General features: G+C 35.3%; 52 protein-coding genes and 2 tRNA genes (1 of these 54 running past the window's edge). 28 read left to right on the top strand and 26 right to left on the bottom strand.

Annotation, left to right across the window (positions count from 1 at the left end):
* From EV142_RS00270 to tsaB, 4 genes are all read left to right on the top strand, one after another.
* Positions 1 to 502: the final stretch of an efflux RND transporter periplasmic adaptor subunit gene (locus EV142_RS00270; protein ID WP_132031600.1), read on the top strand. 614 nt of this gene lie to the left of the window's left edge; the window shows 502 of its 1,116 coding nt (coding positions 615-1,116); its start codon lies off the left edge, out of view; it ends in the stop codon at positions 500 to 502.
* Positions 503 to 583: 81 nt separating this feature from the next.
* The gene (locus EV142_RS00265) at positions 584 to 1,966 is read left to right on the top strand and encodes a TolC family protein (RefSeq protein WP_132031598.1); all 1,383 of its coding nucleotides are present in this window, start codon (positions 584 to 586) and stop codon (positions 1,964 to 1,966) included.
* Between the two features lie 6 nt (positions 1,967 to 1,972).
* Entirely contained in the window at positions 1,973 to 3,265 is a 1,293-nt protein-coding gene (locus EV142_RS00260; protein ID WP_132031596.1) for an efflux RND transporter periplasmic adaptor subunit, read from the top strand.
* Positions 3,266 to 3,557: 292 nt separating this feature from the next.
* The gene (gene tsaB, locus EV142_RS00255) at positions 3,558 to 4,229 is read left to right on the top strand and encodes a tRNA (adenosine(37)-N6)-threonylcarbamoyltransferase complex dimerization subunit type 1 TsaB (RefSeq protein WP_132031594.1); all 672 of its coding nucleotides are present in this window, start codon (positions 3,558 to 3,560) and stop codon (positions 4,227 to 4,229) included.
* A gap of 10 nt (positions 4,230 to 4,239) precedes the next feature.
* On the opposite strand, the gene EV142_RS00250 is transcribed toward tsaB, so the two are convergent.
* From EV142_RS00250 to EV142_RS00240, 3 genes are all read right to left on the bottom strand, one after another.
* Entirely contained in the window at positions 4,240 to 5,052 is an 813-nt protein-coding gene (locus tag EV142_RS00250) for a mechanosensitive ion channel family protein (protein WP_132031592.1), read from the bottom strand.
* A gap of 90 nt (positions 5,053 to 5,142) precedes the next feature.
* Positions 5,143 to 5,550 carry a YtxH domain-containing protein gene (locus EV142_RS00245; protein ID WP_132031590.1) on the bottom strand — a complete coding sequence of 136 codons (408 nt, stop codon included), beginning with the start codon at positions 5,548 to 5,550 and terminating at the stop codon, positions 5,143 to 5,145.
* Between the two features lie 157 nt (positions 5,551 to 5,707).
* Entirely contained in the window at positions 5,708 to 6,607 is a 900-nt protein-coding gene (locus tag EV142_RS00240) for a NifU family protein (protein ID WP_132031588.1), read from the bottom strand.
* 143 nt (positions 6,608 to 6,750) lie between these two features.
* On the opposite strand from EV142_RS00240, the gene EV142_RS00235 reads away from it, so the two are divergent.
* Together EV142_RS00235 and EV142_RS00230 are read left to right on the top strand one after the other, a co-directional pair.
* Positions 6,751 to 7,740: a PorP/SprF family type IX secretion system membrane protein gene (locus EV142_RS00235; RefSeq protein ID WP_132031586.1), complete on the top strand. Its 990-nt coding sequence runs from the start codon at positions 6,751 to 6,753 to the stop codon at positions 7,738 to 7,740.
* An 11-nt stretch (positions 7,741 to 7,751) separates the two neighbouring features.
* A complete protein-coding gene (locus EV142_RS00230) occupies positions 7,752 to 8,270 on the top strand; it encodes a gamma carbonic anhydrase family protein (protein ID WP_132031584.1) in 519 nt (172 codons plus the stop codon).
* 84 nt (positions 8,271 to 8,354) lie between these two features.
* On the opposite strand, the gene EV142_RS00225 is transcribed toward EV142_RS00230, so the two are convergent.
* The 6 genes from EV142_RS00225 to EV142_RS00200 form a co-directional block, all read right to left on the bottom strand.
* A complete protein-coding gene (locus EV142_RS00225) occupies positions 8,355 to 9,071 on the bottom strand; it encodes a LytR/AlgR family response regulator transcription factor (RefSeq protein ID WP_132031582.1) in 717 nt (238 codons plus the stop codon).
* 103 nt (positions 9,072 to 9,174) lie between these two features.
* The gene (locus tag EV142_RS00220; RefSeq protein ID WP_132031580.1) at positions 9,175 to 9,885 is read right to left on the bottom strand and encodes a dioxygenase family protein; all 711 of its coding nucleotides are present in this window, start codon (positions 9,883 to 9,885) and stop codon (positions 9,175 to 9,177) included.
* Positions 9,886 to 9,892: 7 nt separating this feature from the next.
* A complete protein-coding gene (locus tag EV142_RS00215) occupies positions 9,893 to 10,999 on the bottom strand; it encodes a sensor histidine kinase (RefSeq protein WP_132031578.1) in 1,107 nt (368 codons plus the stop codon).
* Positions 11,000 to 11,275, bottom strand: a complete 276-nt coding sequence (locus tag EV142_RS00210) for a DUF4907 domain-containing protein (RefSeq protein WP_238698615.1) — start codon at positions 11,273 to 11,275, stop codon at positions 11,000 to 11,002. It lies immediately after the preceding gene.
* Between the two features lie 43 nt (positions 11,276 to 11,318).
* Positions 11,319 to 12,326, bottom strand: a complete 1,008-nt coding sequence (locus EV142_RS00205; protein ID WP_132031576.1) for a Kelch repeat-containing protein — start codon at positions 12,324 to 12,326, stop codon at positions 11,319 to 11,321.
* Between the two features lie 16 nt (positions 12,327 to 12,342).
* Complete coding sequence (locus EV142_RS00200; protein WP_132031574.1) at positions 12,343 to 13,185, bottom strand: DUF6268 family outer membrane beta-barrel protein; 843 nt, start codon at positions 13,183 to 13,185, stop codon at positions 12,343 to 12,345.
* A gap of 231 nt (positions 13,186 to 13,416) precedes the next feature.
* Between EV142_RS00200 and EV142_RS00195 the strand changes: the two genes are divergently transcribed.
* Positions 13,417 to 14,742 (top strand): DUF4270 family protein, encoded by a 1,326-nt coding sequence (locus EV142_RS00195; RefSeq protein WP_238698613.1) that lies wholly within the window; start codon positions 13,417 to 13,419, stop codon positions 14,740 to 14,742.
* Positions 14,743 to 15,978, top strand: coding sequence for an aromatic hydrocarbon degradation protein (locus EV142_RS00190; protein ID WP_132031572.1), 1,236 nt, complete (start codon positions 14,743 to 14,745; stop codon positions 15,976 to 15,978).
* A 4-nt stretch (positions 15,979 to 15,982) separates the two neighbouring features.
* Here EV142_RS00190 and murI read toward each other — a convergent pair whose 3' ends face one another.
* The 8 genes from murI to EV142_RS00150 all read right to left on the bottom strand — a co-directional run bounded on the left by murI (position 15,983) and on the right by EV142_RS00150 (position 24,523).
* Positions 15,983 to 16,759, bottom strand: coding sequence for a glutamate racemase (gene murI, locus EV142_RS00185; RefSeq protein ID WP_132031570.1), 777 nt, complete (start codon positions 16,757 to 16,759; stop codon positions 15,983 to 15,985).
* Positions 16,760 to 17,037: 278 nt separating this feature from the next.
* Positions 17,038 to 17,541 (bottom strand): OmpH family outer membrane protein, encoded by a 504-nt coding sequence (locus tag EV142_RS00180; RefSeq protein ID WP_171571238.1) that lies wholly within the window; start codon positions 17,539 to 17,541, stop codon positions 17,038 to 17,040.
* A 14-nt stretch (positions 17,542 to 17,555) separates the two neighbouring features.
* Positions 17,556 to 18,557 carry an OmpH family outer membrane protein gene (locus EV142_RS00175; RefSeq protein WP_132031568.1) on the bottom strand — a complete coding sequence of 334 codons (1,002 nt, stop codon included), beginning with the start codon at positions 18,555 to 18,557 and terminating at the stop codon, positions 17,556 to 17,558.
* Positions 18,558 to 18,599: 42 nt separating this feature from the next.
* Positions 18,600 to 21,350: a BamA/OMP85 family outer membrane protein gene (locus tag EV142_RS00170; RefSeq protein ID WP_132031566.1), complete on the bottom strand. Its 2,751-nt coding sequence runs from the start codon at positions 21,348 to 21,350 to the stop codon at positions 18,600 to 18,602.
* The gene (locus tag EV142_RS00165; RefSeq protein ID WP_132031564.1) at positions 21,283 to 22,023 is read right to left on the bottom strand and encodes an isoprenyl transferase; all 741 of its coding nucleotides are present in this window, start codon (positions 22,021 to 22,023) and stop codon (positions 21,283 to 21,285) included. Before EV142_RS00165 ends, EV142_RS00170 begins: the two co-directional genes overlap by 68 nt.
* A 4-nt stretch (positions 22,024 to 22,027) precedes the next feature.
* Complete coding sequence (gene porG / locus EV142_RS00160; RefSeq protein WP_132031562.1) at positions 22,028 to 22,711, bottom strand: type IX secretion system protein PorG; 684 nt, start codon at positions 22,709 to 22,711, stop codon at positions 22,028 to 22,030.
* Between the two features lie 173 nt (positions 22,712 to 22,884).
* A complete protein-coding gene (locus tag EV142_RS00155) occupies positions 22,885 to 23,769 on the bottom strand; it encodes an NAD kinase (protein WP_132031560.1) in 885 nt (294 codons plus the stop codon).
* 94 nt (positions 23,770 to 23,863) lie between these two features.
* Complete coding sequence (locus EV142_RS00150) at positions 23,864 to 24,523, bottom strand: CBS domain-containing protein (protein WP_132031558.1); 660 nt, start codon at positions 24,521 to 24,523, stop codon at positions 23,864 to 23,866.
* 116 nt (positions 24,524 to 24,639) lie between these two features.
* On the opposite strand from EV142_RS00150, the gene EV142_RS00145 reads away from it, so the two are divergent.
* The 3 genes from EV142_RS00145 to EV142_RS00135 all read left to right on the top strand — a co-directional run bounded on the left by EV142_RS00145 (position 24,640) and on the right by EV142_RS00135 (position 28,569).
* On the top strand, positions 24,640 to 25,353 hold the full coding sequence (locus EV142_RS00145; RefSeq protein WP_132031556.1) for a pyridoxine 5'-phosphate synthase: 714 nt from the start codon (positions 24,640 to 24,642) through the stop codon (positions 25,351 to 25,353).
* 78 nt (positions 25,354 to 25,431) lie between these two features.
* On the top strand, positions 25,432 to 27,711 hold the full coding sequence (locus EV142_RS00140) for a TonB-dependent receptor plug domain-containing protein (RefSeq protein ID WP_132031554.1): 2,280 nt from the start codon (positions 25,432 to 25,434) through the stop codon (positions 27,709 to 27,711).
* 3 nt (positions 27,712 to 27,714) lie between these two features.
* Entirely contained in the window at positions 27,715 to 28,569 is an 855-nt protein-coding gene (locus EV142_RS00135) for a DUF4249 domain-containing protein (RefSeq protein ID WP_132031552.1), read from the top strand.
* A gap of 50 nt (positions 28,570 to 28,619) precedes the next feature.
* Here EV142_RS00135 and EV142_RS00130 read toward each other — a convergent pair whose 3' ends face one another.
* Positions 28,620 to 29,993 (bottom strand): hypothetical protein, encoded by a 1,374-nt coding sequence (locus EV142_RS00130; protein WP_132031550.1) that lies wholly within the window; start codon positions 29,991 to 29,993, stop codon positions 28,620 to 28,622.
* 214 nt (positions 29,994 to 30,207) lie between these two features.
* On the opposite strand from EV142_RS00130, the gene EV142_RS00125 reads away from it, so the two are divergent.
* The 5 genes from EV142_RS00125 to clpX all read left to right on the top strand — a co-directional run bounded on the left by EV142_RS00125 (position 30,208) and on the right by clpX (position 35,249).
* Positions 30,208 to 30,972: an alpha/beta fold hydrolase gene (locus EV142_RS00125; RefSeq protein WP_132031548.1), complete on the top strand. Its 765-nt coding sequence runs from the start codon at positions 30,208 to 30,210 to the stop codon at positions 30,970 to 30,972.
* Positions 30,973 to 31,137: 165 nt separating this feature from the next.
* Positions 31,138 to 31,482 carry a phage holin family protein gene (locus tag EV142_RS00120; protein ID WP_132031546.1) on the top strand — a complete coding sequence of 115 codons (345 nt, stop codon included), beginning with the start codon at positions 31,138 to 31,140 and terminating at the stop codon, positions 31,480 to 31,482.
* Between the two features lie 117 nt (positions 31,483 to 31,599).
* Positions 31,600 to 32,922 carry a trigger factor gene (locus EV142_RS00115; RefSeq protein WP_132031544.1) on the top strand — a complete coding sequence of 441 codons (1,323 nt, stop codon included), beginning with the start codon at positions 31,600 to 31,602 and terminating at the stop codon, positions 32,920 to 32,922.
* A gap of 244 nt (positions 32,923 to 33,166) precedes the next feature.
* Positions 33,167 to 33,841 carry an ATP-dependent Clp endopeptidase proteolytic subunit ClpP gene (gene clpP, locus EV142_RS00110; RefSeq protein ID WP_132031542.1) on the top strand — a complete coding sequence of 225 codons (675 nt, stop codon included), beginning with the start codon at positions 33,167 to 33,169 and terminating at the stop codon, positions 33,839 to 33,841.
* A 175-nt stretch (positions 33,842 to 34,016) separates the two neighbouring features.
* The gene (clpX, locus tag EV142_RS00105) at positions 34,017 to 35,249 is read left to right on the top strand and encodes an ATP-dependent Clp protease ATP-binding subunit ClpX (RefSeq protein ID WP_132031540.1); all 1,233 of its coding nucleotides are present in this window, start codon (positions 34,017 to 34,019) and stop codon (positions 35,247 to 35,249) included.
* 285 nt (positions 35,250 to 35,534) lie between these two features.
* Here the strand turns inward: clpX and EV142_RS00100 are convergent, their stop codons facing one another.
* Entirely contained in the window at positions 35,535 to 36,500 is a 966-nt protein-coding gene (locus EV142_RS00100; protein ID WP_132031538.1) for a GlxA family transcriptional regulator, read from the bottom strand.
* Between the two features lie 140 nt (positions 36,501 to 36,640).
* Here EV142_RS00100 and EV142_RS00095 point away from each other — a divergent pair, with 140 nt between their 5' ends.
* From EV142_RS00095 to serB, 6 genes are all read left to right on the top strand, one after another.
* Positions 36,641 to 37,051 carry a VOC family protein gene (locus tag EV142_RS00095; RefSeq protein WP_132031536.1) on the top strand — a complete coding sequence of 137 codons (411 nt, stop codon included), beginning with the start codon at positions 36,641 to 36,643 and terminating at the stop codon, positions 37,049 to 37,051.
* Positions 37,052 to 37,084: 33 nt separating this feature from the next.
* Complete coding sequence (locus EV142_RS00090; RefSeq protein WP_132031534.1) at positions 37,085 to 37,489, top strand: SRPBCC domain-containing protein; 405 nt, start codon at positions 37,085 to 37,087, stop codon at positions 37,487 to 37,489.
* 40 nt (positions 37,490 to 37,529) lie between these two features.
* The gene (locus tag EV142_RS00085) at positions 37,530 to 37,934 is read left to right on the top strand and encodes an SRPBCC family protein (protein ID WP_132031532.1); all 405 of its coding nucleotides are present in this window, start codon (positions 37,530 to 37,532) and stop codon (positions 37,932 to 37,934) included.
* A gap of 155 nt (positions 37,935 to 38,089) precedes the next feature.
* Positions 38,090 to 38,506, top strand: coding sequence for a VOC family protein (locus EV142_RS00080; protein ID WP_132031530.1), 417 nt, complete (start codon positions 38,090 to 38,092; stop codon positions 38,504 to 38,506).
* Between the two features lie 87 nt (positions 38,507 to 38,593).
* A complete protein-coding gene (locus EV142_RS00075) occupies positions 38,594 to 39,031 on the top strand; it encodes a VOC family protein (protein ID WP_132031528.1) in 438 nt (145 codons plus the stop codon).
* A 158-nt stretch (positions 39,032 to 39,189) separates the two neighbouring features.
* Entirely contained in the window at positions 39,190 to 40,419 is a 1,230-nt protein-coding gene (gene serB, locus EV142_RS00070; protein ID WP_132031526.1) for a phosphoserine phosphatase SerB, read from the top strand.
* A 300-nt stretch (positions 40,420 to 40,719) separates the two neighbouring features.
* Here serB and EV142_RS00065 read toward each other — a convergent pair whose 3' ends face one another.
* Together EV142_RS00065 and EV142_RS00060 are read right to left on the bottom strand one after the other, a co-directional pair.
* Complete coding sequence (locus tag EV142_RS00065; RefSeq protein ID WP_132031524.1) at positions 40,720 to 41,115, bottom strand: hypothetical protein; 396 nt, start codon at positions 41,113 to 41,115, stop codon at positions 40,720 to 40,722.
* Positions 41,116 to 41,166: 51 nt separating this feature from the next.
* Entirely contained in the window at positions 41,167 to 42,675 is a 1,509-nt protein-coding gene (locus EV142_RS00060; protein WP_132031522.1) for a GH3 auxin-responsive promoter family protein, read from the bottom strand.
* A gap of 231 nt (positions 42,676 to 42,906) precedes the next feature.
* Between EV142_RS00060 and EV142_RS00055 the strand changes: the two genes are divergently transcribed.
* Both EV142_RS00055 and EV142_RS00050 read left to right on the top strand, forming a co-directional pair.
* Entirely contained in the window at positions 42,907 to 43,701 is a 795-nt protein-coding gene (locus EV142_RS00055; protein WP_132031520.1) for a DUF2797 domain-containing protein, read from the top strand.
* 299 nt (positions 43,702 to 44,000) lie between these two features.
* Positions 44,001 to 45,041: a glycosyltransferase family 9 protein gene (locus EV142_RS00050; protein WP_238698611.1), complete on the top strand. Its 1,041-nt coding sequence runs from the start codon at positions 44,001 to 44,003 to the stop codon at positions 45,039 to 45,041.
* Positions 45,042 to 45,096: 55 nt separating this feature from the next.
* Here the strand turns inward: EV142_RS00050 and EV142_RS00045 are convergent, their stop codons facing one another.
* The gene (locus tag EV142_RS00045; RefSeq protein ID WP_132031516.1) at positions 45,097 to 47,691 is read right to left on the bottom strand and encodes an AsmA-like C-terminal region-containing protein; all 2,595 of its coding nucleotides are present in this window, start codon (positions 47,689 to 47,691) and stop codon (positions 45,097 to 45,099) included.
* A gap of 344 nt (positions 47,692 to 48,035) precedes the next feature.
* Positions 48,036 to 49,793 carry a signal peptide peptidase SppA gene (sppA, locus tag EV142_RS00040; RefSeq protein WP_132031514.1) on the bottom strand — a complete coding sequence of 586 codons (1,758 nt, stop codon included), beginning with the start codon at positions 49,791 to 49,793 and terminating at the stop codon, positions 48,036 to 48,038.
* A 222-nt stretch (positions 49,794 to 50,015) separates the two neighbouring features.
* Between sppA and folK the strand changes: the two genes are divergently transcribed.
* Positions 50,016 to 51,149: a 2-amino-4-hydroxy-6-hydroxymethyldihydropteridine diphosphokinase gene (gene folK, locus EV142_RS00035; RefSeq protein WP_132031512.1), complete on the top strand. Its 1,134-nt coding sequence runs from the start codon at positions 50,016 to 50,018 to the stop codon at positions 51,147 to 51,149.
* Positions 51,150 to 51,156: 7 nt separating this feature from the next.
* On the opposite strand, the gene EV142_RS00030 is transcribed toward folK, so the two are convergent.
* The 3 genes from EV142_RS00030 to EV142_RS00020 form a co-directional block, all read right to left on the bottom strand.
* Entirely contained in the window at positions 51,157 to 53,307 is a 2,151-nt protein-coding gene (locus EV142_RS00030; RefSeq protein WP_132031510.1) for an Ig-like domain-containing protein, read from the bottom strand.
* A 42-nt stretch (positions 53,308 to 53,349) separates the two neighbouring features.
* On the bottom strand, positions 53,350 to 53,886 hold the full coding sequence (locus EV142_RS00025; RefSeq protein ID WP_132031508.1) for an RNA methyltransferase: 537 nt from the start codon (positions 53,884 to 53,886) through the stop codon (positions 53,350 to 53,352).
* A gap of 77 nt (positions 53,887 to 53,963) precedes the next feature.
* Entirely contained in the window at positions 53,964 to 54,392 is a 429-nt protein-coding gene (locus EV142_RS00020) for a DUF1573 domain-containing protein (RefSeq protein ID WP_132031506.1), read from the bottom strand.
* A 159-nt stretch (positions 54,393 to 54,551) separates the two neighbouring features.
* On the opposite strand from EV142_RS00020, the gene mutS reads away from it, so the two are divergent.
* From mutS to EV142_RS00005, 3 genes are all read left to right on the top strand, one after another.
* Entirely contained in the window at positions 54,552 to 57,158 is a 2,607-nt protein-coding gene (mutS, locus tag EV142_RS00015; protein ID WP_162304642.1) for a DNA mismatch repair protein MutS, read from the top strand.
* Positions 57,159 to 57,308: 150 nt separating this feature from the next.
* Positions 57,309 to 57,381, top strand: a tRNA-Gly gene (locus EV142_RS00010).
* Positions 57,382 to 57,395: 14 nt separating this feature from the next.
* Positions 57,396 to 57,481, top strand: a tRNA-Leu gene (locus tag EV142_RS00005).
* The last annotated feature ends 190 nt before the right edge of the window (positions 57,482 to 57,671 follow it).

The following is a 57,671-nucleotide window of genomic DNA, read 5'->3' as shown; positions in this document are numbered from 1 at the left end:
AGGAACTACAATTGCAAGTGTTGCCGATGTGGGAAGAATGATTTTTGTTGGAAAAATTGACGAATCTGAGGTTGGTAAAATCAAAGAAAGAATGCCGATTGAAATTACAGTGGGTGCTATTGAAAACAAAAAATTTGACGCAGTTTTAACAGATATAGCTCCAAAAGGCGTAGTAGAAAATGGTGCGATTCAGTTTGAAATAAAAGCTTCTTTAGAAAACAGGGATGCAACTTTTATCAGAGCCGGCTTAAGTGCCAATGCTTCCATTATTTTAGAAAAAGCGGATAAAGTGCTGGCCATAAAAGAATCGCTGGTTCAATTTGACAAGAAAACACAAAAACCTTATGTTGAAATTGAAACTGCTCCTCAGAAATTTCAAAGAAAAGATCTAGTTTTGGGAGTGAGTGACGGAATATATGTTCAGGTGAAAAGCGGGATCAAAAAATCAGATAAAATCAAAATCTGGAATCAGGGTTTGATTACTGAAGGTGAGAAAAAATAATCCGAACGCAAAAAAGAGGTTTTGCAGTTTTAAAAAATGTTAAATTTGTGCAGTATCTTTACTGTGCTTCATTCAAAATATATGAAAATAAATAAATATAATAGTCTTGTTTTTGCTGTGTTGTTTGGGTTTGGTTTATCAGGCCAGGCACAGACAAAACAATGGACATTAGAAGAATGTGTTCGTTATGCATTGGATAATAATATAACGATAAAATTATCAGAACTAGATGTAAAAAATGCGGTAATTGATAAAAGAGGGGCATTAGGAAGTTACCTTCCATCAGTAAACGGAAATGCTTCCCACTCCTGGAATATTGGTTTGAACGTTAACCCGGTTACCAATATTGCGACCACCCAAACCACCCAATATTCTTCATTAGGAGTGAATGCAGGTGTTGATATATATAAAGGATTGCAAAATCAAAATACGTACAGAAGAGCGAAGCTTTCTATTATCTCGTCACAATATCAATTGGTTAAAATGCAGGAAGATGTCTCCTTAAATGTAGCCAATGCGTTTCTGGAAATTCTTTTTAACAAAGAAAATTTAAAAGTAAAAAAAGAACAGCTTTCTATTGATCAGAAACGTTTGGCCCGTTCTGAAGAAATGGTCAATGCAGGAACAATTCCGCGTGGTGATTTATTTGATTTAAAAGCTACTAATGCAACAGATCAGCAGGCAATTATTGTGGCTGAAAATAGTTTGTTGATTTCTAAATTAAGCTTGGCCCAGTTGTTACAATTAAAAGATTTTACAGATTTTGATGTAATTGATGATACGAATGCTAAAGATGAAAACGGCATCCTTTTGCAAAGTCCGGATGATATATACAACAAAGCCAAAGAAATAAGAACAGATTTAAAAATAGCACAAACCAATCTGGAAATTGCCGAAAAAAATGTTTCGATTGCAAAAGGAGCTTATCAGCCTACACTTAAAGGATTTTATCAATTTAGTACCAGTGCCAGTTACAGTGACAGAACCGGATTAGATGCAAACGGTAACCCGATTACTTTTGGCCCGGATCCTATTTTTACCCAATTTAGCGATAATAAAGGTCATAATTTTGGATTTCAATTAAATGTTCCAATTTTTAATGGGTTCTCTGCCAAAAATAATGTGGAGCGTAATAAAGTAAGTTTTGAAAAATCTAAAATAGATTTAGAGCAAAAAAGTTTAGATTTGCAGCGTAATGTTTACACCGCTTTTACAGATGCTAAAGGAGCTTTAAATACTTATGAATCTTCAACGGTAACTTTAGAGGCAAGACAGCAGGCATATAATTATGCGAAAGAAAAATACGATGTAGGTTTAATGAACTCATTTGATTTTACACAAGCACAAACGTTGTTAACCAATGCGCAGTCAGATGTTATAAGAACGAAATACGATTATATTTTTAAAATTAAAATACTTGAATTCTACTTTGGAATTCCAATTATTCCAATTATCACAAAATAATTTACTATGTCAAAAAAAACAATTTATTTCTTAGTGGGTGGTGCAATAATTTTTATTGCCATTTTAATTGGTCTTTCGAAATCGGGAGCAATAGGAAATAAGGATGAAGGAAAAGAAGTAGAAATTTCTAAAGTAACAGCTTCAACTATTGTTGAGACCGTTTCTGCAACAGGAAAAATTCAACCTGAAATTGAAGTAAAAATCTCACCGGAAGTTTCGGGTGAGATTATTTTGTTAAATGTAAAAGAAGGTCAGGTAGTTAAAAAAGGAGATTTATTAGTTAAAATAAATCCTGATTTATATACCTCAAGCTATAACCGTTCCGTATCCAATCTGTCTGGAACAAAGGCAGGTTTAACACAATCTGATGCATCTTATAAAGAGGCAAAAGCAAATTACGACCGAAATAAAACCTTGTATGATAAAGGTGTTATTTCAAAGTCAGATTGGGATAAAGCAATTGCTTCTTTTGAAGTCGCTAAAGCAACGAAACAAAATGCCTATTTTACAGTTCAAAGTGCTGCTGCATCTGTAAATGAAGCAAAAGACAACTTAGGGAGAACTACCATTTATGCTCCTGCTGACGGAACTATTTCTGTATTGAATGTAGAGCTTGGCGAACGAGTTTTAGGAACGCAACAAATGGCAGGAACAGAGTTGTTGAGAGTAGCAAACCTTAACAATATGGAAGTTGAAGTTGATGTAAATGAAAATGATATCGTAAAAATTAAAATTGGAGACGAAGCAAATGTTGAAGTTGATGCTTATTTAAAGAAAAAATTTAAAGGAATCGTAACCAGTATTTCCAACTCTGCAAGCAGTACATTAACATCAGATCAGGTAACAAATTTCAAGGTTAAGGTTAGAATTTTAAAAGAATCTTATCAGGATTTACTAGAAGGCAAGCCAGATACATATTCGCCTTTCAGACCTGGAATGACGGCAACAGTTGATATTATTACAAAAACAAAATCGAATGTTTTGGCAGTGCCAATTAGTTCTGTTGTTGTAAAATCCGATACCACAGCGGTAAAAGATTTTAAAGTAGAAGATCCTGGTGAAGATAAAAAAGCAGCACCAAAAAGCGATAAAAAATTCGAATGTGTGTTTGTGAAATCAGGAAATAAAGCCAAAATCAGAATTATCAAAACGGGTATTCAGGATGATACCAATATAGAAGTAATGTCTGGCTTGAAAGCTGGTGATGTCGTAATTACCGGACCTTACACAACGGTTTCCAAGGATTTGAATTCCGGAGATAAAGTAAAGCTTAAAAAGGCAGATTCGGCTAAGAAATAATTCAATCAGAATATGATTATTGCACTTAGCTGCGGACCTACTCAAGAAATACTTTTCAGCCTTTTTGGAGGTTTTATCGGGGCAGCGATATTTGTTGTATACGCGCACTATAAAATGTACAAAACAAAATATTACAGCGAAGAATATGTTTGTTTTTCCGTAGGCAGAAAGCTGTTCATCTATTTAGGATTTTTAATCGTAAATTTATGTTTGGCTACTCTCTTATTTTGGATATTTACATTTGCTTTGACTTTTGTCTTTACGTAATTTTTTAATTTTAAATATAAACATATTGTCTCTTATTCTCAATATCGAAACGGCTACGAAAAATTGTTCTGTGTCAATTGCAAAAAATGGTGAAACCATTTTATGTAAAGAAATTGCTGAAGAAGGTTATTCACACGCCGAAAAATTACATGTTTTTATTGAAGAAGTACTTGAAGAATCAGGGACTTCCGTACATGATTTGGCAGCAATAGCCGTAAGCCAGGGGCCGGGATCTTATACCGGCTTGCGAATTGGCGTTTCTGCAGCAAAAGGGCTGTGTTTTGCATTAAGTATCCCATTGATTGCGGTAGACACCTTACTGACTTTGGCCTCTCAGGCTAAAATTTCAGATGGAAAAATCATTCCAATGCTGGATGCGAGAAGAATGGAAGTATACAGTGCCGTTTTTAGCGCGGGATTAGAAACCGAAAGACCCGTTCAGGCAGAAGTGATAGATGAAAATTCGTTTCAGGATATTACTGAAACTGTTTATTTTGTTGGCGATTGTGCCGAAAAATGCAAGCCAGTCCTGACTAAGGAGAATTTTGTTTTTTTAGAAGACATCAAATACCCTTCAGCAGCAGCAATGAGTAAAATTAGTTATGATAAATACAAAATAAACGACACCGCAGATGTCGCTTATTTTGAACCTTATTACCTGAAAGATTTTATCATGACTACGCCAGCTAAAAAATAGTAAAAGTATTTTATTTTTGAAGCGTGTACGGCTGAATCGCAATCCCCGCTTCATCTAATGCAGTTTTGCAATTTTCCAGGGTCTGAGCAAAAACAACTCCGAAATTTTCGTTTTTAGCCCATGGACGTAAAGAAAATTCAATAGAACTCGCAGTTAAATTTTTAACGAAAACCTCAGGTGCGGGATTTTTAAGTACTTTAGGATTGGTGTTTAAAACATTCAAAAGCACTTCCTTTGCTTTTTTAATATCTGAATCGTACGAAATAGCAAAAGTTAAATCAGCTCTTCTTTCTCCCTGCATCGAATAATTAATAATCGTTCCGTTTGACAATGCGCCGTTAGGTACAAACACAGTTTGATTGTTGGCGGTCAGCATTTTAGTTACGAAAATCTGAATCTCAACTACAGTGGCTACAACGCCCTGAGCCTCAATTGTGTCTCCCACTTTAAAAGGTTTGAAAACGATAATTAACATTCCGCCCGCAAAATTAGAAAGCGAACCTTGCAGAGATAAACCAACGGCAAGTCCCATTGCTCCTAAAATGGCAACAAATGATGATGTTTCTATTCCTAATTTTGAAATGAAAGTAACAAACAATAAAATTCGGAGTGCCCATATCAGGATGTCCGAAAGAAATTTTGTTAAAGTAGGATCTAAATTTCTTTGTACCATTACCTTCGTAATGAGCCTGTTTATTAATCTGATGGCGTAGATACCAACAAATAAAATAATAAAGGCAGAAACTAGTTTAAGAGAATAATCAACTAATACGTCAGCATATTTCGTGACGTAATTGCTAAACTGATTTGGATCAAGGTTCATGTTTTTTCGAATAAAAAAACCTTCTCAAAAGAGAAGGCGTATTAATGCTGCAAATATAGATATATTTATTTTATAAGAAAAAATCAATCCTTATTCCTTAGGAGGAATAGTATCAATAATTTCGTCTGTTGCAGTTGTTGTTATTTCACGGGTATCTACTACCGTTTCAGGGATTATAGTTTTAGTCTCGCCGGAAACTTCGCTTGTTTTTTCTTTTACAGAATCGATTACATCACTTATTGATTCTGAGGCTTTTTCTACATATTCACTCACTGTTTCTTTTGCCTGATGTGCGTATTCAGCCGCACTTTCAAGGATTGGTTCTGAGGCTTCTTTGGCTTTTGCAATAGTCTCTTCAGCAAAAGCTTCTGCTTTGTCGATATAAGGAGCAGCGGCTTCTTTAGCGTGATCAAAAGTGGTTTCTGCCTGATTGGCCAAATCTGTAGCTGAATCTTTGGCTGAGCCAAATAAATTCTTAAAGAATGAAGATAATCCCATAGTTTCTGGTTTTTGATTAGTTTATATTACAATATTAACTATTTCTACAGAATTTATAGTATTATAAGCAGAATAATTTACTGAAAATTAGGGAGATATGATTTTATAAAAAAAGCGCCTTAATAAAAGGCGCTTCCGTTTTTTTATGCTGCTTTTTTTATGCATTTATCGCTTCTACTTTAATAGCTTCATCGTTCAGCATGCTTTTCAGCATATTTTCAATACCGCTTTTAAGCGTAAAAGTAGAAGAGGGGCAACCACTGCAGGCACCCTGCAAAATTACTTTTACGGTTTTGTCATTTTCATTATAAGAATCAAAAGCAATATTTCCTCCGTCAGCTGCTACTGCCGGTTTTACATATTCTTCCAGGATGTTAATGATTTGTTGGGAAGTCACGTCTAATTTGTCAAAAGCTTCATCTTTGGTGATATCATTTTTTGTTGCAACTTCAATTAAAGTTTCATCCAGAACAGTTCCTCCGTTTTCGATAAACTGTTTGATAAAAGTTCTGACTTCAAGTGTGATTTCCTGCCAGTCATTAATGTCATATTTGGTTACGGAGATGTAGTTCTCATCTATAAAAACCTCTTTCACGTATGGAAATTTAAACAATTCTTTTGCCAATGGAGAAGAAGCGGTCTGATCGATATTTTTATATTCTACAGCGTTTCTGGTCAGCATTCTGCTTACAACAAATTTTAGTGCAGAAGGATTTGGAGTTGATTCACCATAAACGGTAATCGGTTGCTTTTTTGCAGCGTTTTCGTCGATTTTTATAATAACGCCGCCTTTGTCTACAAATGCTTCAATTTGTTCTGCAACGGCATCTTTTACGTCATCCCATTCTACGATACTATATCTTTCAATAGCAATAAAATTACCGGAGATATACACTGTTTTTACAAACGGAAGATAGAACAATTGCTGCGCCAGGGGTGAAGCTTGTGCTTCATCGATATTTTTAAATTCAAAATTTTGATTCTGAGTAATGAAATCCTCAAACTCAAACTTTAAAATAGTTGGATTTTGAGTTTCTTTTATAGTGATTTTTGTCATGAGCTGTATTTTTTGGCAAATTTAGTAAAGTTATTTTCTACTAATACCTATATTTGGTTTTTTAATAAAATAATTAAGACTCTTTTCAAATTAATCGTATTAAAATAGAAGAGTCAAAAATATATTTAAACAAAATTGCCTTTATGGAATTTAGAATCAAGGTTTTATTTATTTTTTTGGTTACCTCTTTATACACTTATTCACAAGAAGGCATTCCGGTTTATTCAGACTATTTATCCGATAATTATTATCTAATCCATCCTTCTATGGCGGGAGCGGCCAATTGTGCAAAAATACGATTGACAGCCAGAAAGCAATGGTTTGGACAGGAAGATGCGCCTTCTCTTCAGACGTTAAGTTTTAATGGAAGGATAGGAGAGCGTTCCGGAGCCGGAATTATTGTCTTTAATGATAAAAATGGATACCATTCGCAAAAGGGACTGAAGCTTACTTATGCACACCATATTATGTTTTCAAGAGATGAAGTTGATTTGAATCAGCTTTCCTTTGGTATCAGCGGCGGAGTAATTCAGAGTCAGTTAGACGAAACGCAATTTGGGACTACTTTTGATCCCGTTGTCTTCGGATCTATTCAGAAAGATTCTTATTTCAATGTCGATTTTGGAGCATCGTATAATTATTTGAACTTTTATGCGCATGCTACTGTTCAGGGTGTTTTAGAAACCAGAAGGGAATTATATACAGAGTATGAAAGTAATAATTTGAGAAAGTATCTCCTGAGTGCGGGATATGTTTTTGGTAAAAGAGAAAGTATGACATGGGAACCTTCCGTTTTATTTCAGCTGTTTGATGAGACGAAGGAAAAATCAATAGATGTAAATTTAAAGGCCTATAAAAATATGGATTTCGGAAGCTTATGGGCTGCCTTATCGTACAGACGAAGTTTTGATGGCGCACAATACAGTGCCGGAAGCGGGGTTGCTTCTCAAAAATTACAATATATTACACCTATTATAGGTTTAAATTATAAAAATTTCATGTTTGCTTATACGTATTCTCAAGTTACGGGAGATGTGAAATTTGATACCGGGGGTTATCATCAGATTACTTTAGGAATCAATTTGTTTTGTAAAAAGGAACGTTACGATTGTAATTGTCCTGCTATTAATTAAAATCTTTTGTTATGTTAATTAAATCTGTAAACGGAAAATCTCCATCCATTCCTGAGGATTGTTATGTGGCCGAAAATGCAACTATTGTTGGAGACGTTACTTTTGGAGATTCCTGCAGCGTTTGGTTTAATGCTGTTATACGCGGTGATGTGCATTTCATTAAAATCGGAAACAAAGTCAATATTCAGGATGGTGCCGTTATTCACTGTACCTACCAAAAACATCCGACTATTATAGGGAATAATGTTTCGATAGGTCATAATGCAATTGTTCATGGCTGCACGGTTCACGATAATGTTTTAATCGGAATGGGAGCGATTGTAATGGATAACTGTGTCATAGAAAGCAATTCTATCATTGCAGCAGGAGCCGTTTTAACACAAAATACGGTTGTCACTTCAGGAAGCATTTATGCAGGCGTTCCGGCAAAAAAAGTAAAAGAGATTGATCAGTCTGATTTCGCGGGAGAAATCGAGCGTATTTCTAACAATTATGTCATGTATTCGGGCTGGTTTAAAAACGAACAATAAATTATAAAGAAATTTATAAAATCCAAAAAATAAATTCCAAATTCCAATCTTGACGTATTGGGATTTGGAATTTATTTTTTAAGATTATAAATTGATCTTTTCGAAAAAAGCAGTTTTATAGCTTTCACTAATCGGAATTCTTTTATCACTAATCAGGACTTTATTTTTCTGAATTGATTTTACATGTTTTATGTTAATGATATAAGATCTGTGAATTCTTGAAAACCCTTTACTAGAAAGTAAATTTTCTAATTTGATTAAACTGATTAAGGTCAGTGTAAATTTATTATCTGTCGTATAAATTTTTACGTAATCTTTCAGCCCCTCGATAAATAAGATCTCCGAAAAATTCATTTTTACATTTTCGTATTCTGCTCTCACGAACATAAAATCCTGTTCTGATTCCGGAGTTGTAGTGGTTTCAGCAATGGTTTGAAGTGCGGCCGCCGGATTTAAAATCTGTTGTGCTCTTACGACTGATTTTAAAAAGCGGTGAAAAGGAATTGGCTTTACCAAATAATCAACAGCACCAAGATTGAAGCCTTCAACAGCATAATCGGAATAGGCAGTAGTAAAAATAATCAGAGGTTTTTTTTCGATTGTATTCAGAAATTCAATTCCCGAGAAATGCGGCATCTGAATGTCTAAAAAAATTAAATCGACATTGTTCTGATTGATAAAAGAAACAGCATCGATGGCATTGTTGAACGTACTAACCAATTCGAGCGAATCTATCTTTCTCACAAAATCTTCTAATAATTCAACCGCTAACGGTTCATCGTCTATAATTACACATTTCATCTGTTGGAAATTAGATTCTTAAATTTGTTTTGGTGCTCAAAAGTAGTTTGAAACCCCTAAAATAAGTTTTAAAGTTTTCATAAAAAACGTTTTACGGCTTAAATTACCCGCTTACAATAATAGTTTTGCTTAATGTATAACCATCTGTTAAATTGCCTGTTAGGGTGGCTAATTCATTTGCCAGGCTATCGGAAAACACATTGTCTTTTGTGTTTGATGTGTCGGCCTGACCATGAGAAGCATAATTGGTACTTGAATATACGGCACTGGAAACATTTTCAGGAAATGCAATTTGAGTGACCAATAAGGAAGTGCCGCTGCTTGTTAAAACTTCAACATGTATATGTGGTGCCCTGCCCTGATACCAGCCCGGAAAAATCGAAAGAAAAGAGGCTTCACCTTTAGAATCTGTCGTTTGTCTGCCTCTCAGAAAATGAACTGATGTATAATCTGTTTGCTGCATTGTAGTTCCTCCATATTCCGAATAGTTCCCGTCTTTATCGCAATGCCAGACATCAACCAAAACGCCCGCTAGGGGCAAGCAGTTATTATTTTTGCTTTCGATCGTTAAATTAATAAGAAGGGCGATTCCGATTCGATCCGATTTGATGTTTTCTAAAACTAACTGACTTGGCGTTTTAATAGGGAAAGGGCCTTTGGTTTCAGAAGGGGAAACGGTACAGGTTCCATCATCGGAAGCGTTGATATCAGTGTTGTTATTGTCATCTTTAGAACAGGATTCTAATAATTTGGCAGCGGTTGCTAATGAAGCAATTCCTAAAATACCACTTCGGATAAACTTTTTTCTGTCCATAACGTTCTTAATTTATTGCGGTTTGAATACTGTCTAATTTTAAATTTAAATGTACACGATAGAATTTACTGTCCTGATTGATGGTAAGTTCATGTGCATTTGGATAAAGTAAGTCCAGGCGACTTTGAATATTCACTAATCCGATTCCTGAATTTTCAGGGTCTTTGACATAATGTTCGATCGTGTTTTCGATCCAGAAATCAAGGTTGTTGTCTAATATGAAAATTTTGATTTTTACATGGGCGGCACCTTTATAATCCGTACCATATTTAAAAGCATTTTCTACAAAAGAAATCAGCAGCAAAGGTTCAATAAACTGATGACGGGTATCGCCATGGACATTTATAACAATGTCCTCAATGTTGTTAAGCCTGAGTTTTTGCAATTCGATGTAATTCTGAATGTAGTTGATTTCTTTTTCTAAAGCCACCGTTTGATTGTCTGTTTCATACAGCATATACCGCATTAATTCAGATAATGTCACGATGGCATCAGGGACCAAATCAGATTTCTTGTGTGCCAGGGAATAGATACTGTTCAATGAATTGAATAAGAAGTGCGGATTGGTTTGTTTTCGCAAATAAATCAATTCAGTATTAGTTCTATGGGTTTCGGCAATTAATTTGTTTTGCTGGTTGTTGTAAAATTCAGTTAATGTTCGGATAATAGCACTAATAGTAATGATCAAAATATAAAAAAGAGAAGGGCCAATCTTGAAAAATAAAGGCTGCCTTGCCATCACCGCCCTAACGGAGTGGCCTTTTAAATATAACCTCACACTTTCGGGAGGAGGTGCCATTCTGAGTGGTGGTCTTGCCGGCCTAAATTCAGGCATGAAATAATTCATCCTTATAATCATAAAAAGGACGATTAGAGCTAAAACAAAAACAAAATAAAGCCAGTATTTTTTTTCTAACAGCAGGACAGGAACCAAATAAAAATAATTCAGATAAAACAAAACAATACCGGTAAACCACTGTACATAAAAATCATTATTGATAGTAAACGGACTTTCGTAAAACTGGATCAATGACGTCAATATAAAGAAGACCCATATAATAACATGGAACAGGATTTTGTTTGAGCTGGTATTTTTTATGGCACCTATATTCATTTAGAATTTTATTTTTAATAAAATTAAATCATTTTTAGTTACCGTTGGCGATATGTTTCGGCTGAGTTTTTTTTCGACCAGATTGGCGACCTTAAGGGCATCTTCTTCTGTCGAAAAGCTTTTAGAATCGCTTATTACCGGAATAATAGATTGCCTGATGATCATTTTATCTTTGTAAGCAATAGAATATCCCCAGCCTGAGGCTGTTTTAAAAGTTTCACTTTTTAATTTATTGCTTTTGGTACAGGCTGCCAGTTGTGCAACAAGTAAAATCAATAACAAATTCTTCCGGCTGTTGCACCGGAAGAATCTTTTGGTATTAATTGTCATCATCATTTTGTTCCTCTAAAGGTTTAAATTCCCAGTCATCATCGTAATAAGTCGAGCCTATTCTTCCTAACATATAGAAACTGCGGCTGTTGATCGTAAAACCAACGGCATCTGTTCTTGAGGCCCCTTCCATAGAAGTTCTTTCCGTCCAAAGATCAGTTGACGGACTATATTCCCAAATGGTACTCAGGCCTTCTCCACCTACAATATACCCTAATCCATTCAAAGCAAAACCCGATGCATTAGAACGAACAATAGAATAATCATCGTTGTAAGAGTCATCGTCGTCCTCATCCTTGTCGATATCTCTTTTTCGGGTCCAGACATCGGTAGCCGGATTAAATTCCCAAAAGTCTTCCTGATAAACGCCGTTGTTGATTCCGGTGGCTAGATACGCCTTGTCATCAATTACAAATACAGCTGCATTACGTCTTTTATTTCCGCTAAATCCGTTCATCAGAGACCATGTATTGGTCTGATCGTCATATCGGTAGAAATCTTTTAAATAATTTCCGTCATAACCTGTTCCAAAATATGCTTTTCCACCTGCCTGAAAACCGACAGCAGCATATCTTGCCGTACCTGCGAAATCCGCTTTTTGGGTCCAGCTATTGCCTGAAGGGTCGTATTGATAAAAATCTTTCAGTTTGTTCGTTCCGTCATAGCCAAGACCAACATATCCTTTCCCGTTTAGCGTAAAACTTGAGGCAGAACTTCTTCCAATACCTGTGAAATCTGCTTTTTGTTCCCAATAATCACCGTTTGAGTTATAAGCCCATAAATCTTTTAAATATTCATCCCCGGTATATCCGGTAGCCACATACGCATAGTCTCCAATAACAAAACTGCTTGCACTGGATCTTGCAGGGCCATCAAAGGATGATTTTTTTATCCAGTTTCCAATTAAATCGTCATCGTCGTCGTCGTTACTACAGCTTATAAAAAACAGGCTGGAAAGCAGTGCCGCGAATAATATTCCTTTTTTTAGATTATTCATAGTGTATTAAATTTATTTATTGTTTGTATTTGATCCCAATTCCTAAAATGTATCCCTTACCCGTATTAAAATCATAGACTTTATGATTGTCGTCGTCGATAAGATTGTATTTTTTATTAAAATCATATCCGGCCTTCAGGTTTATAAACCAGTTTTTATCGACATTTCTTTCATATTCCAATGCAGACGTAATTTGCGACATAGTAACTTTAGAAGCATTGTCAGTAGTAGCAATCAAATGATCCAGATGGTAAAAGCTGCCGTTAAAAGTATTTGTCAGGCTGAACGTATTTCGAATATTATTAGAATAAGAGAGTCTGGAATCCGGAAATCCGATCAGTAAAGCACTTTTATCGTTTACAGCATAAAGTAACGACAGCGTAGGAATGAATTTAGGAGATCCAAAAATGGTTGTTCTTGCAGCTCCAACATTGATACTAGTTTTTGAATTCAGCTGCTGCCTGATTTCAAGACTTCCTAAAACCGAAAAATCAGAAGCGTCAAGGTTTTGCTGAAAATTAACCGTAGGGGTAACCGCAACATTTAGTTTTGTTGTACTGGAAAAGTCATGCGTGATTTCAAATTTGTTTTGAAGCCGGTTAAAATTGTCCAGACTTTCAAAGGACTTAAAACTCCCTAATTCATAATTTACTTTCAAATTCGTGTATGCTAATGTATTGGTTACGGTAATAGCCGTACTGATTTTTTTATGGAATGACAGTACAGCATTTGTTTCATTAAAATCAATTTTTGCTGTTGGTTCTGTTTTGACATTGATTGCTGCAGAAAAATTTTCCTGAGCTTTCACATTATAAAATGAAATCAAAAAAAGTGAACCTATTAAAAGCCTTATTTTCATTACTTAAATTATTGGCTCAAAAGTAGGTGCCTAATGTTTTTAAAAAAAAGAAGATATATGTATGGCACTTTTTGATAGACTAAACAGCCTTTTTTATGGCTGAATGATCTATTTGTTAGTATAAACCTATTATAGATGTTTTTTCGCTTTTTATAGTACAAAAAGGCCTGCCTGTATATGTTATAGTGTGATGCAGAAGAGCAGCATTTATATTTGTTCAAAAATCTGATTATGCACAAGTTTATATTAATGTTGTTTTTTGCCTTTACACTATTTTCATGCGGAACAGATACGGATGCAGGAGAGTTTGTAGTAGGGTCGGATTATCTGACCGTAAATAATAAAGTAATTTTAATTGATACGGTTACGGTAGAAATGTCAACGATCAATTTTGACTCACTTGTTACTTCAGGTCAAAGCAGGATTCTGGTAGGAAATTATACAGATCCCGTTTTCGGAAAAGTACAATCGGATAGTTATTTCCAATTAGAATCGGATGTATATGCTCTGCCAAGTCCGGGATCTGATACAGAAGCGGTGAATTATGTTTTTGATTCGATTTCCATGATTTTAAAGTATAATAATTATTTTTATGGAGATACGACTAAAGTGCAGACATTTGATATTCATCGGGTACTTCAGAAAATAAAGCCCAATACAGATGATTATAATTTTTATAATAACTCGACTTTAAGTTACAGTGCGGCAAGTTTAGGCTCTGTCTCCTACAAACCGAGGCCTGTTGAAAAAGATTCCATTAACATAAAAATGGATCCCGTTTTTGGATCGGAAATTTTTCAAAGAATAAAAAAGAGGGAAATCACTGATTTTACGAGTTTTACGGAATACTTAAAAGGTTTGGTTCTGGTGCCATCCGGTTCTGATTCTGCCAGTATTATTGGTTTTAACCCAAGTACAAGTGTGGTCAGGATGTATTACTCCAAATACCAGAGCACCGACGAAAAATCGTTGTACATAGATTTTGTAATTACCGATACAGGAAAACAATTTAATTCCATTTCATTAGATAAATCCGGCACCATACTTCAGAGTCTGCCCATTTCAAGCAGTAAGCTCTCCAGTTCCCTAACCAACAGGCAGGGATTTATACAATCAGGAACCGGAGTAGCCTGCAGAATCGATTTTCCAAACATCAAACAGCTGAAATATATTGCAGATAAAGGAGCAATTGTTGACGCCGAATTGATTTTAAAACCGGTTAATAATTCCTTTTCAGAGCAATATCCACTGGCCGATTCGATTCAGGTACATGTCGCTGATAATCTGAACAGAATTAGCGGTGACTTATTGGATCCTGCTGGATATTCAGTGTATGGCATATTGAATAAGAAAAGTGACGAGTTTAATGAAAATATGGGATACTCATTTCGTATTGGAAATTTTCTGCAAAGGGAAATACTGAAACAATCGGCCTCAAGATCTTCTTTGATTTTAACATTACCCGGAATTAATAAAGCTGTAAACAGAATTGTTTTAGGTGACCAAAAACATTTGAACAATAAAATCCAGCTGAAAATTTATTACATCACTTATTAAATGAAAAATAAAATAGTTTTTTTTAGTTGCTTCATTTTAATGTCGCTAAGCTCGTTTTCTCAAAGTATTTCAAGTTCGCCTTATTCTTTATATGGTGTAGGCAGTTTGTATGATTCAGATTTTGGTTCCATTCCTTCTATAGGGTCATCAGGAATAGCTTTGCCATCCGATAATTTTATCAATAATCTCAATCCTGCTTCTTTAGGATATATGCCTTTAAATCATTTTATGTTTGATCTTGGCGGAAAAGCTATAGCGACTACTTATCAGAGTGGCTCAAAATCAGAAAAGAGAAATAATTTTCAGTTCTCGCATATTGCTTTTGCTTTTCCGGTAACTAAAAAATCCGGATTTAGTGCCGCTTTGAGACCTTATTCGAGTGCCTCATTTAAAATTTCTAACTTAAAATTGCCTATCGAAAATAGTCAGGAATCCTATTATTTAACCGCGGCAGGCTCCGGAGGATTAAATAATTTTGATTTTTCATACGGCTACCGATTAGGAAATAAACTTGCGCTAGGTCTTTCTGCCACCTGGTTATTTGGAAACACTACCGACGAAAGGAGTTACCTGATTTCAAATTCGCTTACAACAATCAATAAAGAAACAAGTTATCATGGAGTGCGTGCAACTCTGGGAGCTCAGTACAAAATTGATTCTACTCTTACTATTGCTTCCACTTTTAAAGCGCCCAGTAGGGTAAGGGCGTCCAAGGTGCAGAGTGCCGAAAGTGTAACTGGTGGAATTGAAACTATTTTTGAATATAACCAAGCTTCTGATACCGATGATTATTATTTGCCTTTAGAAATTGGTATAGGAATCAGCAAACGTTTCAAAAATAATTTGAACATGACTTTGGATTATGAAAAAAGTCTTTGGAATGATACGAATCAATCGGAGTTATTCGGGGATTTTGTGAATCAGGACAGGTTTGCATTAGGATTTACCTTTAAATCAAAAAAAGATACCCGAAAGTACTGGGATAAAATTCAGTATTCAGCAGGTGCAAATTTTGATACCGGTTATCTTGAAGTCGATGGCAAAAGAGTCAATAACGCAGCCCTGTCTGTCGGACTTTCATTGCCAATAGAAAATACCTTTTCGGCTTTGAATATCTCGTACTCTTACGGGCAAAAAGGGAGCGTCTCAGATAATCTGATAAAAGAAAATTACCATAAAATATCGCTTAATCTATCTCTGGATGGAATTTGGTTTGTCAAGCGAAAATTCGAATAGGGATTTAAAAATCCTTTTCTATAACGGTATATTTATTTTCGAGAATAGAGTTTAAAACAGCAGAATCTGAATTGACATAAAAAACAGGTTCACTTTCTTCTGCATCCGAAAGGCCGGCTATTTCACGCAGTACATTTTGTGTCTGACGTGCAACAGCTTCTCCGGAATCAATAATCTGAATATGCTCAGGAAGGATTTTTTTAATCTGCGGAATCAGGTACGGATAATGACTGCAGCCTAAAACCAGGTAATCAATATTAGCCTCTATCATTGGCCGCAGATAGGTTTCCAATAATTGAGTCATTTCCGGTGAATAAAGATTACCGTCTTCAATAAGCTGAACCAGTCCATGACCTACCTGTTCAATTATTGTAGTGTTCTGAAACATTTCGGCAGTTTTGTTGAATAACTCACTGTTTAATGTTCCTTTTGTAGCCAGAATGCCGATCACTTGTGTTTTTGAGTTAGTAGCGGCAGGTTTTATGGCAGGTTCAATTCCTATAAAAGGGATGTCATACTCTTCACGAAGCTCACGAATAGCATTTGTGGTAGCTGTATTGCAGGCCACGACAATTATTTTACAATTGTTTTCGATTAAAAAATCAACATTTTTTCTGCTTAAATCAACAATTTCTTCTTTGGTCCTTTGACCATAAGGAGCATTTTTGCTGTCTGCCAGATAGATTGTTTTTTCGTTAGGAAGCAGTTCGTGAATGGCGCTCCAGATGGAAGTTCCTCCAATGCCGGAATCAAAAACGCCTATAGGATTATTATTCGTCATAAGACAAAGTTACATATTTCTTAGTTGCTCTACAATCCCGATTTTAAATAAAATACGATTTAAGCAGGAATAAAATACCATTGTAAAATTTGGTTTTAAAGATGTAAACAGCGTGAAAATTTCAGGTACAACATAATTTTAAAAAGCAGAGTGATGAGCTAATTTCAAGTAAAAAAAGTTGAGGTTTACGGTGAAATTCTGCTGATGATAATTAAAAGAAATAAAAAACGGCTCAAACTTAAAAAGTTGAGCCGTTTTTTATAATAAGAATGTTTCTCTTAGAATCCTAAGTCTTTCTTTACATCAGCAGTGATGTTTGGACCATCAGCTAATAAAAGTGTAGAACCGTCTAAAACATATTGGAAACCTTTCGCTTTTCCAACTTTTTGGATAGAAGCTCTTACTTTTTCCATTAATGGTTTTACGATATCAGTTTCTTTTTGTTGAAGTTCTTTTTGAGCATTGTCTCTGTAGTCAACAATTCTTTTTTGCATGTCCTGAACTTCTTTAGAACGGTCACCGTTTACAGCTTCAGTTACAGTAGCAGCTTCAGCTTCATACTTTTTAATTTTTACCTGATATTCATCAACCATTTTTTTGTATTCAGTATCATATGTACCACTTAATTTTTGCAGTTGATTTTGAGCGTCAAGCATTGCAGGCATTTTCGACATAATCTCGCTAACATCAACATGAGCTACCTTAGCCTGTGCGTTCATTGAGTTACTCGCTCCTAAAATTAACATAGCAGCAATTAGTAAAGTTTTGATTTGTTTCATCATTTTTAAAATATTAATTAATTATTGGTCGTATTTGTTTTTTGTGTTTCAGCTTCTTTTGCTTTTTTAGCCGCTTCTCTTTCTTCTAAAATTTTCTTTTTCCTCTCTTCCAATTCCTTTTTACGCTGCTCGAAAAGTTTTTGTCTTTCTTCTGCTTTACTTGGAGTAGCAGCTGCCGGCTCTCCGGTTGTTGTTTTTGGTTCTGTGGCCTCACCCGGTTTAGCAGTGGTGCCATCTGTTTTAGCAGGTTCAGAAACCGTGCCATTTTTTTTGGCTTCTCTTTCTGCCGCTATTGCTTTTCTCTTATCGTCGTATTCTTTTTTCTTTGCTTCCTGTTCGAGTTTTCTGTCCTCGATTAATTTTTCCCTGGCCGCTTTTCTGTCATCTAATACTTTCTGCCTGTCTTTCATTGCAGGATTTTCATCAATGGCATTTTCAATATTTTCTTTTGCCTCCTGCTGTTTCAATTGTTTTTTAGTCAATTGTTCCCGTTTATCGGTTCTGTTTAAGACACGTATCACCTGATCGCTGATGTCAAACCTTTTATTACTGAAAAGCATTGTCAAATCTGCAGATTTATCAAAAACAAAATCATAATTTTTAGCTTCTGCAATATCCTGAACCGCTGTAAAAACCTGATCCTGAATTGGTTTTGCCAAAGCCATTTTATGACGAATTAAATTTCCATCAGCCCCAAATTGCTTTTGCTGATAATCTAACATTTCTGTTTCCAGAAATTTAATCTCCGTTTCTCTTTCGTCAATCAGCTCTTTGGTCAATAATGCTTTTTCAGCTTTAAGACTTTCCTTAAGCGTATTGATTTCTAATTTTTTGCCTTCAATTTCTTGTTTCCATTTTTGAGCTTTTAACTCTAATTGTGCTGTTGCTTCTTTATAGTCAGAGACATTTTCTAAGATATATTCCATATCTATGTAACCAATCCTTGTCGATCTTGTCTGTGCCTGACTTGTATTAGCTACAATCAAGGCTAAAAATATAAATAAAAATTGTCTTCTCATAACATAACTTTATTTGATGATTTTTAACCAAACGTTAATTCTCTAAAATTGTTGTCCAATGATAAAGTGTGTTTCCCAACCATTTGCTTTATTCGTAACAGATCCTGGTAAAGCATCGAAACCATAACCGAAATCAATACCCAATAATCCAAATGCAGGCATAAATACACGTAAACCAACACCCGCTGAACGGTTCAGGTCAAATGGATTGTAATCCTTGAACGTTGGATAGGATGAACCTGCTTCTAAAAACGTCAGGGCATAAATAGACGCTGATGATTTTAACGTAATTGGATAACGTAACTCCATTGAGAATTTATTATAAATTGTTGCCCCAATTTGCTGCCCGTATCTCGAATCTGTTTTGTCTTCAATAATTGGTGTCAATGAATTGTTTGGATAACCTCTCAACTGAATAGTCTCTCTACCATCCATTGAATAGTTGGCCATACCGTCACCACCTAAATAGAAACGCTCGAATGGTACTACACCTCTTGACTGATCATAAGCCCCTAAGAAACCAAATTCGGTCAGTGTTCTTAAAACTAATTTACCATATACTTTTGTGTACCAGTCTGCTTTGAATTTAACTTTATAATATTCTAACCAGTTGTATTTTTTCTGATCTACTTTAGCAGGATCTGCTGCTGCCTCCTGATACGTATTTACTTTATTTCCGTTTGCATCAAGATAATCCCCTTTTCTGATCACTATACCGTTTGCATCACCTTGTGTGGCATCTGCTTCAGCGGTTCTTTTATATTCTTTCTGGTCACCCAGTTTTGAATAATCAATACCATTAAATAATGAATACGGAGGGGTAACTTTTGCAGAAATACTAAACTCCGACCCATAAGTTGGGAATATCGGGTTAACCCCTTTATTACTTCTTGAAAGTCCGATAGTGTACGCTAAATTTCTTGACGCTCCATTACCAAAGGTAAACAATCCTGTATTATAATTGTTCAGGTCATAATGCTGATAACTTATCGATTGTGATAATACGAAGTAATCATCCGGCACGGTAAGTCTTTTAGCTAAACCAACCTGTAAGGTTAAGATGTTAAAACTCTTGCTTTTATCTACGTCTCTTGTAACATAATTGTTTAAGTATTGTTTACTGTACGATATAGAAGAACTAAATTGAACCGGTTTTTTTCCTCCAAACCATGGTTCCGAGAACGATACACTATACGTTTGAAAGTAGGTACTTCCTTGTAAACGAAGTGAAACTTTTTGACCATCTCCCATAGGTAATGGTTTGTATGATTCTTTATTGAATATATTCCTTGCAGAAAAATTATTGAACGAAAGTCCCAAAGTTCCAATGAAACCGCCACCGCCGTAACCTCCCTGAAGTTCAACCTGACTGGATCCTTTTTCAACAACATTGTATTCGATGTCAACAGTTCCTGCACCGGCATCTACATTTTTGAATTTCGGATCGATTGCTTCAGGATCAAAGAATCCTAATTGTCCAATTTCACGAATTGTTCTTACTAATTGCTCTTTACTGTATTTTTCACCTGGTTTGGTTCTTAACTCACGGTAAATAACATGATCATTTGTTTTGTCGTTTCCAACAACCGTTATCTTATTGAAATAGGCAATTGGCCCTTCAGTAACTCTAATTTCAAAGTCAATGGTATCATTTACTGTTTTTACTTCGACAGCATTGATGTTCGAGAATAAATAACCGTTGTTTTGATATAAATTGGTAATATCTTCTGCATCCGGTTTTGATTTATCTGCAATTCTTTTTTCAAGAAGGACACCGTTGTAAACTTCTCCTTTTTTAATACCTAAATAACGATTCAGTAACTGGTCAGAGTAAACCGTATTTCCTAAAAATTTAATATTTCCGAAGTAGTATTTATTGCCTTCTTCCATTTTAATTTTAATGGCAAGCATGTTTTTTTCCTTGTTGTAAGTAACAGAATCATAAATAATACGGGCATCTCGATATCCTTTTTCCTTATAAGTCGCAATTACTTTTTCTAAGTCAGTTTTGTATTTTTCAGGAATGAATTTGGAAGATTTTAAAACACGAAATACGTTTTTTTGCTTCGTATCCTTCATGGCTGCTCTTAGCTTGTTATCAGTAAGTTGCGTATTGCCTATGAAATCGATACTGCTGATTTTTACCTTGTCACCTTTGTCTACCCTGACAAGCATATTCACCTGATTTCCTGCAGTTGTATCCGGAGTAGTTGTTATGGTTACTTTGGTGTTGTAAAAGCCATCTTTTTTGTATTTATTCTCGATGTAATTTTTGGTGGTTGTAATTAAGTTTTCGTTTACAATTTTACTTTTCGTTAAATTGTTATCCTTAATCAGTCCTTCTACTTTACTCTTTTTGATACCAACAAATTTAACTTCATTTAGTTTCGGAAGCTCAACAATATCAAGGTCTAAGTAAACACTGTCATTCTCGACTCTGTTTACATAAAAAGCAATTTCATCAAAAAGGCCAAGTTTGCCTAATTTTTTAATCGCGCTACTAATTTCTTCTCCCGGAACAGTTATTTCCTGTCCTTTCTGAAGACCGGAAAAAGTAACAACAGTTTGCTCATTGAAGCTTATTTTACCAACAACAGAGACTTTAGCAAGAATATATTTTTTTCCCTGATCAAAAGGAACTTTTTCTTGTGCTTTTATTTGTGAAAAACTACCCAAAACAAGTAGGGTAAGGACTATTTTTATTCTTTTTTGTAACACTAAAAAATTATTTAATTTGTTCACTGGTTTTTCCAAATCTACGTTCTCTTTTTTGATAACTAATAATAGCCTCATATAAATCTTGATCTTTAAAGTCTGGCCACAACACATTAGTAAAATATAATTCTGCATAGGCAATCTGCCACAGCAAAAAGTTACTTATTCTATGTTCTCCACTGGTTCGTATTAATAAATCTACGTCTGGTAAATTTTGCGTGTAAAGATGCTCATTTATAATTGAATCGTCAATAGTGTCTATTGAAATTATATTATTTTTAACTTTATCACTGATGATTCTCACGGCATTTACCAATTCTTCGCGTGATCCGTAACTTAAAGCCAGAGTTAGCGTAAGACGTGTATTGTTTTTTGTTTTCTCGATAACATCCAAAAGCTCTTTTTGAGCCGATTTGGGTAATTTGTCAAGATTTCCAATTGCGTTAAGTTTGATGTTGTTTTTCTGTAAAGTAACCAGTTCTTTTTTTAAGGAATTGATTAGGATTTTCATCAAAGCTTCGACTTCGAGTTTTGGGCGATTCCAGTTTTCTGTTGAAAAAGCATATAGGGTTAAATACTCTATGCCAAGCTTAGCACAAGTGGTAATCGTTTTTTTTACAGATTTTGTTCCATTTTCATGGCCAAAGGCTCTTAAAAAACCTTGTTGTTTTGCCCAACGACCGTTTCCGTCCATGATAATGGCCAGATGTTTGGGTAAATTTGTTTGATCTATAGAGTCTAGTAAGTTCATTTTATTATTCTGCGCAATAGCAAGGTTTTTGTCCAAAGGTATAAGTTAAAGTGATACCTGAAAAGACATACCAGTCATTATTATTTAAATTTCCAAAACGTAAGACGGCTAAATTTCCATTGTCCGGATTGCTTCCGTCAATATTATCCGTAAACGTGTAGCGTGCACCAACTTCAGCTCCTAAAACTAAATGAGGAGTTACATTCGATTTTATTCCTAATATAATAGGTATAGCAAAAGAATTCGAATTTTTATCCTTTATAGTCTGTCCTCCCAATACGTGTAATTCATCATAAGTAAAGAAACTTAAACCTGAATATATATAAGGTGTAATTTTCGGATGATAATCATGAAGATTAAAATCGAAAAAATTAAATTCTAAGCCGGCAGAAAGCTCCTTAATATTATTTTTAAATTTATAACCTCTTCTGCTTCGTCCTGTTTCTTCCGAATCAAGATCGTTTCCGATAACACTTGATTGTGTGTAAGAGAAGCGATACGCATGACGGGGGCTTCTGTTCCACTTATACAAAATACCAAAGGCCGGCTTGTCAGGAGAAACATATGATGTATTCCCTACGTCACCTACAAAGTTACTTCCGCCAAGAAAAACACCGATCTCATTGATTTGAGCGTTCAGTGTGATGAAGGGGAAAAAACATAACAATAAATTAAAAATTTTCTTCATTTAATTAAAAATTGCGTGCAAATATAATAATTATCAATACGAATCAACGTTTGTTTAGTTAAATGTGCTTTTTTTTCAATTTACATTATGATTTTGAGACATTTAATGAAGATTCGATACAGGCAGAACGGGAAAAAGTGCTATAATCGTATAGCAGTGAATCAGAAAAAAGATTAATTTCTCTTATCTTCTCCCCAAAGCAATTTGTTTCTTAAGGTTTTCAGGAAAGTTTCGCCCGGAATCTCAACCATTTTTATTTTAAAATCCGTTTTTTTAATCGTCAGGATGGATTCGTTTTTTACAGAAGAAATTCTGGAGTCCAGTGAAACCAAATACTGGTCTTCTCTTCCCGAAACGCGAAGTTTTACTTCTGTATCATCCGGAATAACAAGTGGTCTTGCGGTTAAATTATGAGGGGCAATTGGCGTGATGACCAGGCTTTTTACATCAGGCGTTAATAACGGGCCTCCGCAGCTTAAGGAGTATCCCGTAGATCCTGTTGGTGTTGAGATAATTAAGCCGTCAGCCCAGTAAGAATTTAAATATTCGTTGTTCAGGTACGTTTCTACAGTAATCATCGAAGTGGTGTCTTTTCTGCTTACAGTTACCTCGTTCATCGCAAAATTCATCTCTGCAATAGCGTCATTTTCCGGCTCACAAGTTAAACTCAATAAGGTTCTTTCTGATGTAGTGTAGTTTTTGTCAATTACGAATTGTAAAAAAATATCAATATTTTCTTTTTGTACGGTAGCCAGAAAACCAAGTCTTCCTGCATTAATTCCTAAAATAGGAACGCCTGAATTACGAACCAGCGTGGCCGCTCTCAAAATAGTTCCGTCACCGCCAATACTAATCAACATTTCAAAGCTATCATCTAAGGAGGTGCTCGGTGAAAAAGTATCGTAGTCATTTTTAACGAGTTGCTTTTCATAAAGCATTTTCAGGAAATTTTCTTCAATTACCATTTCAACATTATTCGAATGGAAAAACGAGAAAATATCTTTTATGATAGGCTCGGTACTGTTTTGATAATATTGTCCGTAAATGGCTACTTTCATTTTTTGCAGTTAGATAATGAGTCAATTGGATAATTGGATAATGTGTCGTTCATTCAGGAATTATTCAATTGACTCATTATCTAATTTTCTAATTTTATATATTAAGGTATTTGTCTAAATAATCAGAGCGCTCTTTTAAGCTGTTGATATAGGTATCTTCCTGATGTTCAGAGACAATTTCGTAATTATATCTTCTGAAAGTCTGAATGATTTCGTTCATGGCGCCCAATCCGATTTTGACGGTAATCTGAACGTTTTCCATATCAGCTTCGGAGATAAAACAGCCTAAAATTTTGCCGTTATTGCTTTCTACAATCTGCGTTATCTGGCTCATGGAATAGTCAACAATCCCTTTTTGAACGATAATGATGCCGCCTTGTTCTTTTAAAAATGGAGTGTCCTTAAAAAACTTCATAATATCTTCCATTTCGTAATAGCCGATATAGCTGTTATTTTCGTCCAGAACAGGAATAGTATTGGTATGATTTTTAGCAAAAACTTCTAAAAGATCTAGCCAGATCATAGATTTTCGTGCAAAAAAACGTTCTAAGGTATATTTGTAATCGATAGCTTTCTTGTCTGTATCAAAAGTTTCAACATCATCGGCCGCGATGCTTCCGATGAAAATGCCATCTTCTAAAACCGGAAAATGTGAAAAACTTACGTCGGCAAAAAAGTCCTGAACCGACGCTATCGTTTCCTGGCTGTCGATTGCTCGAAAATCGTTTGTGATATAGTTGGTAATTTCTGTCATAAATCAGTTGTAGATATTTAACGCAAAATAATCAAAAAATAGCAAAAACTGCTACGTTTTACTTTGTATTTTTGTGGTAACAAATATAATGTTACTAGAATTAATTATCTATTTATATGACAAAATTAAGTGTAAATATCAATAAAATTGCAACACTGAGAAATGCGCGTGGTGGAAATGTTCCTGATTTGTTGAAAGTAGCAACAGATATCCAGAATTTTGGAGGACAGGGAATCACGATTCATCCACGTCCGGATGAACGTCATATTCGTTATCAGGATGCTCGTGATTTAAAAGCCATCGTGCATACCGAATACAATATAGAGGGAAATCCGCAGCATAATTTTATCGATCTGGTTTTAGAATGCAAGCCGACACAGGTTACATTGGTTCCGGATGCCATAGGAGCTATTACATCTTCTGCAGGTTGGGATACCCTGAAAAATCAATCTTATTTAAGTGAAGTTATCCGGGAATTTCAGCGTAACGGAATCCGAACTTCGATTTTTGTTGATCCGGTTTTAGAAATGATTGAAGGAGCAAAAAAAACCGGCACCGAAAGAATCGAATTATATACGGAAGCTTTTGCACACGAATATGACCTGGGAAATAAAAACGGAATTGATCCTTATGTGAAAGCGGCGGAATTAGCAAACGAATTAGGCTTGGGAATTAATGCAGGTCATGATTTAAGTCTGGATAATATTCAGTTTTTTAAACAAAATATTCCGGGATTATTAGAGGTTTCTATCGGGCATGCTTTAATTTCAGAGGCCCTTTATCTGGGTCTGGATAATGTGGTGAATATGTACCTGCAAAAACTAAAATAAATCTAAAATTAAAACAATTATAACCTGATGTAATTGGGTTATAATTGTTTACTTTCGCGCTTTTCTTATTAAAATGAAGTGTTGAAATCTATAATTTTCTTTTTCTTATGCTGCCTTTCCGGTTTGTTTGCGCAAACAAAGGCTGTAATAACCGGAAATATAAAATCTTCTGAAAATGAAAATTTGGGAGGGATAAATATTTCCTTTACAGTAAATAATCTTCACTATTCCACCATAACCGATACGCTGGGTCATTTTTCGGAAAGCATTGTTTTAGGGAAAATAAAAATGACCGTCAACCCGGCAGGTTACATCCAAAAAGACCTTTTTTTCGATCTTGTAAAAGATACTGTAATTTCAATTGTTCTGGAAAAAGATATTTCTTTTTTAAAAGAAGTGGTAATTGATAATGATAATAAAAAGGGCATTAAAACCTTATCAGGCGGCAAATTAGTCTTTAATCTAAAAGAATTATCATCTGTACCCACACTTTTGGGAACCACAGATATTATTAAACTGCTGCAATTAACACCGGGAGTACAAAACTCAGGTGACGCCAACGGATATTTATATGTCAGGGGAGGAGATCCCGGGCACAATGCGATATTGTATGATGGAACTCCGGTTTATGGAATGTCACATTTATTGGGTGTTTTTCCTTTTTATAATACCGATCATATTAAAGAAGTTGAATTTGATAAGTCGAGTTCCAATGCAAAATATGGCGGAAGACTTAGTTCTACTACGTTATTGGTTCCGTTTAAAAAAGTGCCTTCAGAATTTGCGGTGCAGGGAAATCTAGGAATCTTAGCTTCTCAGTTAACACTGTCTGTTCCATTAACCGGAAAGTCCGGGTTTTATATTTCCGGAAGAAAAACATATATAGATGAAGTTGTTGGGCCCTTTATAAAAGCAGGTTCCGAAAATAATGATGTCCAGGATATGAAATACGGATTTTCAGACGCGAATATGACTTTTGTATCTCGGCTTTCTGAAAAAAACCTTTTTTCTGTTGCTGCATTCGTTAGTGGTGATGAGTTGAAAATTAAGGATGATAATCTTATTTTAAAAACAAATTTAAAGTGGAGCAACTTTACCGTTTCTCCTACTCTGGCAACTACGATTTCTCCTGATGTAAATATGACCAATTCGGTTTATTTTAGTCACTATTCAAATGATTTGCAGATGGAGCAGGCCACAATTCAGTTTGGGGTTTCGTCTTATGTAAAGGATTTTGGATTTAACAATTCAGTTCGTTATTCCTTTAAAAATATTGTATTTGAATCAGGTTTACAATATGTTTATCATAATTTACAGCCTCAAAAAGTGAATGTTGAAAACCTGACCGATGCAAATAATAGTACCCGGAATAATAAAATTAATGCTAATGAAGCAGCGGTCTTTACGACGATAAAACCAAAGTTGACGGATCATTTAAATGCCGAGTTAGGTCTTCGAATCAATTATTATACTTCCGGCAAAGTAGATTCCTATCTTCATTTTCAGCCTCGTGTTCTGTTGAATTATATAGCGAATGACCGCTATTCTTTTTATGCCTCCTACAACAGACAATATCAGTATTTAAGTTTGATCACTACTTCAAGCGTTGGGATTCCGACAGATTTTTGGATTGCCAGTTCAAACGGAATAAAACCACAATCTTCAAATGAGTTTTCGGTTGGTTCTGCTCAGAATATTTCGAAAAATATAGTTTCCTCTTTTGGAGGGTTTTACCGCTCTATGAAAGATTTACTCGAATACCCTTACGGCGTAACGCAGTTTAATGAAACTACTACTCTTGAAAATGATTTGCTGAGAGGAAAAGGAAAAGCCTATGGTCTTGAAATGATGTTGCGAAAAAACAACGGAAAACTGAATGGCTGGCTGAGTTACACATTAAGCTGGTCGGATCGGAATTTTGACGGACTCAATAATGGGAATACTTATTTTGCAAAATACGACCGACGCCATAATCTTTCTTTGGTTGGGATGTACGACTTAAATGCAAAATGGAATTTTGGCCTGACTCAGATATTCAGTTCAGGCAGTCGTTTTACAATGCCGACCTCTTGGTATTTTGTAAATAATAATCCTGTCAAGGAATATTCAGAATATAATAACGCGCAGATGCCCAATTATATTCGGACAGATCTTTCGGTCAATTACTTTTTCCTAAAAACAAATAAGAAAGAAAGCGCACTTAATTTTTCAATTTACAATACTTTTAATATAGAAAATCCGGTTTATGTAGTACTCAATGTTCAGGTCAACGAGGATAAGAGCAGTGTGATTGTAAAACAGGAAAAAAAGGTTTTATATCGAATATTGCCTTCCATAAGCTGGAGGTTTAAATTTTAACAAATGAAAAAAGGTTTTTTATTGCTTTTGGTGGTACTGACAATAAGTTGTTCGGGTGATGATTTTGTTAAACAAGATAATGTGGAGTCTAAAATTGTAGTCGAAGGCTGGATTGAGGAAGGCGATTTTGCGCAGGTTTTCTTATCGAGCAGCATTCCTGTTACAAATGTTATTGATTCGGCCAATGTTTTAAATCACGTGATACGATCAGCCAAAATCACAATTTCTGACGGGCAGACTTCTGAAGTTTTAAGAGTAAAAAATGATAAAGACAGAATACCTCCCTTTGTCTATTTTGGCTCCACGTTAAAAGGCGAGGCAGGAAAAGAGTATTCGTTAAAAATAGAATATTTAAATCGTATAGTAGAAGCAAAAACAACAATACCAAAAAGTGTCACGCTAAAAAGCGCAGCGTATGTAAAAAAGAATCCGGCTGATACAACAGGTTATGTTTTTGTGAAATTTGATGATCCTGTGGCAGAAAAGAATTATTATCAGGTGGCTACAAAAATCGATGGAAAAGAAGCCATTTTTGTTCCGGCATTTTACGGAAATTTAGATGATAGAAACTTTCAGGAAGCATCGGTTTCAATGCAGGTTAACAGAGGCGTTTTGCTTTTTCCGAGAGCCAAATTCACTCCTTACTTTGCAGACGGAGATGTAATTTTTGTAAAATTAAGAACTCAAAACAAAGATGCCTTAGATTTCTGGAACAGCTGGCAAAATGAGATTGTCAACAGCAAAAATCCAATTTATCCTTCTAATACCAGTTTGAAATCGAATATAAAGGGAGGTATTGGTATTTGGGCCGGATACGGACACAGCACCATAATAGTTAAAACACCTTCAAAAAAATAAGAGCCGATTTGAATATTTCAAATCGGCTCTCTGTAAAATGGTATCGCTTATTACTTTTTAAAAGATTTTGCGAAATCCTCGAATTTAGTTTCTAAATTTTCAAATCCTGATGAGAAGTAAACACTCATTGCTACTTCGGTATTGTCATTGAATTTTAAATAAGAGATCTCATCATAATACTGTTGTGTAAATGATTCCCCTTGACCTGATTGCCAATACTCATATTCAGCATTCCAAACCGGTAAGTTAAAATTATAGGCATGTCCTTTTTCTTCATGTTGAACGATATCGGCTATCTTAGTTCCGTCTTTTTTAGAAACTAAAATTAATTTCATGTTTTTATTGAAATTAGCAGCAGTACCTGCAGCATATTTCTGATTGTAGGTATTAATAGCAGTATAATACGCTTTAAAGTCACTGTTAGCTTTTTCGTAATCAGGATGAACAGGATACGTTACGCTTTTAGCTAATGCAATATCATCAGCTGCTGCGGTAGCAAGATCCATTTCGGTAACAATGATAAAATTATCCATTATTTTGATCAGACCATTTGCTTTTCCTTTATAAGCTGCAATTTCATCGTTGTCAATCAGAGCATCAATTTGTGCTGTGCTGCCCGAATTAAATTCAATTAAATTTTTTCCGTTAAAAGTAAAAGCAGCTTTTGCAGTTGTTTCAGTTCCTTTTTTACCACTCATTTCCCAAGTGTATCCATCGTTTAAAGTTACTTTATACGTGAATTCTTCCGGAGATTTGTTTACAGTTGAATATTTGGCAGTTGAAGCCAGAGTTGCAGACTGAGTACCGTCGATTGTTAAAACAGCATCTACAGAAGTCGGTAAAAAGAACCAGTCATTTATAGATTCAGTATAGCTTCCTTGTCCTGTTTCAGGATTGTAAACCCATTGGCTGTAAGTATCTATGTTTTTAAATTTTATGTCAGAAGACGTGCTTTTAGAAGATAATACAGCGTTGTTTGCCGTTTGTGATTCCTTAGCAGGAAAAACGAATTTCAATTCAGTCGTTGAAGCTGTTTTTGTCCAGTTTTTCTGTGCGTTATTCCAGGTATAGATCCCATAAACTCCTGAAATGTTTAAAACTTCTTCCACTCCATTGTCCGTTTTTCCATCAAAAAGATCAATGTGTTTCAGGCTGAATAAACGACCTAAATTTTGTATGGCCTCAATTGCTCCGGAAGTTTTTGATTTGTCTAGCTGAACTAACATTTCATTGGCTTCTACTTCTAGTTTTGTTTTTTGTTCAGTAGGTGTTAATTTAGAGTAAGGCTGTTTAACGATATTTGCAATCTGTTCAGCCAGAGTTTGCTCTGTTTCCGGTGTGATTTCGTCGTTACTGTCATCGCTGGAACAAGAGATTGCAAGCTGTGAAAGAACTAAAGACATTAAAACAATTTTTTTAATCATGATCAAGGTTTAAATTAATTAAATAAATCAAAGGATTTGGTTTGATTTTTAAAGCCGCAAGGTACTATTATGGATTTATTTTTCTATACGGGAACCCGTAAAAATGTAAACTTTTTTTTAATAATTTAAGTCTAAAGTTGTTGGTCAGGATATTATTCTGCAATAAATTGATAAATAAGTTTTTTACCTTTGTAATATTTAAAACAAACGATAAATGTTATACTCAAAAATAGAAGGTGAAGGAAAGCCATTCATCATCATGCACGGTTTTCTTGGAATGTCAGATAATTGGAAAACACTTGCCGCACAATATGCAGAAGCAGGTTTTCAGGTTCATGTTTTAGATTTGCGAAACCATGGGCGTAGTTTTCATTCGGATGAATTTACATATGAAGCCATGGCAAAAGACGTATTCGAGTATTGTCAGGCCAATCAATTAAATAAGATAGATATACTGGGGCATTCGATGGGCGGAAAAGTAGCGATGCTTTTTGCAACGACTTATCCTGAAATAGCAGATAAGTTAATTGTGGCAGATATTGGTCCGAAGTTTTACAAACAGCACCATCAGGATATTTTGGCAGGCCTTAATGCTGTTGATTTTTCGGTAAAACCAAGCCGTAATGATGTTGAGGAAATTGTAGCACAATATGTTCCTGATTTTGGAACCCGTCAGTTTTTACTAAAGAATTTATATTGGCAGGAACCGGGACAATTGGCATTCCGCTTTAATTTGGCCGTTTTTAATAATAATCTGGACGAAATTGGAAAACCTCTGGCAGACAATTTAGTTTTCAATCAGCCAACATTGTTTATCCGCGGTGGAAATTCCGGATATATCTTAGATTCGGATTTTGATGCGATACGCCAGCATTTTCCGGATGTGAAGTTCGAAACCATTCCAAATGCGGGACACTGGCTTCATGCCGAAAATCCTAAAATGTTTTTTGAATTAACTACTGCGTTTTTAAAAGAATAATTAATTTAGTTTTTTTGCCACAGATTATAAGGATTGGCGTGATTTTTTTCAAAATGCTTAAATCTTAATCTGAGAAGATCCTTATAATCTGTGGCAAAAATAACAATGCAGTGGTGGATAATTATAAAATTCATTACATTTATTGAAACTTTAAATCAAAAAAATATGAAATTATTACTAAGACTCCTCGTTACAGCAGCTTTAGTTTTGTTAATCGCTAATGTATTGTCAGGCGTTCACGTTGCCAGTTTTGGTACAGCTGTAATTGTTGCAGTGGTTTTAGGATTGCTTAATATTTTTATAAAACCAATATTAGTTATCCTGACATTGCCGGTAACAGTTATTACGCTGGGCTTATTTTTATTAGTAATTAATGCAATCATTATTTTGCTTTGTACCCATATTGTTGGAGGTTTTGCGGTTGATTCATTCTGGACAGCATTAATATTTAGTGTTATATTGTCTGTACTTCAGTCTATTACTTATAAAATAGTAGGGGACGATAAATAAATCAAAATTAAAAACGGGAGAAAAACTCCTTCAAATACAATAGATTAAAAACTTGGTTGGGTTGCAAAAATTTTATAATTTTGCAACCCAATTTTATTATGTAAATTAAAGAAGAAGATGGATATTAAAAGAATAGCAACAGACGCTGTGAATGAAACGATTGTAATGACAGTTGTTCACATGGATTATAAAGGTCAGGTAGCAAAAAGAATAAACGAAAAAATGCCTTTGGCTACCGTTAAGGGTTTTAGAAAAGGTCAGGTACCTAAAGACCTTGTTGAAAAACAATACGGAAAAGCGATTAAACAGGAAGAAGTAAAAAAAGTAGTTGATTTGGCTTTAGAGCGTTTTGTTCAGTCTGAAAGATTAAATCTTTTGGGAACTCCTCTTGCAAAAGAAAACGAAAACTTTGACTGGGATGCTGAAGAACTAACTTTCGAATACGAAATTGGTTTAGTGCCAAACTTCGAAATTAATTTAGAAGCTAAAAATGATATCGTAAAATATATCGTTACGGCTGATGATAAATTAATCGACGGACAAGTAGAGCGTATCCAGAAACAATTCGGGAAACCAATTCCACAAGAAGTGGTTGCTGCAGATTCTGATTTGACAGGAACTTTCTCAAACGAAGAAAACGGTATCAACAATACCACTACAATTTCAGTTACTACATTCAACAAAAAAGCAGGTGATCAATTCATCGGTAAAAAAGTGGGAGATGTAGTTAAAGTAAGTACTAAAGGTTTATTCGAAGATGATCACCAATTAATGGATTACCTAAAAGTAGGTCATGATGATGTTCACGGTTTAGATATCGAAGTAGACTTTACTATCGAAGCAATCAACGGTGCTGAATTGGCAGAATTAAACCAAGAGTTATTCGATAAACTTTTTGGAGAAGGAAAAGTAGCTTCTCTTGAAGATTTGAAAGCTAAAATTAAAGAAGATGCTGAAGCTCAGTTCGCGCAACAGGCAGATCAGAAATTATTATTAGACGTTCAGGACTTCCTGATCGAAAGTACTAAATTTGATTTACCGGCTGCATTCCTTAAAAAATGGCTGCAAACGGTTGGAGAGAAAAAACTTTCTGCAGAAGAAGCTGAAGTTGAATACGCAAGATCTGAAAAAGGATTACGTTTTCAATTAATCGAAGGAAAAGCAATGGCGCAGAGTAATATCCAGATTACATTTGAAGACCTGAAAGCTTTTACATCAAAATCAATCAGACAACAAATGGCTCAATTTGGACAAACAAATCCAACTGATGAAGAAGTACAGGGAATCGTGGCCAGAGTTTTATCTAATCAGGAAGAAGTAAAAAGACTTTCTGAGCAGGTTGTAGCTGAAAAATTGTTAGAGGTGTTTAAAGAAAAAGCAAATCCAACAACGAAAGAAGTAACTTACGACGAATTTATTGCTGCGTCTTACGGAGAATAATTTCTAAAAAAATAAGTATATTTGAGCGTCAGGAGATTTTTTTCCTGACGCTCATTTTTTTGTTTTTATTTTTTATTTCAGGTTTCAGGTTTCAAGTTTTTATTGGAACGCACGTGAAGAAACCTGAAACTTGAAACCTGAAACTTTTAAAACAAAAATAAGACAAATTGACATCCTTTAGAAAGAGGTATAACCTTTGATGGGGAATGTATAGACATAACGTAAAACTTAGAACACTTAAAATATGAACTACGGTAAAGAATTCAAAAAATTTGCTACAAAGCACCAGGGAGTAAACGCAATGTACTATGACAAAATCGTAGCTGCAATGAACCCGACTAATATGACTCCATATATTATCGAAGAGCGTCAGTTGAATATTTCTCAATTAGACGTGTTTTCAAGATTAATGATGGACAGAATTATCTTCTTAGGAACAGGTATTGACGATCAGATCGCGAATATCGTTCAGGCACAATTACTTTTCTTGGAAAGTGCTGATGCTTCAAAAGATATTCAGATTTATTTAAACTCTCCGGGAGGAAGTGTTTACGCAGGATTAGGAATTTATGACACCATGCAATACATCAAACCGGATGTAGCGACAATCTGCACCGGAATGGCAGCTTCTATGGGAGCCGTTTTATTATGTGCAGGTGCTGCAGGAAAACGTTCCGCTTTACCACATTCAAGAGTAATGATTCACCAGCCATCAGGAGGAGCTCAGGGAGTTGCAACTGACATGGAAATCAACTTACGCGAAATGTTGAAACTGAAAGATGAATTATACAACATCATTTCACAACATTCAGGACAATCTTTTGAAAGAGTGCACAAAGACAGTGAACGTGATTACTGGATGAAAGCTGACGAAGCTAAAGAGTACGGAATGATTGATGAAGTGTTGAGAAGAGGATAATTTTTTAAGGTTCAAAGTTGCAAAGGGACTAAGGTCCTGAGGTTTCTAATTTGTCACTTTGAAATTTAAAGAAAGAATGTAAAAAAATAAAAAGTTAAGAGGTTGCTAAGTTTTTAAGGTTGTATTGATAAATCTTAGAAACTTAGTAACTTTGCAGCTTAGTAACTAAAAAAGAATGGCTAAAGTAGTATTAGAATGTTCGTTTTGTGGAAGGAAAAAGCCAGAAACCAATTTATTGATTGCAGGCATCAATGCACATATATGTGATAAGTGTATTGAGCAGGCACACGGAATTGTATTAGAAGAATTAAAATCAAGTGGAAGCTCAAAACTGGTTGGGGACTTAATTTTAAAGAAACCAAAAGAAATCAGGGCTTTCTTAGATCAATATGTTATTGGTCAGGATCAGACTAAAAAAGTAATGTCAGTGGCGGTTTACAATCACTACAAACGTTTGATGCAACAGCAACTAGACGACGAAGTAGAGATTGAGAAAAGTAACATCATTATGGTGGGTCAGACCGGAACTGGAAAAACACTGGTAGCAAAAACAATCGCCAAAATGTTAGACGTTCCTTTGGCCATTGTAGATGCGACTGTATTGACAGAAGCCGGATATGTGGGAGAAGATGTCGAAAGTATTTTGACTCGTTTACTTCAGGCAGCCGATTACGATGTAGCCAAAGCAGAAAGAGGAATCGTTTTTATTGATGAAATTGATAAAATCGCCCGTAAGAGCGATAATCCATCCATTACACGTGACGTTTCCGGAGAAGGAGTACAGCAGGCATTGTTGAAATTATTAGAAGGAACTGTTGTAAACGTACCACCAAAAGGAGGACGTAAACACCCGGACCAGAAATTTGTTGAGGTTAATACTCAGAATATTTTGTTTATTGCCGGTGGTGCTTTTGATGGAGTAGAACGTATTATTTCTAAACGTTTAAACCGTCAGGCAGTGGGTTATTCTACTTCTAAAAATGTAGACAACATAGACAAAGACAATTTATTGCAATACATCATCCCGAAAGATATCAAAGATTTCGGACTGATTCCGGAGATTATTGGTCGTTTGCCGGTTCTTACGCACATGGATCCTTTAGACAGAGAAACTTTGCGTGCGATCTTAACGCAGCCGAAAAATGCCTTAATCAAACAATATCAGAAGTTATTTTTGATGGATGAAGTAGAATTCAGCATTACGGATGAAGCTTTAGATTTTATTGTAGACAAAGCCCTGGAATACAAACTAGGAGCTCGTGGATTGCGTTCCTTATGTGAAGCAATCTTAACAGATGCCATGTACGAATTACCAAGTTCAGACGATAAAGTACTGACAATCGATAAAGATTATGCAAAACATACTTTAAATAAAAACTTGTTGAAGCGTATGGAAATTGCTTCTTAATTAGCAATTGATTTTAATATTTAAAACCTGTTCATTTATTTGAACAGGTTTTTTTATTATCCCTTTATTTTTCCCGATGCGGTTCCTTACTTTTGTAAGTACTAAAATTTTAAATGATGAATGAAACGATTAAAGACTTAGACCGGAGTGTACTTCTATGGCAAGTCATAAACATTATTGGATTGCTTTTAATTATCTATCTGATATACCTACTAATTAAATTTTTAAGAAAGAAGACTAAATCAAATAATTAAATCATAATCCCGGCTTATCGCTGGGATTTATTTATTGCACTCTAAATTTCTCTCTATATTCAATCGGTTTCATGCCAACCATTTTATAGAATACTTTTCTAAATGCTTTCGGATCATTATATCCCGTTTTTTCAATGATTTCAGAAATAGAAAGCTGGGTTTGTTCCAGGTATTTTTTAGAACTTTCGACTCTGATATTTTGTAAATATTCTATTGGGGGAATTCCGGTAACCTGTTTAAAACGTCTCGTCATATTTCGGGTACTGGTCGGAATGTCTTTAGTGATTTCTTCTAATTTTTCGATGGTACTGTACTGATTCTCTATTTTTTGCTGCAACATGGCTACCAAAGTATCATTGTGTAAATGATTGGGTCTGAAAGTGCTGAAATAACTCTGTTTGTAACGGTTTAAATCAATAGAGAAAATCTTGGCGATCTGAACGGCAATTTCATTTCCGCAATATTTCTGCACCAATAGAATCAGTAAATGAAAGGTGGAGGTCGATCCGCCACTGGTGTAAAGACTTCCATCGGCGGTTAAAGTTTCTTCTGATTTTAATTTAACGAGTGGAAATGCTTTCGTAAAAGCGCTGCAGGCATCAACGTGGGTGGTGGCCAGTTTTTCATTTAATAAACCCGAAGCCGCAAATAAAAAGGCACCCGTACAAAAACTGGCCAATTCAGCTCCGGCCTTATGTTGTTTCTGCAACCATGGAATAAATTTTTTGTTCTTTGCAATCATCTCACTCATATCATCTGTGGTGAAAGCCGGAATCAAAATCAAATCCAGTTCCAGATTGGAAGTTTCTATTGAATTGACCGTATATCCAAATAATTGTTCCTGATTCATCTGTTCTGACGATTGAAAAACCATAATGTCAAAGGGTTTTTCAGCTCCTTTATACAATTTATTAGCCGTTTCAAAAACTTCTAAAATTGCTGCAATGCTTAGTAATTTATAGTCATGCGGCACAATTAAACCTGTTTTTTTGCTCATGGTTCTTCTTTTTTGGGAAATTAAATTCCTTACAAAAATATAAAATTTGTCTTAAATGACCCTAAAGTTGACTTCTATTGTAGTATTATGCTTTTTGTAATATTTTACATTTGTTTTAAATAATTTGTAATTTTATAGATATGGAAACAAAAATATTCTTAAATCTTCCTGTAAAAGATTTAAATCGTTCAATCGCATTTTTCACTCAACTGGGCTTTTCATTCAATTCAAAATTTACAAATGAGAAAGGAACTTGTCTGGTGATTGGCGAAAATATAAATGCAGTGCTTTTGGTTGAAGAGTTTTACCAAACTTTTACCCATAAAGAAATTTGCAATACGGACACGACCAGCGAGGTACTGATTTCAATTTCACTTGAAACTCGTGATAAGGTTGATGAAATGATTGCAAAGGTGATTAAAGCCGGGGGCTCAGAATACAGGACGACAAAAGATTATGGCTGGATGTATCAACGTACTTTTCTGGATACAGACGGACATCATTGGGAAATTTTCTTTATGGATGAAAGTCAGATTCCGGAAATGAGTTAATGATAAGCTATAAACAGCGTTAAAAATATAAAGATGATAACAGTGCAAAACACGATTAAGGCATCCATCGATACCGTTTGGAATTTCTGGATCTTGCCGGAACATATTATCAATTGGAATATACCTTCACCAGACTGGCATAATCCGTATGCGGAAAATGATTTAAAAGTGGGAGGAAAATTCAAATACACCATGGGAACAAAAGACGGCAGCATGGGGTTTGATTTTGAGGGGACCTACACTAAAGTTGAAAAGCATGCATTGATAGCATATAAACTTCTGGATAACAGAACAGGAACAGTTTGTTTTGAAATTGAGGGCAACAATGTGAAAATTTCTGAAACATTTGAACCTGAAAAAGACAATTCGGATGCAATGCAGGAGCAATTTTTAAAAGGAGTTATGGCTAATTTTAAAAATTATGTTGAAAGTTTTTAAACAACAAGTATAAAAAATAGTAATCTTAAATAAATATAGAATGATCAAAGTACAAAACACAATCAATGCGGCAATAGAGAAAGTTTGGGAATTCTGGACACTACCGGAACATATTACAAAATGGAGTTTCGCTTCACCGGACTGGCATACGCCTTATGCAGAAAATGATTTAAGAGAAGGAGGAAAATTCAAATCGACTATGGCAGCAAAAGACGGCAGTATGAGTTTTGATTTTGAAGGGGAATATACTTTAATAAAGCAAAATGAAGCCATAGAATATGTAATGGCCGATGGCCGTAAGGTCGAAATTAGTTTTGAAGCAACTCCAAACGGAGTAGAAGTAATAGAAAGTTTTGATCCCGAAACACAAAATCCGGAAGAAATGCAGCGCTGTGGCTGGCAGGCGATTCTGGATAATTTTAAAAGTTATGTAGAAAAAAATTAGTTTTTTGAAAGTTCAAAGTGACAAAGGTTTATTTTCTTTTGGAAACATTGAATTGGAATAAAAACACGCAGAGACTTTGCAAGAGATAAATTTCTCGGGTAAAGTTTAATTATCTTATTTAACTTACAGGGTTTATTAATTTAAAAAGAAATAAAATGGCGAAACAAATCTGGTTGAATCTGCCCGTTAAAAATGTGGCAAAAGCGAAAGACTTTTTTTGGAAAATAGGTTTTTCTTTTAATGAACAGCACGACACACCCAACTCAACTTGTATGTTGGTAGGCGAAGGAAATTTTGTAGTAATGCTTTTTGAAGACACTTTGTTTGAAAGCTTTTCTAAAAACAAAATTACAGATACGCAATCAAGTTCAGAAGTCCTGATTTCGATTGATGCTGAAAGTGCAGCAGAAGTAGATGAATTGATGGAGAAAGTAACAAAAGCCGGTGGTACTGTTTTTGCGCCTCCTGCCGAAAGTCAGGGCTGGATGTATGGTGCTGCTTTTGCCGATTTAGACGGACATCGCTGGAATGTTTTATATATGGATTTTAGCAAATTACCCCAAGAAAATTAAAGATGCAAACAGTGAGAGAACTAGCGGAGGAGATATGTGGATAGAGTAGAGAGAATAGAATATAGAAACAACAAAAAACAAAATAGTATGGCAGCAATAAATCCTTATTTGCTTTTTAACGGGAATTGTGAAGAAGCATTCTTATTTTATAAATCAGTTTTTGGAGGTGAATTTCCGTATATCGGCAAGTTCAAAGACATACCGGAAGAAGATGATAGCAACAAAATGGCTGAAGAAGACGGAAACAGAATTATGCATGTTTCCCTGCCAATTGGTAATACAATTCTAATGGGAAGTGACAGTCATCCAAAATTTGGAAATCTGCGTATTGGCGATAATTTTTCAATTTCCATCAATACAGATAGCAGAGAAGAGGCAGACAAAATCTTCAACGGACTTTCAGCTGGAGGTGAAGTCGAAATGCCTATGAATGATACCTTTTGGGGCGCTTATTTCGGAATGTTTAAAGACAAGTTTGGTGTAGGCTGGATGGTAAATTTTGACGAGAAACAGCCAAATGCCTAACGGATAAAGTTAAGTTATTGTAATAGCGGAACATAATTGTTAAATTACTTGAAAAAGCACATCATTATGTGCTTTTTCTTTTCAAAAAAACAAAGATTATTCTTTTTTATCAATAATAGATTGCCGATTTTTGTCGCTTCTTAATCAATAAAGAAAAAATGACAATAGAAGATAAAGAGATTATTTTATTAAAAGTTTCAGGTCACGATAAACCCGGAGTTACAGCTGGTTTGACAGCAGTATTGGCAACTTATGATGCCGTTATTCTAGATATAGGCCAGGCCGACATTCACGATACGCTTTCTTTAGGGATTTTATTTGAAATTGAAGCCGGTTCAAGTTCAGGACCCGTTTTAAAAGACTTATTGTTTAAAGCGTATGAATTGGAAATTAAAGTAAAATTTATTCCGATTTCTGTTGAAGATTACGAAACCTGGGTAAAATCACAATCAAGACAACGATACATTATTAATATTTTGGGAGAGAAGTTAGCAGCTTCACAACTGGCTGCAGTAACTAAAATATTATCCGACCAAAATTTAAATATTGATTCCATTATAAGATTAACAGGCAGAACTTCTATCATCGAAATAGAAGAAAATCCGCGTTCTTGCATACAATTGTCGGTAACCGGTGAAATTGTAAATAAGATCGTGATGACAGCCAGTTTTATGCATATCTCAAGAACGTTGGATGTAGATATTTCTTTTCAGGAAGATAATATCTACAGAAGAAACAGGCGTCTGGTTTGTTTTGATATGGATTCTACACTGATCCAGACCGAAGTAATTGACGAATTAGCCGAATTGAACGGAGTAGGCGAACAGGTAAGAGCAATTACCGAACTGGCCATGAATGGTGAAATTGATTTCAATGAAAGCTTTAAACAACGCATGGCTTTGTTAGAAGGTTTAAGTGAAGATGTTTTGCGCTCAGTTGCTGAAAAATTACCCATAACAAAAGGAGCGCACCGTTTGATGAAAGCCTTAAAATATTACGGGTACAAAACCGCCATCCTATCCGGAGGATTCACCTATTTTGGAGAATATCTGCAAAAAGAATTAGGTATCGACTACGTTCACGCCAATCAATTAGAAATTAAAGACGGTAAGTTAACCGGGAAATATATTGGTGATATCATTGACGGTCAGAAGAAAGCAGAACATTTAAAAGCTATTGCGGACAAAGAAGGCATTCATATCAACCAGACAATAGCTGTTGGTGACGGAGCCAACGATTTGCCGATGTTAAACTTAGCCGGTTTAGGAATTGCTTTCCATGCCAAACAAAAAGTAAAGGAGAGCGCTTCAACTTCTATCTCAAGTTTGGGTCTTGATGGTGTTTTGTACTTATTAGGATATCACGACAGGTATATTGATATGATGTAATAAAACGACTGTCAACCTGAGCGAAGTCGAAGGCTTATGAAACGAAAAGAACTTCAACTTCGCCTGAGAGAAATTTATAATAAAAAGAAAAACCTTAGTTCAGAACCTGAATTAAGGTTTTTTTATGGGCATGACCCGCAGAAAAAGCGGGTCGGGCTATCCGTTCCAATCTTTTTTGCTCCCGAATCCTCGGGACAAAAAAGGATTTCCACTGCTATCCCTCATGCGATCAGTATCTATTACAGCTTTCGTTTCATTTCGACGAAGGAGAAATCTATGTTGTTATTAGCAGAAAATGATTTAATTTATCTCAAAAGTAAAATCTACTTTTGTTCTAACATGATATCCTTCGTGTTCACCACAGAGCCATTTAGGAGATTTTTCTAGTACTTTCTTGAGTATTTTTCCTGTTTTGATTCCATCATCTTTTATAATCTTAATAGTAGTTATTGAACCATCCATTTCAACAATAAAAGTAGCGAGTACTTGTCCCTTAGTATTTTTATCAATATTTGCCTTTTTGAAATTCGCTTTTATATATTCAAGAAATTTTTCTTTTCCACCAGGAAATTCTGGTTTTACTTGAACTGTTTCAAACCCGTAGAGCTCCTTTTGAACGGGGCTTAATGGCTCAATATTTTGAGATATTAGGTTTTGAGTAAACAGGATAATAAAAAATAGTATGTACTTTTTCATTTTAAAATATAAATCAGTTAATCACAGAGAATAAGTGAAGTGATCTTTGAACTACATCTCCTTCAACTGCTCCAGGTAATCTCTCTGATTCGAAAGCCTCGGAATCTTATGTTGTCCTCCTAATTTGTCTCTTTCTTTAAGCCAGTCGTAAAATAAATTCTCACGTGCCACATTAATCACCAAAGGATTTAAAGTCATATTGTTGTGACGTTTGGCTTCATAATCGGAGTTTAAAGTTTGGAGTGTTTCGTCCAGAACTTTCTGGAAAAGACCTACGTCAGCAGGTTTTTTCTTGAATTCGATCATCCATTCGTGGGCACCTTTTTCCTTGTCCTGCATAAAAATAGGAGCAACCGTATAATCTATTACTTCCGTCTGGGTCAGCTGGCAGGCTTTAGCAATAGCCTGATCGGTATTTTCGACCATTAGTTCTTCACCAAATACATTAATATGATGTTTGGTTCTTCCCGTTACGCGAATTCGGTAAGGGTTTAAAGAAGTAAAACGAACCGTGTCTCCAATTAAATAGCGCCATAAACCGGAATTAGTGGTGATCACAATAGCATAGTTTTTATTCAGTTCAACATCAGCCAGACGAATCACTTTTTGGTTAGGAGTTCCAAAAGTATCCATTGAAATGAATTCGTAGAAAATTCCATAATCCAGCATCAATAATAAATCACTTGAATTATTCAGATCCTGAATCGCAAAAAAGCCTTCTGATGCATTGTATATTTCGTAATATTTGAAATCTTTGCTGGGCAGGATTTTTTTATATTGTTCTTTGTAGGGTGAAAAGCTTACGCCTCCATGAAAATAAACTTCAAGATTGGGCCAGATTTCCAGTAAACTTTCTTTTCCGGTATTTTCCAGAACTTTATTCATCAGTACCAGCATCCACGAAGGAACTCCGGCAAAGCTGGTTACATTTTCGTTTTTTGTTTCATTGATAATAGCCGCAATTTTAGCTTCCCACTCACTCATTAGGGAAGTTTTATTACTTGGCGTGCTGCTGAATTCAGCCCAGATAGGCATGTTTTCAATCAAAATGGCAGAAAGATCCCCAAAGAAAGTATTATTGTTTTCGTAAATCTGAGAGCTTCCGCCTAAGCGAAGACTTTTTCCTAAAAACAATTCAGAGTCCTCATTATTGTTCAGGTATAAACAAAGTAAATCTTTACTTCCCTTATAATGACAATCTTCCAGAGCCTCGGTGCTTACCGGTATAAATTTACTTTTGGCATTCGTAGTTCCGCTTGATTTAGCAAACCATTTAATTGGAGTTTCCCAAAAAACGCCCTGTTCACCCTGACGCGTTCGTTCAATCAGAGGTTGTAATTCTTCATAAGTAGCGATCGGCACTCTTTCAGTAAAAGTCTGATAGGAGTTGATAGATGAAAATTCATATTGTTTCCCAATAATCGTGTTTTCAGAAGCTGTCAGTAAGTTATGCAGCAATTCTTCCTGAACTTCATTCGGGTATTTTAAAAAGAGCTCTATTTGATGAATTCTTTGTTTCAGAACCCAGGATGCAAACGAGTTGATTATTGATAAGGGCATGGGAATTTTAGATTTTAGATTTTAGATTTCCAATTTGGATTAAAAACAGGAAATTTAAAATTTGAATATCGATATACAAATATTAACTTTGGCGTTGTATCAAAAATAGTGTTTTTTTACAAAAAACAATTTATTTAAAGGAAAGATTACGTTTCAAAATTTAAACTTTCAAAAATGAAATTTAACTTTCGGAAGTAATCTGAAATCAAAAATCAGCAATTCAAAAATCTAATGACATACCAGGGAGTACTTACAAAAATGCAGACAGAAATCGGAAATCCTATACAGTATTACCTGGTTTTTGAGGATAGCTTTCTCAATATGAATCAATTATTGAATAAAGAAATTGAAATCAATTTTGTGGGTTACCAATGTTTGAATTGCAATAAAAAAAAGAAAATATTCAGACAGGGTTTTTGTTATGATTGCTTTTACTCCAGCCCGGCCGTTGGCGACTGGATTATGAGACCCGAATTGAGTACAGCGCATTTAGGAATTGCAGATCGTGATCTGGATTATGAACAAAAAGTGCAATTGCAGCCTCATATTGTCTATTTAGCAGCAGCGAGTGAAATAAAAGTAGGGGTAACACGCAAAACACAGGTTCCGACCCGTTGGATTGATCAGGGTGCCAGTCAGGCAATCGCAATTGTTGAGGTTCCCAATCGATATTTGGCAGGAATCACCGAGGTTGCCTTAAAAAGTCATTATACGGATAAAACCAATTGGCGAAAAATGCTTCAGAATGGAACGGAGACTTTTGATTTAATTAAAGAAAAAGAAAAAGTCGAAAGTTTAATTCCCGCGGAAGCCCGCGAATATTTTTACAGTCAAAAGAATGATTTATATGAATTGCAGTATCCGGTTTTGAATTTTCCGCCAAAAGTGGCGAGTCTGAACCTTGATAAAACGCCATCCTTTATTGGAAAATTAACAGGAATTAAAGGGCAGTATTTAATTTTTGAAAACGGAACGGTTTTTAATGTTCGCAGTTCAGAAGGGTATGTTGTTACTATAAACGTCTAGGTTTATTCCTTAACCGTCTACTGTTATTTGGTAACGGTATATTGTTTTCCTGTTTATATAATGGTTTTAGTATTTTTAAATTTCTTTCAAAAAGTTGAAAATGTGAATGTTGGAACATTCGGTTACAATTTTGTAATAATTACTTATTGAAAGAATTTAATTTTAGAAAAAAAAAGGGACTAGTTTTGAGTTAGTTCAATCTTTCGATTTTTTTAAAATTTAAATGAAGATTTAATAATTCTAAGCGATTTAATAAGATGGGTGTTTTAAAAAAAATAAATGTTTTTAGGCGTAGTGTAATGCGCAATCTTACTAAGAATATTGGGAAAGCAAATTTTCAGAGGGATATTGTTTTGGTGGATAAAAATGATATTAAAAGAGTTTTAATCTGCAGACCAAATGGAAGATTAGGAAACTTATTATTGATTACACCGCTCGTTCAGGAAGTAACAGAAATATTTCCAAATTGTAAAGTCGATTTATTTGTTAAGGGAACATTAGCTCCAATAATTTTTGAGAATTACGAGAATATTGATAAGGTGATTGACTTGCCCAAAAAACCCTTCAAAAATTTACTAAAATATTTTAATGTCTGGATTTCAATAAAAAGACGGAAATATGATATTGCAATCAATGTAGATCAGAATTCTTCTTCCGGACGTTTAGCAGTCCAGTTTTCTAATGCTAAGTATAAATTTTTTGGAGACTCAGACGGAGAAACTCAAATTGTAAAAAGCGATTATGATCATATTGCAAAATATCCGGTTTATAACTTCAGAAACTATCTGACAAAATTAGGATTTCCGAAAAGCAACAAAATAATAGCTCCCTTAGATCTCAAATTAAGTTTATCGGAGTTCGCAGAAGGGAAAAAGACGCTGAATAGAGTAACAAAGAACAACTCAAGAAGAACCATCTGCTTATTTACCTATGCGACAGGAACAAAATGTCTGCCGGAAATATGGTGGGAAGATTTCTATAAAGCAATAAAAAAGGAATATGCCGACTATAATATAATTGAAGTTTTACCCATCGAAAATGTGTCGCAAATTGCTTTTCAGGCCCCATCATTTTATAGTAAAGATATTAGGGAAATAGGCGCATTAATAGCCAATACGGATATTTTTATAGGAGCTGACAGCGGAATGATGCATTTGGCAAGTTCCGTGCAGACGCCGACAGTTGGCTTGTTTTCGGTATCGGAACTTAAAAAATACGAACCATATGATAATTGCAGTATCGGAGTGAATATCATCAAGCGTTCAAAAAAAGATTATTTCAAAATACTCAATAAAATACTCAATAACGGAAAACTGAAAATATATTCAAAAGCAGTTTAAAATAAAAAAGGTCAATCTAAACAGATTGACCTTTTTTTTGTTTTGCCTTATTTTATTATTTTTTCTTCTTAAACAAACCGTTCAATAGATCGCTTGCTTTTTTGGTAGCGTCCTGAGTATTTTTTTCTTTCTCAGTTGCTGCAGCTTTCGTTGTATCTTTTGCTTTTGTGTTTTTGTTAATTAAATCCGTAAGGGCCGACGTACCTTTTTGAGTCAGCTTCTCTTTTTGCTGATTCACTAACTGAGTCGTTAAACTGCTAACGGCGCTTTTCATATCCGTTGTTATTTTTGGATTAGAAAAATTACCTGTAATCATTGCATTGACTGGAATATTATCCAGTTTTGCCGCATCTGCAGGCGACATTTTAGCAATTAATGCATTAGCCTGAGTTCCTAAATATTTAGCCGGAACATCTAATTTTAAGTTGTAATTCATCGTTTGATCAAAACCGTGCGTTCCGCCAACTGTAATTTTGATATCCTGATATTTGATGTCAAATGGTTTTACATTTACTTTTCCGTTATCAAATGTCACTGCCATTTTCAAATCATTTAAGTTTAGCTTGCTGGCATCAAGGAACTTGATGTTGGACGTTAAAGAATTTAATACAGTCGAATTTTTACTGTTTAAGGTAGTCGAAAGCAATTGGCCCAATAAATCTCCCGAAAGTGATTTTAAGTCCGGAGTTAATTCCTTGGCGTCTAAATTTCCGTTTAATTTGATAGTGGAATTCAATTTTCCGTTGATAATTCCGGCCAGTGGAGCGATTTTTTTCATCATGTCCAATTGCGTAAAAGTCTGTGCAATATCAACCTGATTAAACCCTAAATTCATATTAAAAGTGGGCACTTTTTCTTTTGTAGAAACGGTTCCTGTTAAGCCGATGGATCCACCAAAAATAGAAGTTTTAAAGTTTTCTAAAGTTGCTTTTTCATCCTTAACAATTAATTTCCCGGATACATCTTTTAGTTTTAAATTATCATATAAAACGGTTGTTGCCTTTGCATTTATCGTACAATTCAAAAACGCGGGAATCTTCATGGCTTCCGATGGTTTCGCTTCCGTTTTAGTTGTTGCAGGTTCACCTGAAGTCATGAAATCATCAACGGCCAATTGGTTTGAACTCATATTAAAGTTTCCTTTTAGCTCTTGTTTTTTGAACATGAATCCGTAGAAATTTTCCAGTACTCCATTAATGCTGATATCACTTTTTCCTGTAGTAGCATCAAATTGTTTCAGATTGATTCTGCTTGGATTGAACTCTACCAAAGCCGTGCTGATGTTCATTGATTTGTTGTTTTCATCGGTATATTTAAATCCGGATAAACTCATTGTTCCGGCATTTTTGATGTTTTCATACTGGCTTTTTTCTACAGAAGCCATATCGAAATTAGTCGTTACATCGGCTTTCAGAATACCGACCAAAGGTTTGTCAATCTTGATCGGATACGCTTTGGAAAGATTAGCAAGATTAATTGTTCCTTTTAAGGCAGCGTCTACAATTGGATTTGCGGTGATGTTTTTCACATTCGCTTTAGCGCTGAAAACATCCTGGTCAATTCTGAAAGATAGTTTGTCTAAATTAACGTAGGTGTCATTCAGAATACCGGTTTCATTAATAATTTTAGTGTCAATTACAATATTCTGAACGGACTTTGGTAAGTTCGGATATTGAAACGAAGCATTGTTTGATGCAATTGCAATGTTGAATTTTGGTACAGTGGTATCTGTTAATTCTCCTTTTGCAAAACCTGTTACCGTAAAATCTCCTGTTGTTTTTACACCGTCTAAACCTGAAGCATAAGCGGAAGGAATCAAGCCTAAGAAATTGGTAAAGGATGAAGTAGGAGTTTTAAATTTCAAATCATAAATCTGACCAGCTTCCACCATCTGAATGAATCCGTCAAATTCTAATGGCAATTGGTTGATTAAAGCTTTGTTTTCTTTAAAAGTATATTTGCTTTTTTCTAAATCAATTCCCAGGACAGCGTCTAAAGTCAGGGATATATTTTTCATGTAATTGATCTTATCCATATCCAAAGAAACTTTAGCTGTGGATTTGGTCACTAAATCAAGTTTTGAATTGGTAAAATCCCCGGTTCCTTCGTGATTTAAACTGTCAATGACCATTCTGATTTTAGAACCCTGATCGATATATCTGAAAGTGAAATTCTCAATCTTATAGTTTTGAATTTTTAAAGCAAGCGGTTTACCGGCTTCTTCTTTTTCTGTTTTTTCTTTATCCTTCAAAGCAATATCAAAGTTTCCTACACCGTCTTTATTAAAAATGATATTGATCAGACCATTTTCAGAGGTTATCCCCTGAATGTTCAAAGGTTCGTCTTTTCCTTTAAAAAGTTCTTTAATGCTCATATTTAGGTTTAATTTACCTAACGAAACCAAAGTATCTCCTTCAAAAGGGGCCTTGTTGATGATCACTAATTTGTCAATTGCAACCGTAGCGTTAGGAAAGTTTTTAAACAAACTTAAATCGGCATCTGCAAAACTCACTTTGGCATCTACACTTTCGTTAATAGCTTCTGAAATTTTCGCTTTTATCTGATCTTTAAAAAAATAAGGAATGGCGAAGAGTGCGGCAATAAATACCACGAGGACGATGGCTGTGATTTTTAAAATTTTCTTTAACATAATTAATTATAGATTTGAGGATTAAGGTTCTTAATTGGAATGCTATTCTTGCAAAAATAGACTTTTATAGTGGAGTTTATTTCAAAATTATTATAAAAAACAATAGCCTGCCTTAGATCGAATTTCGATTATGGCAAGCTATCAAAAAAAAATAAATTAATTTTCTATGTTTTTAAAACTTTATGAAAGTGCTATTTTTTATTTTGTATGGTTTTGTAATTTTCGGCTAAAATAGAGAAGAGTATAGCTAAAGGATGTTAAGTGTAAATTAACTTTTGGTTAATTAAAATGAAAAAATCCGCCTGAGAAGGACTCAGACGGATTTAGGTTATGTGTTTTGCTTTTTATTGAATGTTTAATCCGTAAGGTAACATTGCCTGAACTCCTTTTTGATTTTGAAGTCTTTTTACCTGTTCAAGAATCATATAGTTTTCTTCACCGATTTCTTCTTTAATAAAAGCCTCTTTGGATTTTGCAAAAGGTAAATTCGATAATACATCGTTAAATGATTTTTCGTATTCCGGATAATTCTGAGTACTGTATGTTTTTATTTTGGCTATTCTGGCAGCTTCCGCAATGGCATCATTTAGTCCTCCGATTTTGTCCACCAAACCAATTTTTATAGCTTCAGAACCCGACCACACTCTTCCTTGTGCAATGGCATCAACTTGTGCAAAAGTCATTTTTCGGCCTTGGGCTACATGTGTGACAAAAATTTTATAGATGTTTTCTACACTCTCTAAGGTAAAGGCTTTAAATTTCTCGTCAATTGGTACAAACGGACTGTAGTTTGCTGAATTTTCGTGTGTTTTAACCTGTTCAGTATTGATCCCTAACTTATTCGCTAGAGGGGAGAAGTTAGGCAACACTCCGAAAACTCCGATCGAACCGGTTATGGTATTGCTTTCCGCGAAAATTTTATTGGCATTACAAGCAATATAATACCCGCCTGAAGCAGCATAATTACCCATAGAAACCACAACAGGTTTTGCTTTTTTGGTAATTTCAATTTCTCTCCAGATCAAATCAGAAGTCAGTGCGCTTCCGCCCGGGCTGTCGATTCTTAAAACAATAGCTTTTACGTCTTCATTTTTTCGGGCTTCCTGTAAAGAACGGCGCATGGCACCTTCGCCAATTACAGTTACATCGCCTTCACCACTTTGAATTTCGCCCTGAGCGTAAATAACAGCAATCTGATCACTTGAGGTATTCGTCAGTGCTGTTGTGATATTATTCTGAGTGTAATCCAGGATTGAAATTTTATTGTAATCCTCATCATCTGCAACTTTTAATTTCTTTTTGATAGCGTTGTGATAAACGTCCTCATAAGCAACTATGTCAACCAAATGCTGTGCTTTTGCCATTTCAGGAGTTCGGGCTAATAAACCGTCTGCGATTTCGTTTAGTTTCGCTAAAGGAATATTTCGGCTTTTCGAAATATCATTCGAAACAGTGGACCAGATTGAATTCAGAAGAGCCGTAATCTGCTCCCTATTGGCGTCGCTCATTTTATTTTCTAAAAAGGGCTCGACAGCACTTTTGTATTTTCCATGACGAATCACTTCCATATGGATACCGGATTTATCCTGAAAATCTTTAAAGAACATGATTTCAGACGAAAGTCCTTTGAAATCAAGATCTCCGGCAGGGTTTAAATAAACCGTGTTGGCAACAGAGTTTAAATAATATTCTTTTTGCGAATACGTATTAGCATAAGCCCAGACAAATTTGCCTGATTTTTTGAATTTTTCAAGCGCGTTTCTTAAATCTTTATATTGTGCTAAACCTAAGGAAGACTGGTCATTTAAAATAGAAATTCCTTTAATGTTACTATCCGTTTCGGCAGCTTCAATGGCATTAATCACATCGGTTAAACCAACTCCTTTTTGGTCCGAAAAGACCGTTACCCAGGGATCTTTATATTTTCCGGCGTAATCATTTTTGATTTTTTTCAGATCTAATTCTATAACAGAATCACCTTTAACGGAAACAGTATCCTCTCCTCCAAAAATAGCACCGATAAGAATTACTCCAAAAAAGAATAACATAATGAATACAAAAATACCAATCACTGTGGCAACTACATTTCCTAGAAATTTCATAAATATATTTTTTTAATAAGTATTAAAAAAGGCTGGTTTGTTACAAATATAATTGAAAATATCACATTTATTCTTCTGATAAACAAGATTGTTTTTGGAATAGAATACTTTTTCAAAGTGAACTTCAGATGAAAAATACTATTTTTTCCCCTTATCTAAAAATAGTATCTATTAAAATAATGTAATTAATTCTAAAATAGTTTTAGTTAATTTGCATTTATTATGAAATCACAGCATCAGGTCGTATTAGCAATAGGCAGTAATCAGGGAAATCGGTTAGCAAACATCGAAAGTTGTATTCAGCTTATACATCAGGAAGTGGGAACTGTAATTAAGGTTTCGAAGCTTTACGAAACGCCTGCCTGGGGTTTTGAGAGTGATGCTTTTTATAATTGTGCGCTTATAATACACACCAACTTTTCGGCACAAAAAATACTGAATCAGGTTTTAAAAGTCGAAAAACAATTAGGACGAATCCGTTTGAATCAGGAAGGATATCAATCCCGTCTCATTGATGTCGATCTGATTGTTTTTGATAACGAAATTATTAAATCTGAAAAACTGGAAATTCCGCATCCGTTAATGCAAAACAGGAAATTTGTATTACTGCCGATGCAGGATCTTAAATTAGACTGGAAACATCCTGTATTTCAGAAAACCATATCCGAGCTAATTGCAATTACACCCGATGACAGTCTTTGTACCGTTGTACAGGAGTTGAAAAATCCGCTGCAGGAAATTCCGCTGGAGAAGTTTAATTATATCGCCTTCGAAGGAAATATTGGAGCCGGAAAAACGACTTTGGCACATAAAATTGCAGAAGATTTTAATGCTAAAACAGTTTTGGAACGTTTTGCAGACAATCCGTTTTTACCTAAATTTTATAAAGATCAAAACCGATATGCCTTTCCGCTGGAAATGTCCTTTCTGGCCGACAGATACCAGCAATTATCAGACGATTTAGCGCAGTTTGATTTGTTTAAAGATTTCATAGTAGCCGATTACCATATTTTCAAATCATTGATTTTTGCTAAAATCACTCTGGCAGAAGACGAATATCGTTTGTACAGAAACTTGTTTGATATTATTTATAAAGAAATGCAAAAGCCTGATTTGTATGTTTATCTGTATCAAAATACAGCAAGATTGCTGGAGAATATAAAACGACGCGGGCGTGCTTACGAGCAGAATATATCGGCAGAATATTTAGATAAAATCAATGTTGGATATTTAGATTATATCAAATCCCAGACCGACCTCAATGTTTTGATTATTGACGTTTCTGATCGTGATTTTGTCAAAAAACATGAAGATTATCTTTTCATCCTGAATGAAATTAAAAAGAAAATGGTGTAATTGATTTTTATCTTTTCAATGTAAAATGACCTCTTAAAACAGGTTTTGTATTGTCTATCTTTAAGGCATACCAATAATCGGAAGCGGGAAGAGGAATGCTGTTGAAATTTCCATCCCAGCTCATTTTTGAGGCATTTAATTCTATCAGGAGCTTTCCGTACCGGTCAAAAATAGTCACTTGCGCCTGAGGATAGTTTTCTATTCCGTTTACTTCCCAGACATCATTAAAAGTATCATTGTTTGGGGTGAAAAAAGCAGGGAAAACCAGAATAATAAAATCTTGTGTTGTTCCTTCACATCCGTTTTTCTCTTTGATATAAGCCGTTTGCAATCCGGCTGGTATATCATAAAAGGTATTGGAATCCTGAAAATTAAACCCGTCAACAGAATATTCATAATACTCTTCTTCTCTGGTCAGAAAAATAGTAGCAGTGGTTCCGTTTGTTTCTATACGGTCAATTTTCGGGATCGGGTGTTCCTGAACTGTTATAGTCTTTGTACTTGGGCAGCTTTCAGGGGCTGGACTCTTCACTTCAACCGTGTAAGTTCCGCCTGTAGTTGCTTTGATGGTCTGGGTTGTGGCGCCGGTAGACCATGCATAGTCCATTCCGGCAATTCCCGCATCCAAAACGACCTCGCGACCCTGACATAACGGAATATCTTTCTCATCTGTAACCGCAGGAGGGATGTAAATAACAATGTCAACAGGGATACGGGTACTATTTATACAGCCGTTGTTTGAAGCTTCAGCATAATACGTAGTGTTTGCTGTAATAGCGGGTGTAGAAAAGGTATTGCCTGTCCCAATACTGGTGTTTGCAGTGGCAGTGCTAAACCAGCTTATGGTACCAATATTGGAGCTGGCTTGTAAAGTAACACTCCCTGGACCGCATCTGGCTACAATTGGATCGGTGGTAGTCGGGATATCCGGAGTTGGATTTACAGTAAAAGTAACAGCTTTTCTTTTGATTTCACAGCCCGGATCTGCATAGTAAATAGTGTTGGAATTTAAAATTGGAGTCGTAAAACTGCTTCCTGTTCCTAATGTTGTTCCGCCTGTAGGAACATCGTACCAATTAATGGTTATTCCGGTTGTTGGTGTTGTCGTTATGGTGAAACTTCCCGAATCACAAACTGGATTCGGAATAAGAGGCTGGACTTCCGGAATGGTAATTTTGGTACTGGCTGCAATTTTTAAAGGCGATTCACCCGGCATTCCTCCATACTCTACTACAAATCCTTTCGGTTGATAGGGGTCGCCGGAATTTAATGATCCTGTATTTGATAAATCGTTCCATGAGCCCTTAATACCTATTCCCGGTTGCGTTATATGGGCATAATCCTCATCTCCCTGGTTGTTAGGTTCGCCGTTATTCCAGAAAGTATAGTTCATTACGGTGCCTGCTTCCGGTCCGGTTACCCATTTCCAGGTACCTTCGGTTTCGGCATCGCTGCCTCCAATCCAACCGGTTCCTGAAGCCTGTTCTCCAATTAACTGTGCTTCATCTGCAGCTAAAATAGTGGCTAAATAACCCTTAAGCCCATAATAAGTACTTGTTTCGGCAGCCGTTTTTGCAGCAGTCCAGGTAATACCGATACTGGGAATAAATAAATAATAATGTTGTGTAGAAGGCAGGTAATTGGCCTGACCAATAGTAATAGAAAAAGTTCTGGTCCCGGAAGCAGTAGCTGATAAATTTGAAAAAACAACATCCCTTACAGCTGCTTCAAAATCCGAATAGGAAACATCAACTCCAGTCGGACTCGATAATTTTAATTTCCCGGCAGTAGCATCCCAGTTGGTTACAATTGACGGATGGGATGCCGGATTTGAAAGTTCAAGTTGGTCTAAACCGCCGGAATATCCCGATGAAACCTGAATGTAAACGGCTTGTGTTCCTGTTTCGGCAGCATCGTGATTGATTGTGATACCTGTAACGATATTTAGTGTGGTTTGAGGGCAGTATATCTGGTCTCCTGACGCTATAAGAACGGGTGGATCAATAGCTGCCAGGTTTCCTTTCGCAGATTTTGTGGTGTCAATTATAGCATGTGCGATATTTTTGTTAAAAATATTTATTTTTCCTCGCGCATGTGATGAATAAAAAATGAAAACAAAAAATATTATAGATATTGTTGCAAAACTGATATTTTTCATTTTATAAAAGTATCAATTTTATAACGATAAAAAAATATATTTCTATTGAGGCCAGTTTAACTTCTGAAACAAATCCCAAACCACAATTCCGGCACTTACAGAAATATTTAAGGAATGTTTGGTGCCTAATTGCGGAATTTCGATACAGCCATCACAAATAGCAACTGCTTCCTGTGCAACACCATAAACTTCATTTCCGAAAACCAATGCGTATTTTTGATCTTTGACTACTTTAAAATCCTGAAGAAAAACAGCACTTTCGACTTGTTCAATCGCAAGTGTTAAGACGTTTTCTTTTTTAAGGTTCTCGATAACCTCCAATACATTTTCATGGTGTTCCCAGGCTACAGTTTCGGTAGCGCCAAGAGCTGTTTTATGAATTTCTTTATTGGGAGGAGTAGCTGTAATACCACACAAGATTATTTTTTCAATCAAAAAAGCATCTGCAGTTCTAAAGACAGATCCAATATTGTGTAAACTGCGAATATCATCCAATACTAAAATCAGAGGAGTTTTTTCGGATTCTTTAAAATCTTCAATCGATTTTCGTTCCAGTTCACTATTTTCAAGTTTTCTCATTAGGGTTGAATTCAGGTCATAAAAAAAGCTTCCAAAGATAAGGAAGCTCTTTCAATTATTTTAGATTGTTTTTCAGATTAGCTTTTTACTGGATCTGGTAAAACAGTACCTTTAATAGTAAGTACTTTTGTTGGTTGTCCTTCAGCATTAGAAGTAACAGTTACTGTTTTAGTAAAAGCACCAACTCTGTCAGTAGCATATTTTACGCCAATAATACCTTTAGCACCCGGAGCGATTGGCTCTTTTGGAGTAGTTGGTACAGTACAACCACAAGATCCCTGAGTGTTAGTGATGATAAGTGGTTTAGTTCCGTTGTTTACAAAAACAAATTCACGTTTCCCGTCAGCATTGTGAGCGATAGTACCGTAGTCAATTGTTTCAGTTTCGAAAGCCATTCCTGCTCCTTCAACTTTAGCTACTTTAGAAGTTGCTTTTTTAGTACTTTGAGCATTAGAAGCTGTAATTCCAACTACAGCAAGCATAGCAAATAAAATTATTTTTTTCATCTTTTATAGAGTCTTTTTTAATTATGAACAAATCTATGTAAAAATCTTATATCTGGGCTTAAAAAAATCTTAAAATATTTTAATTTTTGCAGCTCTTCAATATTCCTTCAAAATAGTATAAATTCGCTGTCATAAATTGATCATTTAAAATATAATAATTTGGCAGCGAAAGAGAAAGTGGTGAAGGAAACACCTTTAATGAAACAGTACAATGAAATCAAGAGAAAATATCCTGATGCATGTTTGCTTTTCAGAGTAGGTGATTTTTATGAAACCTTTGGAGAAGACGCCATTAGAGCTTCTAAAATTCTGGGCATAACATTGACAAAAAGAGGAGCGGGTTCTGAAACCGAAACGGCTTTGGCGGGTTTCCCCCATCATTCTATTAATACGTATTTGCCAAAATTAGTAAAGGCAGGACTTCGTGTAGCAATATGTGATCAGCTGGAAGATCCTAAAATGACCAAAACAATCGTTAAACGCGGTGTTACAGAGCTTGTAACTCCGGGGGTTTCTTTAAATGATGAGGTTTTGCAGTCCAAAACAAATAACTTTTTGGCCTCTGTTTATTTTGCTAAAAATAATATAGGGATTTCCTTCCTGGATGTTTCCACTGGAGAGTTTTTAACCGCTCAGGGAAATGCGGAATATATCGATAAATTATTGCAGAACTTTAATCCAAGTGAAGTTCTTGTTCCGAAGAACAATAAAGGTGATTTCAAAGACACTTTCGGAGATGATTTTCATAGTTTTTATCTGGAAGACTGGATTTACAAAGAAGATTATGCATTAGAAACTTTAACCAAACATTTCCAGGCAGTTTCCCTGAAAGGTTTTGGTATTGAGGAACTGAAAGAAGGAGTTGTAGCTTCCGGTGCTATTTTGTATTATTTATCCGAAACACAGCATAATCGTGTCCAGCATATTACGACAATTCAGCGTATTGCCGAAGATGCCTATGTCTGGATGGACCGTTTTACCATTCGAAATCTGGAATTGTATCACAGTTATAATCCGAATGCCGTTACGCTTTTAGATGTAATTGACAGAACACTTTCCCCAATGGGAGGCCGTTTGTTAAAACGTTGGCTTGCCCTGCCGCTCAAAGACAGTACTAAAATAAAAGGCCGTCATGATGTAGTTTCCTATTTGAAATCAAATCTAGAGGTTTTACATAATATTCAATACCAGATCAAGCAAATTTCAGATCTGGAACGCCTGATTTCTAAAATTGCGACAGGAAAAATTTCACCTCGCGAAATTGTGTATCTGAAAGAGTCATTAGATGCTATTATTCCAATTAAAACCCTGGCGCTGGAAAGTCCGCAGGAAGCCGTAAAAGTTATTGGGGATAGCCTTCATTCCTGTGATTTGTTAAGAGAGAAAATCAAAACAACTTTAAACCAGGATGCTCCGGTAGCCATTTCAAAAGGAAATGCAATTGCAAAAGGAATCAGTGAGGAATTAGATGATTTGCGTGCTATTTCGACATCCGGAAAAGAATATTTGGAAGGAATTGAAAAAAGAGAGTCCGAGCGAACCGGAATATCTTCTTTGAAAATTTCTTTTAATAATGTTTTCGGCTATTATATCGAAGTTCGAAATACACATAAAGATAAAGTGCCAACAGAATGGATTCGTAAACAGACGCTGGTAAATGCAGAACGTTATATTACGGAAGAATTAAAAGAATACGAAACCAAGATTTTAGGAGCTGAAGAGAAAATCTACAAAATTGAGACAGATCTTTTTGAGCAATTAGTAGCCTGGATTGCCACTTATATCAAGCCGGTTCAGATGAATGCGTATTTGGTAGCGCAATTAGACTGCTTGTGTTCGTTTACGCAACTGGCTGTAGAAAATCAATATGTATGTCCCGAAATAGATGAAACTTTTGAACTGGAAATCAAAAACGGAAGACATCCCGTAATTGAGAAACAATTACCGGTTGGTACTCCTTATATTGCCAATGATGTTTTTCTGGACAGGGAAACGCAACAGCTTATTATGATTACAGGACCCAACATGTCCGGTAAGTCGGCTATTCTGAGACAAACCGCTTTAATTGTGTTATTGGCTCAAATGGGAAGTTTTGTTCCTGCTGACAGCGTCAGAATGGGAATCGTGGATAAGATCTTTACCAGAGTAGGAGCTTCAGATAATATTTCGATGGGAGAGTCTACTTTTATGGTCGAAATGAATGAAACGGCTTCTATTTTGAATAATATCTCAGATCGAAGTCTGGTTTTACTGGACGAGATCGGAAGAGGGACCAGTACCTATGACGGAATATCGATTGCCTGGGCTATTGCTGAATTTTTGCACGAGCATCCCTCAAAACCAAAAACATTGTTTGCAACGCATTATCACGAGTTAAATGAAATGACCGAATCGTTGCCGAGAATCCAGAATTATAATGTTGCCGTAAAAGAATTAAAAGATACGGTTCTGTTTATTCGTAAACTCGTAAAAGGCGGAAGTGCCCATAGTTTTGGAATTCATGTCGCAAAAATGGCCGGAATGCCTCAAATTGTAATTTTGAAAGCGCAGAAGTTATTGAAGAAATTAGAGAAGAATCATTCGAGTGATGCTCTAAACGGAATAAAATCAGCTAATGATGAAATGCAAATGAGCTTCTTTAATCTGGATGATCCGCTGTTAGAAGAGATAAAAGAAGAGATTATGAGTCTTGATATAAACGCGATCACCCCAGTGGAGGCACTAATGAAGCTGAATGAGATCAAAAGAATGCTGGTAAAGAAATAATTTTCATATTTAAAGTTTAGGTTATCAGAAGGTTATAAAATAAGTGTAATTTTTTTTCAAAAAACGCTTGTATAACTCAATAAATGTCTTAAATTTGCAACCGCAATACAGAACAAATCAAGTGTTGCGGTTCTTACTAGAATTTGAAACGCGAAAATAGCTCAGTTGGTAGAGCGCGACCTTGCCAAGGTCGAGGTCGCGGGTTCGAGCCCCGTTTTTCGCTCAAAACCATATAATGCTCGGATGGTGAAATTGGTAGACACGCTGGACTTAAAATCCAGTGAACAGCAATGTTCGTGCGGGTTCAAGTCCCGCTCTGAGTACTAAAGCCTCTTCTTTTGAAGAGGCTTTTTTTATGGCGTAAACCCGCGCAGTTTAAAATAAATTTGCGAAGTAAATTTATTTTAAAGAATCTAAGAATCTAAGAATCTAAGAATCTAAGAATCTAAGAATCTAAGAATCTAAGAATCTAAGAATCTAAGAATCTAAGAATCTAAGAATCTAAGAATCTAA

Origin of the sequence: Flavobacterium circumlabens (assembly GCF_004345565.1) — a bacterium.
In the GTDB taxonomy this organism is placed as follows: Bacteria; Bacteroidota; Bacteroidia; order Flavobacteriales; family Flavobacteriaceae; genus Flavobacterium; species Flavobacterium circumlabens.
Note: the sequence above shows the minus strand (reverse complement) of the source record. Positions and strands in the feature narration are given on the sequence as shown.

Bases quoted from the DNA above. Each gene is read 5' to 3' on its own strand.
- EV142_RS00265 (WP_132031598.1), top strand. From the start codon at position 584: ATGAAAATAAATAAATATAATAGTCTTGTTTTTGCTGTGTTGTTTGGG.
- EV142_RS00260 (WP_132031596.1), top strand. From the start codon at position 1,973: ATGTCAAAAAAAACAATTTATTTCTTAGTGGGTGGTGCAATAATTTTT.
- EV142_RS00250 (WP_132031592.1), bottom strand. From the start codon at position 5,052: ATGAACCTTGATCCAAATCAGTTTAGCAATTACGTCACGAAATATGCT.
- EV142_RS00245 (WP_132031590.1), bottom strand. From the start codon at position 5,550: ATGGGATTATCTTCATTCTTTAAGAATTTATTTGGCTCAGCCAAAGAT.
- EV142_RS00240 (WP_132031588.1), bottom strand. From the start codon at position 6,607: ATGACAAAAATCACTATAAAAGAAACTCAAAATCCAACTATTTTAAAG.
- EV142_RS00235 (WP_132031586.1), top strand. From the start codon at position 6,751: ATGGAATTTAGAATCAAGGTTTTATTTATTTTTTTGGTTACCTCTTTA.
- EV142_RS00230 (WP_132031584.1), top strand. From the start codon at position 7,752: ATGTTAATTAAATCTGTAAACGGAAAATCTCCATCCATTCCTGAGGAT.
- EV142_RS00225 (WP_132031582.1), bottom strand. From the start codon at position 9,071: ATGAAATGTGTAATTATAGACGATGAACCGTTAGCGGTTGAATTATTA.
- EV142_RS00220 (WP_132031580.1), bottom strand. From the start codon at position 9,885: ATGGACAGAAAAAAGTTTATCCGAAGTGGTATTTTAGGAATTGCTTCA.
- EV142_RS00215 (WP_132031578.1), bottom strand. From the start codon at position 10,999: ATGAATATAGGTGCCATAAAAAATACCAGCTCAAACAAAATCCTGTTC.
- EV142_RS00205 (WP_132031576.1), bottom strand. From the start codon at position 12,326: ATGAATAATCTAAAAAAAGGAATATTATTCGCGGCACTGCTTTCCAGC.
- EV142_RS00200 (WP_132031574.1), bottom strand. From the start codon at position 13,185: ATGAAAATAAGGCTTTTAATAGGTTCACTTTTTTTGATTTCATTTTAT.
- EV142_RS00195 (WP_238698613.1), top strand. From the start codon at position 13,417: ATGCACAAGTTTATATTAATGTTGTTTTTTGCCTTTACACTATTTTCA.
- EV142_RS00190 (WP_132031572.1), top strand. From the start codon at position 14,743: ATGAAAAATAAAATAGTTTTTTTTAGTTGCTTCATTTTAATGTCGCTA.
- murI (WP_132031570.1), bottom strand. From the start codon at position 16,759: ATGACGAATAATAATCCTATAGGCGTTTTTGATTCCGGCATTGGAGGA.
- EV142_RS00180 (WP_171571238.1), bottom strand. From the start codon at position 17,541: ATGATGAAACAAATCAAAACTTTACTAATTGCTGCTATGTTAATTTTA.
- EV142_RS00175 (WP_132031568.1), bottom strand. From the start codon at position 18,557: ATGAGAAGACAATTTTTATTTATATTTTTAGCCTTGATTGTAGCTAAT.
- EV142_RS00170 (WP_132031566.1), bottom strand. From the start codon at position 21,350: ATGAGGCTATTATTAGTTATCAAAAAAGAGAACGTAGATTTGGAAAAA.
- EV142_RS00165 (WP_132031564.1), bottom strand. From the start codon at position 22,023: ATGAACTTACTAGACTCTATAGATCAAACAAATTTACCCAAACATCTG.
- porG (WP_132031562.1), bottom strand. From the start codon at position 22,711: ATGAAGAAAATTTTTAATTTATTGTTATGTTTTTTCCCCTTCATCACA.
- EV142_RS00155 (WP_132031560.1), bottom strand. From the start codon at position 23,769: ATGAAAGTAGCCATTTACGGACAATATTATCAAAACAGTACCGAGCCT.
- EV142_RS00150 (WP_132031558.1), bottom strand. From the start codon at position 24,523: ATGACAGAAATTACCAACTATATCACAAACGATTTTCGAGCAATCGAC.
- EV142_RS00145 (WP_132031556.1), top strand. From the start codon at position 24,640: ATGACAAAATTAAGTGTAAATATCAATAAAATTGCAACACTGAGAAAT.
- EV142_RS00135 (WP_132031552.1), top strand. From the start codon at position 27,715: ATGAAAAAAGGTTTTTTATTGCTTTTGGTGGTACTGACAATAAGTTGT.
- EV142_RS00130 (WP_132031550.1), bottom strand. From the start codon at position 29,993: ATGATTAAAAAAATTGTTTTAATGTCTTTAGTTCTTTCACAGCTTGCA.
- EV142_RS00125 (WP_132031548.1), top strand. From the start codon at position 30,208: ATGTTATACTCAAAAATAGAAGGTGAAGGAAAGCCATTCATCATCATG.
- EV142_RS00120 (WP_132031546.1), top strand. From the start codon at position 31,138: ATGAAATTATTACTAAGACTCCTCGTTACAGCAGCTTTAGTTTTGTTA.
- EV142_RS00115 (WP_132031544.1), top strand. From the start codon at position 31,600: ATGGATATTAAAAGAATAGCAACAGACGCTGTGAATGAAACGATTGTA.
- clpP (WP_132031542.1), top strand. From the start codon at position 33,167: ATGAACTACGGTAAAGAATTCAAAAAATTTGCTACAAAGCACCAGGGA.
- clpX (WP_132031540.1), top strand. From the start codon at position 34,017: ATGGCTAAAGTAGTATTAGAATGTTCGTTTTGTGGAAGGAAAAAGCCA.
- EV142_RS00100 (WP_132031538.1), bottom strand. From the start codon at position 36,500: ATGAGCAAAAAAACAGGTTTAATTGTGCCGCATGACTATAAATTACTA.
- EV142_RS00095 (WP_132031536.1), top strand. From the start codon at position 36,641: ATGGAAACAAAAATATTCTTAAATCTTCCTGTAAAAGATTTAAATCGT.
- EV142_RS00090 (WP_132031534.1), top strand. From the start codon at position 37,085: ATGATAACAGTGCAAAACACGATTAAGGCATCCATCGATACCGTTTGG.
- EV142_RS00085 (WP_132031532.1), top strand. From the start codon at position 37,530: ATGATCAAAGTACAAAACACAATCAATGCGGCAATAGAGAAAGTTTGG.
- EV142_RS00080 (WP_132031530.1), top strand. From the start codon at position 38,090: ATGGCGAAACAAATCTGGTTGAATCTGCCCGTTAAAAATGTGGCAAAA.
- EV142_RS00075 (WP_132031528.1), top strand. From the start codon at position 38,594: ATGGCAGCAATAAATCCTTATTTGCTTTTTAACGGGAATTGTGAAGAA.
- serB (WP_132031526.1), top strand. From the start codon at position 39,190: ATGACAATAGAAGATAAAGAGATTATTTTATTAAAAGTTTCAGGTCAC.
- EV142_RS00065 (WP_132031524.1), bottom strand. From the start codon at position 41,115: ATGAAAAAGTACATACTATTTTTTATTATCCTGTTTACTCAAAACCTA.
- EV142_RS00060 (WP_132031522.1), bottom strand. From the start codon at position 42,675: ATGCCCTTATCAATAATCAACTCGTTTGCATCCTGGGTTCTGAAACAA.
- EV142_RS00055 (WP_132031520.1), top strand. From the start codon at position 42,907: ATGACATACCAGGGAGTACTTACAAAAATGCAGACAGAAATCGGAAAT.
- EV142_RS00050 (WP_238698611.1), top strand. From the start codon at position 44,001: ATGCGCAATCTTACTAAGAATATTGGGAAAGCAAATTTTCAGAGGGAT.
- EV142_RS00045 (WP_132031516.1), bottom strand. From the start codon at position 47,691: ATGTTAAAGAAAATTTTAAAAATCACAGCCATCGTCCTCGTGGTATTT.
- sppA (WP_132031514.1), bottom strand. From the start codon at position 49,793: ATGAAATTTCTAGGAAATGTAGTTGCCACAGTGATTGGTATTTTTGTA.
- folK (WP_132031512.1), top strand. From the start codon at position 50,016: ATGAAATCACAGCATCAGGTCGTATTAGCAATAGGCAGTAATCAGGGA.
- EV142_RS00030 (WP_132031510.1), bottom strand. From the start codon at position 53,307: ATGAAAAATATCAGTTTTGCAACAATATCTATAATATTTTTTGTTTTC.
- EV142_RS00025 (WP_132031508.1), bottom strand. From the start codon at position 53,886: ATGAGAAAACTTGAAAATAGTGAACTGGAACGAAAATCGATTGAAGAT.
- EV142_RS00020 (WP_132031506.1), bottom strand. From the start codon at position 54,392: ATGAAAAAAATAATTTTATTTGCTATGCTTGCTGTAGTTGGAATTACA.